Below are 56,035 nucleotides of genomic sequence, written 5' to 3'. Positions count from 1 at the left end.
GGCCCATCTGCCGGTCCTCGCGGTGTTCGATCACGCGGTAGCCGAGCGTCCGCCAGAACGCCAGCGCGCCCGGGTTGCTGTCGAGCACCGCCAGGCGCACCCCGTCCCGCCCTCGCGCGCGCAGCCGTTCCTCGACCAGTCCGGCGATCTCGCGGCCCAGGCCCGAGCGGTGCCGCCCGCCGTGCACCATCAGCAGGCCGATCCAGGGGAACGGGTCGAGAGGGTCGGGGTGCTCGGCGAGGGTGACGGCGAGGCCCGCGAGGCTTCCGTCGGCGTCGTCGCGGGCGAGCAGCACCTCCGCGGCGGGGTGGGCCAGTTCGGCGTTGACGCTGCTCGCGACCTGCTCCGGGGTGACGGATCCGGGGTCGGGGAAGTCGCCGGTGGCGCGGTGGAAGCCGGGGTTGGAGGCGTACACCTCCGTCAGGCCGGCGAGGACGCCGGGCGGGAGGGAACCGTCCACCGGCACGAGGGGTTCGAGCACCAGCATGCCCCGCACGCTAGTCGCGTGCGGGGCATGAGGCGCCTCATTGAGTGAGGTTCTCGGCAACCGGCCGATGTCAGAGGCCGACACCGAAGTCGGTGGCGATGCCGGCGAGGCCGGAGGCGTAGCCCTGGCCGACCGCGCGGAACTTCCACTCGGCGCCGTTGCGGTAGAGCTCGCCGAAGACCATGGCGGTCTCGGTGGCGGCGTCCTCGCTGAGGTCGTAGCGGGCGATCTCGGCGCCGCCGGCCTGGTTGACGATGCGGATGTAGGCGTTGCGCACCTGGCCGAAGTTCTGGCTGCGGGTCTCGGCGTCGTAGATCGAGACGGGGAAGACGATCCGCTCGACGTCGGCGGGCAGCCCCGCCAGGTTGACGTTGATGGCCTCGTCGTCGCCCGCGCCCTCGCCGGTGCGGTTGTCGCCGGTGTGGACGATGCTCTGGTCCGGCGTCTGCTTGTTGTTGAAGAAGACGAAGTAAGGGTCCGCGTAGACCTTGCCGCTCGGGTTGAGCGCGATGGCGCTCGCGTCGAGGTCGAAGTCGGTGCCGGTGGTCGTGCGCACGTCCCAGCCCAGGCCCACCGTGATGGCCGTCAGGCCCGGTGCTTCCTTGGTGAGCGAGACGTTGCCGCCCTTCGACAGGCTTACAGCCATGGGAGTCCCCTCCGTGATGTCGGTCATTCGTGCCGACGACGACGCTACCTTCACAGGGGGGAACGTCGTGAGAGGCCCGCATGGTTCCTTTACGGCGAAAACCGCCTCCGGGGCCATGTCCCGGAAAATCCTGTGACTCCGGCGGCCGTCGGCGGGATCATGGGAGGCATGTCAGGGCCGCCCCCACTCGTCGTCCGCGGTTCGGTCTCCGTACCGGAGGCCGAGCTGATGTGGCGTTTCTCCCGTTCGTCCGGACCCGGCGGCCAGCATGTGAACACCTCGGACAGCCAGGTCGAGCTGCGATTCGATCTCGCCAATTCCGAGTCGCTGCCCACGGTGTGGAAGCAGCGCGCCCTGGAGCGGCTCGCATCCCGCCTGGTGGGCGGCGTCCTGGTCGTACGGGCCTCCGAGCACCGCTCGCAGTGGCGCAACCGGGAGGCGGCGATGACCCGCCTGGCGGCGCTGCTCGCCGAGGCCACCGCGCCGCCGCCCAAGGTGCGCAGACCCACGAAGATCCCGCGTGGCATCAACGAGCGGCGGCTGAAGGAGAAGAAGCGCCGCGGCGACACCAAGCGCGGCCGCGACCCGCGGGGCTGGTCCTGAGCTCCGGCGGTGTCCTTGCCGCGGGGACCTGCGGCGCGCCTCAGCCGAGGTGCCGGTAGCGGCCCCGGAAGTACATCAGCGGCGCGCCGTCCGCGCTGGGGGTGCGCGCGGTCAGCACGCGGGCGATCACCAGGGTGTGGTCCCCCGCCGGGACGCGCTGCTCGGTTTCGCACTCGAGCACGGCCAGGCCGCCGCCGAGGATCGGGGCGCCCGAGGCCTCGCCGCGGTAGTAGGCCACGTCCTCGAAGAGCAGCCGGTCGCTGATGCGGCCGCGCATGGCGAAGCGCCCGGCGATGTGCCGCTGGCTCTCGCTGAGCACGGACACCGCCCAGCGCCCCTGGCGCTCCAGCAGCTCGTCCATCCGGGATCCCTCGCGCAGGCTCACCATCACCAGGGGCGGCTCCAGGGAGACCGAGACGAAGGCGGTCGCGGTCATGCCGACGTCCTCCCCCCGCGGGCCGTCCTCGGGGTCGTGGGCGGTCACCAGGACCACCCCCGCGGCGAGGCGGCTCATGACGGCGCGGAAGGCGTCGCTGTCCACGCCGGACAGGGGTGGCTCGGAACCGTCGGGCACGGTCCCAGGATGCGGGATGCGGGGCGTGGAGGTGATTGACTGTGACACGCCCCGACGCTAGCCGGACTGCCGCACCGCCCGCATCGGACTTCGGATCGAGCCGGGTCCTAGGACCTCCGGCCGTACCCGCCTCCGGTCGTACAACCCCCGCTCACCTGCTCGATTGTGTTCAATGGGTGAGGGAGGACACCCGGTCTGCTCTACGCTGCGTGATCGGAACACGACAATCAGATGTGACTTGAGTCACAAGGGGCATGAATTGTTGACCCTGTGTACCGGTCGAACTGCTCGCTGTGATTCAGTTGCGGTGGGAATTGGACCACAACGGACCACAAGCAGTCTCAGGAGTTGTCGTCGAGGGCCCGGGGAGAGCGCATGGACACCGAGTCGGAGCCGTATGTCCGCCTCGCGACCCTGCGCCAGGTGCACCAGGTCGTGGCGGACCTCAACTGCGCGCGCAGCCTCGCCGACACCCTGCAGGCCGTGGCCGACGGCGTCGTCAAGGGCCTCGGCTTTGAACTGGCCGTGGTCAACCTCGTCCGCCCCGACGGCGACCTGGTCGTCGCCGCCGTCGCCGGGAGCGCCGCCGCGGAGGCCCTGATGGCCGGCCGGGTCGGCTCGCGCGCCTCCTGGGAGCGCCGGCTCACGATGGGGGAGCGCTGGGGCACCCTGCGCTTCATACCCCACCATGAGGGCTGGGTGCTGGACGGCGACGACGTCCCCAGCTGGCCCGGTGACGGCCCGCCGCCCCGCTTCCCCGACGAGTGGCACCCCGAGGACCGCCTCCTCGCTCCCATGCACGCCAACCCGGCCGGCGCCGGCGAGCTGATCGGCGTCATATCCGTCGACCGCCCCGTCGGCGGCCGCCGTCCCGGCCCGTGGGGCCGCGAGGCGTTGCAGATGTACGCCTTCCAGTCCGCCATCGCCATCAGCAACGCGCGTCTACGTGCAAATATGCAACGCGCCCTGGTCCGTCTGGAGCGCGAGCAACAGGCGCTGCGGGCCAGCGAGGAGAGCTTCCGGCAGGCCTTCGAGTACGCCCCCAGTGGCATGGCCATCGCCGAGATGGGCGGCGACCAGCACGGCAAACTCGTCCGCACCAACGACGCCCTGTGCCGGCTGCTCGGCCGCCCCGCCGCGGTGCTGCGCCGCCACTCCTTCTCCGACCTCGTCCACCCCGAGGACGTCGGCGTCCTGCTGCGCACCAGCGCCGAGGGCGGCCGCGCCGAACTGCGGCTGCAGCGCCGCGACGGCAGCTACGTGTGGGTCAACCTGCGCAACTCCGTCGTCGCCGACACCGCCGACGGCCCGCGCTTCCTGCTCACCCACGTCGAGGACATCGAGGAACGCAAGGGCCGCGAACTCGCCCTCGCCCACCGGGCCAGCCACGACTCGCTCACCGGGCTGCCCAACAGCGCCGAGCTGCGCGCCCGGCTGTCCGGCAAGATCTGCGCCCGCCCGCAGGCCCCGGACGCCGACGGCCACACCGCCGCCCACGCGGGCACCGACGAGTTCGCCTACACCTACGACTACGACCCGGTCGACGGCACCGCCCGGCTGTCCGGCTTCGACCACCACACCCACAGCGTCCAGCCGTCCGACGAGGCGGACGGCGGCAAGGGCCTGGCCGTGCTCTTCTGCGACCTGGACGGCTTCAAGTCGATCAACGACCGCTTCGGGCACCACACCGGCGACGCCGTGCTCATCGAGGTCGCCCGCCGCCTCACCAGCGCGGTGCGCGACGGCGACACGGTGGCCCGGCTGGGCGGCGACGAGTTCGTCGTCCTCGCCGACGGCCTCGGCCGCGAGGACGCCGAGGACCTCGCCGTCCGCCTGCGCAACGCGATCATCCCGCCGATCCGCTTCGAGGGCCGCGCGGTCCGGGTCGGCGCCAGCTTCGGCATCGGCTGGGCCGGCTGCGGGATGACGGCGGACGAGGTGCTGCAGTCCGCGGACCAGCGCATGTACATCGAGAAGCGCTCCCGCAACGGCACCCGCAGCCACCGCCGCGCCGCGGGCTGACCGGGCGGGGGCGCACCCCCCGGCGGCCCGCCGCCTCCTCCTCGGCGGAGGGCGCGCGTCCACCCTGGGGAGTACCCCGGATCGCTCCTCCGGTTGACTCCCGCACACATCCGGGATGCCTACGCTGGGTTACGTGCAGCGTCTCTACGATTTCCTCCGCAGGCACCCGACCTGGGTCGACAGCTTCTGGGCTCTCGTCCTGCTCGGGTTCTCCTCCCTGTGGATCGCCAACGACGAGCTGCACGCGCACTCCCGGGCCGCCGCCGTGCCGCTGGCGCTCGCGCTGTCCGCCGTGGTCGCGCTGCGCCGCCGCATGCCGGAGAAGATGCTGCTGCTCGGCATCCTCGTCGGGGTGCTCCAACTGGTGCTGGACGTCCAGGCCAACCCGGGCGACTTCGCCATGCTGGTGATCATCTACACCGTCGCGGCCAACGGCGCACGCTGGGCGTCCCGGCTCGCCTTCGCCGGCGGCCTGGTCGCCTCCACCATCTCCACGCTGCGCTGGCCCAACGAGAGCGAGGGTCAATGGGCCGACGCCGTCTCCGCCGTCTTCCTCGCCGTCCCCTTCCTGCTGGCCTGGGTGATCGGCGACAGCCTCCGCACCCGCCGCGCCTACTACGCCGAGCTTGAGGAACGCGCCGCCCGCCTGCAGCGCGAACGCGAGGCCCAGTCCAAGGCCGCGGTCGCCGCCGAACGCGCGCGTATCGCCCGCGAACTGCACGACGTCGTCGCCCACAACGTCTCCGTCATGGTCGTCCAGGCCGACGGCGCCGCCTATGTGCTGGACGCCTCGCCCGAGCAGGCCAAGCAGGCGCTGGAGACCATCTCCACCACCGGCCGCCAGGCCCTCACCGAGATGCGCCGCCTCCTCGGGGTGCTGCGCGCCGGAGACGACGGCGGCGGCGAGTACGTGCCGCAGCCCGGCGTCGACCAGCTGACCGACCTCATAGAGCAGGTCCGCGGCGCGGGGCTGCCCGTCGCCTTCGAGGTCGCGGGGGAGTCCCGGCCGCTCGCCAGCGGCGTCGAGCTCACCGCCTACCGCATCGTGCAGGAGGCGCTCACCAACACCCGCAAGCACGGCGGGCCCGAGGCGCACGCCAAGGTCCGTCTCACCTTCGGCGACGGCGACCTCAGCCTCCTCATCGAGGACGACGGGCGCGGCGCCCAGCAGGAGCTGTACGAAGGCGGCGGCGAGGACGGCCAGGGCCAGGGCCTCATCGGCATGCGCGAACGCGTCGGCATGGTCAGCGGCACCCTGGACGCCGGGCCCCGCCCCGGCGGAGGCTTCCGCATCAGCGCGGTGCTCCCGGTGAAGACCGCGCGCTAGCGGGATGCGCTGCGCGAAGGCGGGAAACAGAGACGACAGGCAAAGGGAAAGAGGACCGGACCCATGGCGATCCGCGTGATGCTCGTCGACGACCAGGTGCTGCTGCGCACCGGCTTCCGCATGGTGCTGCAGGCCCAGCCCGACATGGAGGTCGTCGCCGAGGCGGGGGACGGCGCGGAGGCCGTCGAGACCCTGCGCACCACCGCGGTCGACGTGGTCCTCATGGACGTCCGGATGCCGCGCCTGGACGGTGTCGAGGCCACCCGCCAGATCTGCGGCGCCCCCGACCGCACCCCCGACGACGGCGGGCCCCGCGTGCTCATCCTGACCACCTTCGACCTCGACGAGTACGCCTTCTCCGCCCTCAAGGCCGGCGCGAGCGGCTTCATGCTCAAGGACGTCCCCCCGGACGAGCTGCTCGCGGCGATCCGCGCCGTCCACAGCGGCGACGCGGTCGTCGCCCCCAGCACCACCCGGCGCCTGCTCGACCGCTTCACCCCGCTGCTGCCGAGCACGAGCCAGCCGACGCACAAGGAGCTGGACCGGCTGACGGACCGCGAGCGCGAGGTGCTGCTGCTGGTCGCCCAAGGGCTGTCCAACGGGGAGATCGCGGCGAAGCTGGTGCTCAGCGAGGCGACGGTGAAGACGCATGTCGGACGCATCCTCACGAAGCTGGGGCTTCGGGACCGCGTGCAGGCGGTGGTCCTGGCGTACGAGACGGGGCTGGTCCGTGCGGGCGGGGGCGGCGGCGCCTGAGCCTTTGTTCGCGGGGCCGTTTCGGTTGCGGTTCGTTGTTGTGTGCGGGAGATGCCCGCCGCAGGCGCAACGGACCCGCACACAACGTCACGCCCCCGCGCGGGCCTCCGCGAGGAACACCGTGAAGTCCGCCACCGCGTCCGCGACCCCCGCCGGGTCCCACTCGAGCGCGGACGCCCCCACCGTGACCTCCGTCATCGCGACCCCCGGCACTTCCGCCTCCGCCCAGCGCCCGAAGAGCGCCGTCTTGGTCTCCTCGGCCTGCCGCACCGTGGCCTCGTTGAGGACGTCCGGGGATTCCGCCAGCCACACCTGGAACTGGTGCGTGTGCGGTACCTCCGGGTGCACCCGGACCCAGCCCGCCCCTGCGGCGAGTGCGTCCCGCAGGGCCGCCGCGACGCCCCTCGCGTGGGCGACGTACTCCGGCAGGCGCGGCAGTTCGTGGTCGAGCCCGTCGAGGGCGGCCAGCACCGCGGGCCACTGCTGGAAGACCAGGCCGCCGTAACGGTGCCGCCAGGTGCGCGCCTCGGCGGCGAGGTCGGCGGAGCCGGCGAGGGCGGCGCCGGAGACGCCGCCGAGGGACTTGTAGAAGGAGACGTACACGCTGTCGGCGAGGCCGGCGATCTCGTCCAGGGGGCGCCCGAAGTGCGGCGGGCACTCCCACAGGCGGGCGCCGTCGAAGTGGACGACGGCGTCGCGCTCGCGTGCCGCGGCCACGACGGCGGTGAGTTCGTCCCAGGTGGGCAGGACGAAGCCGGCGTCCCGGAGCGGTAGTTCCAGCATGAGCGTGCCGAAGGGCTCGTCCATGCCGCGCACCTCGTCGGCGTCGGGTATCCGGCGGGCCGTGGTGGGGTGGACGGTCCGCAGCCCGCTCAGCGCGGACAGCGCGCCGCGCTCGTGCATCTCGGGGTGGGCCAGCGGGTGCAGCGCGACGACGGGGTTGCCGGTGCGTCCCGCCCAGCAGCGCAGGGCGACCTGCTGCGCCATCGTCCCGGTGGGGAACCAGACGGCCTCCTCCGTGCCGAGCAGCCCGGCCACCCGGTGCTCCAGTTCGGAGACGATCCCGTCGCCGTACATGTCCACGGGGCTGTCCAGGCCGTCCCGTCCGGCCAGCCTGGCCAGCCGTTCGCGCATCGTGGCGGGCTTCCCGTGGGACAGCACGCGGTCGCAGGAGCGTACGGCGGCGATGCGCCGGGCCTTCTCGTCATCGGCAGGGGTCATGGACCGATCCTGCCGCCCCGGAGGGCGCCGGGAAACATTCGCGTAGCATTGACGAGAACGTCCGGTACCCCCGTGAGGACTGGAACGGAAGGCCAGCGCAGCGTGAACGCATCGCACACCCCGGGGCCCCTGCCCCCCGACGTGGAGGCCCGCCCCGCGCGGCTCACGGTCGGTGTCGTCGGCGCGGGGCGGGTCGGTCCCGCGCTCGCGGCCGCGCTGAAGCTGGCCGGGCACCATCCGGTCGCGGCGTCGGGTGTGTCCGACGTCTCACGCCGCCGCGCCGCCGCCCTGCTGCCCGACGTGCCGATGGTGGAGCCCGCCGAGGTGCTGGCCCGCGCCGAGCTGGTCCTGCTGACCGTGCCGGACGACGCGCTGCCCGGGCTGGTGACCGGCCTCGCCGAGACCGGGGCCGTACGGCCGGGCCAGCTGCTGGTGCACACCTCGGGCCGGTACGGGACCGGCGTGCTGGCGCCCGCCCTGCGCGCGGGCGCACTGCCGCTGGCGCTGCACCCCGCGATGACCTTCACCGGCACCTCCGTCGACGTGCAGCGGCTGGCCGGCTGCTCCTTCGGCGTCACGGCCCCCGCGGAGCTGCGGATGGCGGCCGAGGCCCTGGTGATCGAGATGGGCGGCGAGCCCGAGTGGATCGAGGAGTCGGCGCGTCCGCTCTACCACGCGGGCCTGGCGATCGGCGCGAACCACCTGGTCACCCTGGTCGCCCAGTCCATGGAGCTGCTGCGCGCCTCGGGCGTCACCGAGCCGGGCCGCATGCTGGGCCCGCTGCTGGGGGCGGCCCTGGACAACGCCCTGCGCTCCGGTGACGCCGCCCTGACCGGCCCGGTCGCCCGCGGCGACGCCGGCACGGTCGCGGCGCACCTGGCGGAACTGCGCCTGCACGCCCCGGAGATGGTGGCCCCGTACATCGCGATGGCCCGCGCCACGGCGGACCGCGCGCTGGCGGGCGGAATGCTGAAGGCGGAGTTCGCCGAGGCGCTGCTGGGCGTCCTGGGGGACGGCGCCGAGGGGGGAGAGCGATGACCGGGCTGGTGCACACCGCGCGCGAACTGCGGGAGGCCGTCGAGGGCCGGCCCGGCCGGGCCGGCGTCGTCATGACCATGGGCGCGCTGCACGAGGGGCACGCGACGCTCGTGCGGACCGCCCGCGAGCGGGTGGGGGACGGCACGGTCGTCGTCACCGTCTTCGTCAACCCGCTGCAGTTCGGGCCGGACGAGGACTTCGACCGCTACCCGCGCACCCTCGACGCCGACGTCGCGACCGCCGGCCGGGCCGGCGCCGACCTCGTCTTCGCGCCCTCCGTCGACGAGGTGTACCCCGGCGGTCAGCCGCGGGTGCGGATCAGCGCCGGGCCGATGGGCGAGGGCTACGAGGGCGCCTCGCGCCCCGGCCACTTCGACGGCATGCTGACCGTCGTCGCCAAGCTGCTCCACCTGACCCGGCCGGACGTGGCGTTCTACGGCCAGAAGGACGCCCAGCAACTGGCCCTGATCCGCCGCATGGTGACGGACCTGAACTTCCCGGCCGAGATCGTCGGCGTGCCCACGGTCCGCGAACCGGACGGCCTGGCCCTGTCCAGCCGCAACCGCTACCTCTCCGACGACGACCGCGAGAGCGCCCTCACCCTCTCCCGAGCCCTGTTCGCGGGTCGCGAGGCGCTGGGCGACGGCCCGGACGCCGTACGGACGGCGGCCCGGACGGTGCTGGAGAAGGGCGACGGCCTGGCGGTGGACTACCTCGCCCTGATCGACCCGAGTGACTTCACCGAGGCCGCCCCCGGCCACACCGGGCCGGCGGTGCTCGCCGTCGCCGCCAAGGTCGGCACGACCCGGCTGATCGACAACGTCCCCCTGGAGTTCGGAGTCCGCCGATGAGCGGCACAGGTACAGGCATACGGCTGCACGCCCCCGCGCCCGGCTGGGAGCACGAGGCGGACGTGGTGGTCGTCGGTTCCGGCGTCGCCGGGCTGACGGTCGCGCTGCGCTGCGCCGCGCAGGGCGCCAAGGTCACCGTCGTCACCAAGGCACGGCTCGACGACGGCTCCACGCGCTGGGCGCAGGGCGGCATCGCCGCCGCCCTGGGCGAGGGTGACACCCCCGAGCAGCACCTGGACGACACCTTGGTGGCGGGCGCCGGGCTGTGCGACGAGGAGGCCGTGCGCACCCTGGTCACCGAGGGCCCAGACGCCGTCCGCCGGCTGATAGCGACGGGCGCGCACTTCGACACCAGCGAGACGACGGGCGAGATCCTGCTGACCCGGGAGGGCGGTCACCACCGCCGCCGGATCGCGCACGCGGGCGGCGACGCGACGGGCCTGGAGATCTCCCGGGCGCTGATCGAGGCCGTCGGCGAGGCCGGGATCGAGTTCATCGAGAACGCGCTCGTGCTGGACCTGCTGACCGACGCGGAGGGCCGCGCCGCGGGCGTCACCCTGCACGTCATGGGCGAGGGGCAGCGCGACGGCGTCGGCGCCGTACGGGCCCGCGCCGTGGTGCTGGCCACCGGCGGCATGGGGCAGGTCTTCTCGGCCACCACCAACCCGGCGGTGTCCACCGGAGACGGGGTGGCCCTCGCGCTGCGCGCCGGTGCGGAGGTCTCGGACCTGGAGTTCGTGCAGTTCCACCCGACGGTCCTCTTCCTCGGCCCGGACGCGGAGGGCCAGCAGCCGCTGGTCTCCGAGGCCGTGCGCGGGGAGGGCGCCTTCCTCGTGGACGCCGACGGGGTGCGCTTCATGCAGGGGCAGCACGAGCTGGCCGAACTGGCGCCCCGCGACATCGTCGCCAAGGGCATCACCCGCCGCATGCAGGAGACCGGCACCGAGCACATGTACCTCGACGGCCGGCACTTCGGCGCCCGGATGTGGGAGCGGCGCTTCCCGACGATCCTGGCCGCCTGCCGCGCCAACGGCATCGACCCGGTCACCCGGCCGATCCCGGTGGCCCCCGCCGCGCACTACGCCTCCGGCGGCGTCCGCACCGACCTGCACGGCCGGACCACGGTGCCGGGCCTGTACGCGTGCGGCGAGGTCGCCTGCACGGGCGTGCACGGCGCCAACCGGCTGGCGTCCAACTCCCTCCTGGAGGGGCTGGTCTTCGCCGAGCGCATCGCCGCCGACATCGCCGAGCACCCCGCGGCCCCCGGCGCCCCCGTGGTCCCCGACCCGAGCCGCTTCCCGCTGCTGCCGGCCGGGGCGCGCTTCGAGATCCAGCGGATCATGACGCGCGGCGCCGGGGTGCTGCGCAGCGAGGCCAGCCTGGACGAGGCGGCCGCGGCGCTGGGCCGGATGTACGCCGACGCCGCGGAACTGCTGGAGCGCGACGGCAAGACGGCCGAGCCCTGTGTGGAGAGCTGGGAGGCGACCAATCTCTGCCTGGTCGCCCGGATCCTGGTGGAGGCGGCCCGCCGCCGCGAGGAGACCCGCGGCTGCCACTGGCGCGAGGACCGCCCCGAGCGGGACGACGAGAACTGGCGCAGGCACATCGTCGTACGGCTTCCGTCCGGTGCGGCGGCACCCGTCGCACCCACTAGTCTCACCATCCGCACCACCCCCACAGCGGACCTTCCCCCGACCCGTTCCGGAACGGAGCACCTGCGATGAGCACGCCCGACCTCCCCCTCCTGCAGATCGGCGGCGCCGGAGGCGGTGGCTGCGGCGACGGCTGCGGCTGCGGTTCCGACGGCGACTACGCGCACGACCCGGGCGAGTGCGGTCTCGACCCCGACCTGGCGCAGCTGCTCGTCGACGCCGGGCTGGACCCGGTCCTGGTCGAGGACGTCGCGCACATGGCCATCGAGGAGGACCTGGACGGCGGGGTGGACGTCACCACGGTGGCCACCATCCCCGAGGACGCCATGGCCACCGGTGACTTCACCGCGCGCGAGGCCGGCGTGGTCGCCGGGCTGCGGGTCGCCGAGGCGGTCCTGTCCATCGTCTGCACCGACGAGTTCGAGGTCGAGCGGCACGTCGAGGACGGCGACCGGGTCGAGGCCGGTCAAACGCTGCTCTCGGTGCGCACCCGTACGAGGGACCTGCTGACCGCGGAGCGCAGCGCGCTCAACCTGATGTGCCGGCTGTCCGGGATCGCCACCACCACGCGCCGCTGGGCGGACGCGCTGAAGGGCACCAAGGCGAAGGTCCGCGACACCCGGAAGACGACCCCGGGCCTGCGCGCGCTGGAGAAGTACGCGGTGCGCTGCGGCGGCGGCGTCAACCACCGCATGTCGCTGTCGGACGCGGCCCTGGTCAAGGACAACCACGTGGTCGCAGCGGGCGGCGTGGCGGCGGCCTTCAAGGCCGTCCGCGACGAGTTCCCCGAGCTGGCGATCGAGGTCGAGGTCGACACCCTGCACCAGGTCCGCGAGGTCCTGGACGCGGGCGCCGACCTGATCCTGCTGGACAACTTCACCCCCTCCGACACGGAGGAGGCGGTCGCCATCGTCGCGGGCCGCGCCCTGCTGGAGTCCTCGGGCCGGCTCACCCTGGACAACGCCCGCGCCTACGCCGCGACCGGCGTCGACTACCTGGCCGTGGGCGCCCTGACGCACTCCTCGCCGATCCTGGACATCGGACTGGACCTGCGGTCCGAGGGGTCGGAGCGGGACTGATGCTTCTCACCATCGACGTCGGCAACACCCACACCGTCCTGGGGCTGTTCGACGGGGACGAGATCGTCGAGCACTGGCGGGTCTCCACCGACCCGCGCCGCACGGCGGACGAGATGGCCGTGCTCATGCAGGGCCTGATGGGCATGCACCCGCTGCTCGGCGAGGAACTGGGCGACAACATCCACGGGATCGCCATCTGCTCCACCGTCCCCTCCGTGCTGCACGAGCTGCGCGAGGTGACGCGCCGCTACTACGGGGACGTGCCCTCGGTGCTCGTGGAGCCCGGCGTCAAGACCGGCGTCCCGGTGCTCACCGACAACCCCAAGGAAGTCGGCTCCGACCGGATCATCAACGCGCTGGCCGCCGTTCACCTCTACGGCGGGCCGTGCATCGTGGTGGACTTCGGCACGGCCACCACCTTCGACGCGGTCACGGCGCGCGGCGAGTACGCGGGCGGTGCCATCGCCCCCGGCATCGAGATCTCGGTGGACGCCCTGGGCGCCCGCGGGGCCCAGCTGCGCAAGGTGGAGCTGTCCCGCCCGCGTAGCGTCATCGGCAAGAACACCATCGAGGCCATGCAGTCCGGCATCCTCTACGGCTTCGCGGGCCAGGTGGACGGTGTGGCCGAGCGGATGGCGCGGGAGCTCGCCGACGACCCGGACGACGTCACGGTCATCGCCACCGGCGGACTGGCACCGCTGGTGCTGGGCGAGTCGGCGGTCATCGACGTCCACGAGCCCTGGCTGACCCTGATAGGCCTTCGGCTGGTCTACGAGCGGAACGTGTCGACGACCTGACGACCTGACGACTTGACGACCTGACGACGCGACGACCCGTCGACCTGCGACCCGGCGGGTCCGCCGGGGGACCCGCGCGGCACGCCCGGCCATATCTGGTTACGCGTATTTTGTCCGGTTAGTACGTAAAGTCAGACCATGCCCACGCCACACGGGTCCCGAGGCGGAATGGCGTTCAGCGCGGATGAACTGCGCGTGCTCCGGCGCGCCCTCTCAGCGGCCCTCCAGTCCAGCACCATGATCCCCACCCCCGACGAGGTCAGGGACTATCTGCGCCTTGCCGGGGACGTCGACGAGGCGGCCCGCGAGGGCGGGCGGCTGCGGACCTTCCAGCTCGCGGAACTCGCCAGGTACCGGGCGGCGCTGCCGGGCAGCGCCGCCGGCTACCTCGAGCGTCTGACGGGAGCGCTCGACACGGGGTACGTGCCCCTGCCGGACGACCTCGCCGCGCTGCGCCGGCTGCACGACGCGCCGTGCACCGACGCCGAGGCGCATCGCAGGCGGGCCGTGCTGCGCCGCTGCGAGCACCTGGCGGAACTCGACGTGCGCGCCCGCCTGGAGGCGCGCATCCCCGCTCCCTCGCAACCCTGCGGCACGCCCTCCGCGGGCAGGGCCCGGCTGCGCGCGCTGCCCGGCGGACGGTCCGCCTCCGACGACCCCAAGCCGGGCCCCAAGCCCGAGCCGAAGGCGCCCCCCGCCGAGCCGGCCGCGCCGGAACCCGGTGAGGAGAAGCGCAAGGTGCCCACGCCGGCCGAGATCTTCCCGCCGCGCCGCCGCTCCGCGCCCCCGCCCGAGGAGCGCGCCACGGGCTGACCCGAAGTCGGCGCACAACCTTCCGGAGACGTCACGGGTCCATCCCGTGACGTCTCCCGTGCGTTCACGGGTGCGCCACCTGGCCGTCGACTTCCTCAGGGGGAACCCGGATGAGACTCACCCGGTCCGCGGTGTGCGCCGCGGCCGCCGTCACGACCCTCGCGGCGGGGTTCACCGCCACCGCGGGCCCGGCATCCGCCGCTCCCGCCAGGGAGCTGTACCTGACCGCCCCGGTCGATGTCGGGGTGGCCGCGTCGGGCACCGCGTACAAGACCTTCGAGGTGACCGCACGGGCCCAGCGCCTGGGCGAGGTGTCGGAGCCCGCCCACGAGGTCGTCGTCACCCTGGACCTCGCCGGCCTGGCCGGGGTGCTGGACGTGGTGCTCCCCGCGGACCTGTGCGCCACCTCCGGCACCACCGCCACCTGCGCGCTGGGCGAGGTCGACCACATCGGCACGGCGATACCCGTGAAGGTGCGGGCCGCCTCCGGCACGCGGACCGACGACGCCGGGACGCTGCGCTACACCGTCACCGCGAAGGACGCCACGGCGCATCCGGACAACACGGCCGCCACCCGGATCAGGGTCGGCACCGGTCCGGACCTGACGGTGCCGAAGCGGTCCACCGTCTCCGGCGTCCGGCCCGGCGACACCCTCGAACTGCCGGTCGTCATCGCCAACACCGGCGACCGGCCGACCCGCGGCGGCGTCTCCGTCCTGGTGCAGACCGGCCTCACCGACTCCTCCGGCCGGGATCTGGTGGTGGCGGGGGACTTCGGCAACTGCCGGTACCACCTGGAGTACACCGAGGGCGATCCGCAGAACGGCTTCGTCTGCCACTTCGACACCGACATCGCCCCGGGCGAGGTCTGGGAACTCGCGCGGCCGCTGCGGATCGAGGTCGGGCCCGACGCCGCCGACGGAACGGTGGGCTACCAGGCCGACGTGATCGGCGGGGACCTCGACGAGGAGGCGGTCCGCGGGACCCCCGGCAGCGGAGCCCCGCTCACGCTCGTCCGCACGACCCCCGCCCCTGCTGCGAAGGACGCGGCAGGCGAGGGGACGGCCCTGCGGACGTCCGCCGCGCCCGAGGGCCGGGACATCGACTACGGCGACAACACCGGCGGCCTGGCCGTCCGGCTCGCCGCCCCCGGCTCCCCGTCCCCCGGCCACCGCGGAGCGGACCTGGTCGCGGTCGGCGACACGGTCCGGACGACGGTCGGCGACCGCACCGAGGCGGTCGTGGGCCTGCGCAACGAGGGCGACGAGGCCGCGTCCGCACTCGGCTCCGACAGGACCGCGCCGGCCACCTGGGTCGCGGTGGAGATCCCCCGCGGGGTGCGGGTGACCGCGCGCGACCGCGCCTGCAGGCTGACGACGAGCGCGGACTGGGACGACTACCCGGGCGGCGCGACCTTCGGCGACGACCCGAAGGACGTCGCTCCCGTGCCGACCGGAACGATCTACTACTGCTCCACCCGGCACGCGATCGAGCCCGGCACCGGCCAGACCTTCTCCTTCACCCTCGTCGCGGACCGGGCCCTGGACGCGGCCGCCGGCCTGGTCTTCGCGGCCTCGGAATACGGCGCCGACCTCAAGGACCAGAAGAACAACGCGGGCGTCCTCACGGTGACGGCGCAGGCGCCGTCCGATTCCGGGGTGAGCGGCTCCGGCGGCTCCGGGGTGGTCCCGGACGGCGGGACGGGCGGGTCCCTCGCCGCCACCGGCGCGGCCTCCGCACGCCCCCTGGCGGCCGGCTCGGCGGCCTTCGCGGTACTGGGGGCGCTCCTGGTCGCGGCGGTCCGTCGCAGGGCGCGTACGGGCGCGTAGCCGCCCCGGAGCGAGCGAACCGCGGCCCGGCCGGCGCCCCCGCCGGCCGGGGCCGCGGTACGACCGGCCGGGGGCTCCGCCGCCGGTGGTGGTCCGCCGCAGGGCGCGTACGGGGGCGTGGCTACCCTGGTGCCATGGACTACGTCTCCGCGCTCGTGCCCCCCACCGTGATGGCCATCGCGTTCACCTTTCTCATCCGGACGCTGATCAGGAGCCAGGGCGGGGTCAACAAGGCCAAGGAGGACGCGGTGGTCGACGCCGCGCTGTCCGGCGCGCAGCCCCCGGCCCAGCGGTCGGGCGGCACCGAGCAGCGGGTATGACCTCAATATTTCCCGCATTCCGGGCATTGCGCCCGTAAGCAACTAGTATTCGGGTGTGCCCCGTCCATTGGGAGACCTCGAAGACGCCGTGATGACCCGGGTATGGCGCTGGAACCACCCGGTGACGGTGCGCGAGGTGCTGGAGGATCTCCGCCGGGAGCGCTCGATCGCGTACACGACGGTCATGACCGTAATGGACAACCTTCATCAGAAGGGCTGGCTCCGGCGGGAAGCCGAAGGACGCGCCTATCGCTATGAGGCGGTTTCCACTCGCGCCGCTTACTCGGCGGCGCTCATGCACGAGGCGTGGTCCGCGAGCGACAACCCCGCGGCGGCCCTTGTCGCCTTCTTCGGCATGATGTCGGCGGAACAGCGAGAAGCGCTCCGCGACGCAATGCGCGTGGTGCAATCCGCTGATCCGGGTGACCCCGGCGAGACGGACGGATCGGACGGGCGATAGCGTCCGCACATGCCCGCCGCATCAAAAGACGTCACCATCCGCCGGGCCCGGACGGCCGACGTGCCGGCTGTCCGGCGACTGCTCGACGCCTATGTCCGCGACCGCATCCTGCTCGACAAGCCGACGGTGACGCTTTACGAGGACATCCAGGAGTTCTGGGTGGCCGAACACGACCACGACGCCGAGGTGGTGGCCTGCGGGGCGCTGCACGTGATGTGGGAGGACCTGGCCGAGGTGCGCACCCTCGCGGTCTCGCCGGCGCACCACGGCAAGGGTGTCGGGCATCTCGTGCTGGAGAAGCTGCTGCAGACCGCGCGGTGGCTGGGAGTGCGGCGAATTTTCTGCCTCACCTTCGAAGTGGACTTCTTCACGAAGCACGGCTTCGTCGAGATCGGCGAGACGCCGGTCGACGGCGATGTCTTCGGTGAGCTGCTGAGGTCAAAGGACGAGGGTGTGGCCGAGTTCCTCGACCTCGAACGAGTGAAACCCAACACCTTGGGCAACAGCCGGATGCTGTTGCATCTGTGAGGCTGCCCACGGTGTCCGTCCGGCACAACAGTATGTCCGAAACGTTCCGCTGAAGACCGCGGCGATGCCTACCGGGACGGGAGCAGTTCGGGCAAGGGGTTTGAGTTTTCCGGGAAAAGGCGGTTTGCTTTTACCGGTAATCCGTATTCGATGAAAGGGAAGCCGGTGGCACAGAAGGTACAGGTCCTTCTTGTTGACGACCTCGACGGCGGCGAGGCGGATGAGACCGTGACGTTCGCACTCGACGGAGTGACGTACGAGATCGACCTCACCACCGACAACGCCGACAAGCTGCGCGGTGTCCTCGGCCCGTACGTGGACGGCGGCCGCCGCACCGGTGGCCGTGCCGGCCGCGGGCGCACCACGAAGGGCGCCGCCCGCGGGGGCGCCGCGAGCCAGGACACCGCGAAGATCCGCGCGTGGGCGAAGGAAGAGGGCTACGAGGTCAACGACCGCGGTCGCGTTCCCGCGCAGATCCGCGAGGCGTACGAGAAGGCGCACGGCTGATCGGTCCGGGCGACGCGCAGCCGGACCCGGTGGCAGGCGGTCGCGAGCGCGGAGACCAGGGCCGTGAGGCCCACGGTCCCCGCGGAGCGTCCGTCCGCCGCGGGGCCGGGCTGCGCGCAGAACGTCATCGCGGGCAGGTGGAGCGGCGCGCCGGCGTGGCGTCCGCCGTCCGGAACGGGCGGCCGGAGCCAGGCGGGCGCGCCGTCGCCGTAGGCGGCCTCCGGCCCGCACAGCGGTACGAGGTCGAGCGGGATGCCGCTCCACTCCAGCCAGTCCAGCAGGCCGGGCAGTTCCTCGGCGCCGCCCGGGGCGACGAAGAACCGCATGCGGTGCCCCGCCAGGGCGACCGGTCCGGTCCGGGGCGCCGGGAAGCGGCCGAGCACCTCGTGCCCCGCCTCCGCGGGGACGTCGAGGGCGTCCGCGTGTTCCAGGGTCGCCGGGACCCGTGAGGCCTGCATGCCCTGCGCAACGCCCCCCGGGGGTCCCGGGTTACGAGGCGGGTCACCGGGAGTGCCCGGCGGGCCGGTTCCGTCACGCTCCGTGAATCCACACGACGCAAGTCTGTTCGCCCATAGCAGACAGCGGGCGTGCTCCCTGCATGGACTGTCCGTGCGGGCGGGTAAGAAATACCTAGTGGGAACGGACGACGGCCATGTCGGACAGGCGGGACGTTCGCCCTCGGCGTACTGGATAAAGGGCTATCCGCCTGGCCTGCGGGAACATCGTCTCGCACCATCGGGTTGAGGCTGTTGTCGACGGCGCGGGGGTAAACGACCTCGCCAGGTGTCGACGGTTGAAGTGAGCTGCCCCGCTGTGCGGGACTAGCATGCGGAAGGACAGGGAGGGGACACGCCCCTAACTGCCCGACCGCTCTGAGGAGCGATTAACGATGTTCGAGAGGTTCACCGACCGCGCGCGGCGGGTTGTCGTCCTGGCTCAGGAAGAAGCCCGGATGCTCAACCACAACTACATCGGCACCGAGCACATCCTCCTGGGCCTTATCCACGAGGGTGAGGGTGTCGCCGCTAAGGCCCTGGAGAGCCTCGGGATTTCGCTCGAGGCGGTCCGCCAGCAGGTTGAGGAGATCATCGGACAGGGGCAGCAGGCCCCGTCCGGCCACATCCCCTTCACCCCCCGGGCCAAGAAGGTCCTGGAGCTGTCGCTCCGCGAGGCCCTCCAGCTCGGCCACAACTACATCGGCACGGAGCACATCCTGCTCGGCCTGATTCGCGAGGGCGAGGGCGTCGCGGCCCAGGTCCTGGTGAAGCTGGGTGCCGATCTCAACCGGGTGCGGCAGCAGGTCATCCAGCTGCTCTCCGGCTACCAGGGCAAGGAGGCCGCCACCGCCGGCGGCCCGGCCGAGGGCACCCCCTCGACCTCGCTCGTCCTGGACCAGTTCGGCCGCAACCTCACGCAGGCCGCTCGTGAGACCAAGCTCGACCCGGTGATCGGGCGCGAGAAGGAGATCGAGCGCGTGATGCAGGTGCTGTCGCGCCGCACCAAGAACAACCCCGTCCTCATCGGCGAGCCCGGCGTCGGCAAGACCGCCGTCGTCGAGGGCCTGGCCCAGGCCATCGTCAAGGGCGAGGTCCCGGAGACGCTGAAGGACAAGCAGCTCTACACCCTGGACCTCGGGGCCCTGGTGGCCGGCTCCCGCTACCGCGGTGACTTCGAGGAGCGCCTGAAGAAGGTGCTCAAGGAGATCCGCACCCGCGGCGACATCATCCTGTTCATCGACGAGCTCCACACCCTGGTGGGTGCGGGTGCCGCCGAGGGCGCGATCGACGCCGCCTCGATCCTCAAGCCGATGCTGGCCCGCGGTGAGCTGCAGACCATCGGCGCCACCACGCTCGACGAGTACCGCAAGCACCTGGAGAAGGACGCGGCCCTGGAGCGCCGCTTCCAGCCCATCCAGGTCGCGGAGCCGTCGCTGCCGCACACCATCGAGATCCTCAAGGGCCTGCGGGACCGCTACGAGGCCCACCACCGGGTGTCCATCACGGACGCCGCCCTGGTGGCCGCGGCGACCCTCGCCGACCGCTACATCTCGGACCGCTTCCTGCCGGACAAGGCGATCGACCTCATCGACGAGGCCGGTTCCCGGATGCGCATCCGCCGGATGACCGCTCCGCCGGACCTGCGCGAGTTCGACGAGAAGATCGCCGACGTGCGCCGGGAGAAGGAGTCCGCGATCGACTCGCAGGACTTCGAGAAGGCCGCTTCCCTCCGCGACAAGGAGAAGCAGCTGCTCTCCGCGAAGACCAAGCGGGAGAAGGAGTGGAAGGCCGGCGACATGGACGTCGTCGCCGAGGTCGACGAGGAGCTGATCGCCGAGGTCCTGGCCACGGCCACGGGCATCCCGGTCTTCAAGCTCACCGAGGAGGAGTCCTCGCGTCTGCTGCGCATGGAGGACGAGCTGCACAAGCGCGTCATCGGCCAGAAGGACGCGATCAAGGCCCTCTCGCAGGCCATCCGCCGCACGAGGGCCGGTCTGAAGGACCCCAAGCGCCCCGGTGGCTCGTTCATCTTCGCCGGCCCCTCCGGTGTCGGTAAGACCGAGCTCTCCAAGACGCTCGCCGAGTTCCTCTTCGGCGACGAGGACGCGCTGATCCAGCTCGACATGTCCGAGTTCAGCGAGAAGCACACCGTCTCGCGGCTCTTCGGCTCCCCGCCCGGATACGTCGGCTACGAGGAGGGCGGCCAGCTCACCGAGAAGGTGCGCCGCAAGCCGTTCTCCGTCGTCCTCTTCGACGAGGTCGAGAAGGCCCACCCGGACATCTTCAACAGCCTGCTGCAGATCCTGGAGGACGGTCGCCTGACCGACTCCCAGGGCCGGGTCGTGGACTTCAAGAACACGGTCATCATCATGACGACCAACCTCGGCACCCGGGACATCTCCAAGGGCTTCAACCTCGGCTTCGCGGCCGCGGGTGACGTCAAGACCGGGTACGAGCGGATGAAGGCCAAGGTCGGCGAGGAGCTCAAGCAGCACTTCCGGCCCGAGTTCCTGAACCGTGTCGACGACATCGTGGTCTTCCACCAGCTCAGCGAGGAAGACATCATCCAGATCGTCGACCTCATGATCGCCCGGGTGGACGAGCGCCTCAGGGACAAGGACATGGGCATTGAGCTCAGCCCCGAGGCCAAGTCCCTGCTCGCCAAGAAGGGCTACGACCCCGTGCTGGGCGCCAGGCCGCTGCGCCGGACGATCCAGCGGGAGATCGAGGACGTGCTCTCCGAGAAGATCCTCTTCGGTGAGCTGCGCACCGGTCACATCGTGGTCGTGGGCACCGAGGGCGAGGGCGAGAACGTCAAGTTCACCTTCCGCGGTGAGGAGAAGGTGGCCGTCGCCGACGCGCCTCCGGTCGAGGCGGCCGGCGGGCCGAACCTCAGCAAGGAAGCATAACCGCAGGTAATCGCACAGCGATCCGACCCCGTCCGCACAATAGTGCGGGCGGGGTCGTCGCGTTTTGTGTTCCCCATGAACCCACCCTTGTTGCGCCGGTTGCATTTGTGGAAAGGTGAGCGATGTTCCGCACGGACCCTTCCTTCTCCGTGCTTCCGGCCGGTGTCGTGCCCTCATTCCGGCAGGCATTCGAAAAGATCAGCCGAGAGTGAGGAGAGGCCGCCTTGCCCCTCCATCGGCGCCCCGGCCTCACCTCCCCCCCACGTAGCTGCGTCCCGCGCCGGCGCATTGGTTCGTACTTTTCCCGGCGGGGCGAACGCGGAAGGAAACTCTCGTTGAAGGAATCCCCGCATCCGAATTCCGCGCACCCCGGCCGGCTGTTCGGCGTACCGGACGAGTCGCTGTCCGGAGAGATCGGAAAGTCCCTGGGAAAAGAAGACGCGCACCAGCCGTTCGAGGAGTTGCTGGCCCGCCATTGGCGGCCGGTCTCCGAGTACGCGGAGTTGTGCACGGTCTCCGGACACGCCGCCGGGATACTCGCGGCGGCCGCGTTCACCCGGGTCTTCGTCGACACCCTGCGACTGACCGGGCCCACGGCCGCCTGGCGCCCCGAGCTGCTGATCACCGTCCACAAGATCGCCGAGGAGTGGGCCGTCGACCGCCGGCGGGCCTGGCTCCACCGGACGCTGCGCCCCCGCCCCGACCAGGCCGACACCCGGCTGGCGGTACCCGAGAACCGCCGGCTGGCGAACCGGGCCTTCATGCGGCTCCCCGAGCCCGCCCGCTGCCTGCTCTGGCACGCCGAGGTCGACGCCGAGCCGCTGGACGTACCGGCCGGGCTGCTCGGCATCGACCCGGAGCGGGCCGCGGCCCAGCTGGAGCTCGCCCGCACCCGCTTCCGCGAGGCCTGCGTCCAGGCGCACCGGGACCTCGCGCCGTACGAGGCCTGCCTGCAGTTCAGCCGCCTCCTGGACATCTCCGTCCACCGCGGCGGCGCCGGACTCGTGCCCGATCTGCAGCGGCACATCGCCCGCTGCGACCACTGCCGGTACGCGGCCGAGCAGCTCGACCACTCCGGGGACCGGCTGGGCGTGCTGATCGCCGAGGCGGTACTGGTCTGGGAGGCGCGGGGCTACCACGACTCGCGCCCCTCCCGCCGGGCGGCGCATGACAACGATGCCGGGAACGGCTCCGGCGGCTCCCCGGGACGGCGCCGCGGCGGCCGCAGGCGCCGGGCCGCGAGCGGTGTCCGCCGGCGGCTCACCGCGACCCTGCTGGGCCTCGGCGGCTTCGTCCTCGTGACCGCCCTGGTCGTCGGCCTCACGACCGGCGACGGCGGTGGCGAGGGCCGTGCCTCCGGCACGGCGCCCACCGCGGCCACGGCGTCCCCCACCGTCTCGGCTCCGGTCACCACCTCGGACACCGCGCCCGGACCGGGCACGGTCACCGCCGACCCCGTCCCCGCCGACGGGCTCCGCGGCCGGCTCCGGAACAGGGACAACGACCTGTGCGTCGACCTGACCGGCCGCCGCACCGTCATCGGCACCGAGACGGCCACCGCGCGCTGCGACACCGGCGCCACGCAGTTCTGGTCGTACGAGCCGGACGGGCTGATGCGCAGCGTCGCCCAGCCCGCGTACTGTCTCAACTCCCACCGCGGCCCCGCCCTGGAACTCGGCCTGTGCACGGCGTCCTTCGTCACCGGCGCCGAGGACGTGCGCTACGACCTCACCCTGACCGGGGACCTCATCCCGCGCTGGAACCAGCAGCTCGCGGTCGCCCCCGCGGGCCGCGAGGCGGGTGCCGCGGTCGTCCTCAGGCCCCGCGACGGCCGGCCCGTCCAGCGCTGGACCTTCGACACCTCCGTCACCCCGCCCCGCTTCCAGTCGGTGGCGTACACCACCGGCTCGCGGTTGGCCGCCGGCGCCACCCGGGTGGCCGCGCTGCCCTCGGCGCCGCCGAGCCCGACGCCCTCGGCCACCGGCTCGCCGACCGTCGGCGGGGACCCCTGCGACGGGTACTGCGACGGGGACGGCCACGACGGCCGGGGCCACGGCGGCTGGGGCGGTTGGAGGGACCGGGACGGCGACTAGCCTCCCCGACGCGGCCCGGGGACGACGGCCACGCCCGCGGGCAGCCGGTCGGCCCCGGTCAGGCGGTCGGCGGGCAGCGGAACGCGCACGGTCAGCGGGCCGGGGTGGGCGGCGAGCGGTGACAGGTCGAGCCGGCCGTCGGCCGGGGCGGCCAGTTCCAGCTCGCGCAGTGCGGGCAGCCCGCCGATCGACGTCCAGTCGGCGGGCGCGCCCGGGCCGAGCAGCGCGAGCCTGCGCAGCCCCTGCTGGCCCGCCAGGAAGCGCAGGTCGGTCAGGGTGCAGTCCTTCACCCTGACCTCGGTCAGCGCGAGCCCGGCCACGTACCCGGCCAGCTCGTCCGCGGGCAGGTCGCCCCGCAGGTCGAGGCGGCTGGGCCGCAGACCGAGCCCGCGCAGCTCGCGCAGCTGCTCGGCGGAGCGGATGGTGAAGTCCAGGCCGTCCGGGTCGAGACGGGCGACGACCTCCCGCGCGTACACGGCGCAGTCGAAGCGGTGCCAGGACCACATCAGCTGGGCGCGGACCCGCAGGGACCGGTGCGCGGCGAAGCCCGCCAGGTAGCGGGCGGCCCGGTCCGAGGGCAGGTGGCAGGCGGTCACCACGACATGGAGGGATTCCGCGTCGGAGAGTCCGCCGGGGCCGGGGAGGAGATCCAGGACGAGCGGCCCGGCCTCGGCCAGGGCGCGGGCCTCTCCCGCGTCGGCGGGCGGGACGAGCGCCGCGGCGCGCCGCTCCACGGCCTCGCGCACGCCCGGGTCGAGGGCGGCGGAGTCCTCCAGGCTGGCGGCGGCGAGCAGGTGGAGCCGGGCCCGGGTGCGCCGGTCCGCGGCGAGGTCGCCGCGGTCGAGGAGGTCCCGCAGGAGCGCGGAACGCTCCGGCGGGCGGGCGAGCGCGACCGCCATGCGCAGGACGTCCTCCCACCGGTCGTCGGCGGCGTGCGCGGCGAGCAGCCCGAAGTCGCCCTCCGCCACGGCCGCCCGGGCGCCCAGGTGGTCCTGGAAGGTGCGGTGCACGAAGTCGACCGAGCCGGGGGCGGCCCGGCGCAGCACGCCGCCGCGGTCGAGGAGGTGCGCCAGGACGGCGGTGGCGTCGCCGAGCGCGGCGGCCTCGGGGACGGCGGGCAGCGCCCGCGCGACGACGGCCTCGGCCCGGCCGAGGTCCATCTCGGTGCGGCCGTTGCGGACCAGCCAGTACGCCAGCCGCTGCAGCAACTCGGTCTGCGCCTCCTCGCGCAGCGGCACGACCGCCGTCTCCCGTTCGCGGTCGCGGCGCACCAGCAGCATCGACAGGGCGGCGGCGTACAGGTCCTTCCTGGCCCTGGGCAGGTAGCCGCGGCGGTCGTGGTGCAGGGCGCAGATCAGCCCGCACATCAGCGGGTTGGTGGCGAGGCGGCCGAGGTCCGGTTCGGCACGCACGGCGCCGAGCAGCCCTTCGGCGTACCCGGCCGCCCCCGGCCCGGCGGCGGCGTGCCAGCGGCGGACGAAGGCGGCGACGTCGGCGGGGCCCATGGGGGTCAGGGCCAGCTCGGTGAATCCCTCCCCGGCCAGCCAGTCCTCCCGTACGGCAGAGGGGCGGGAGGTGACCAGCCAGCGGTTGCCGGGATGGGCGTCGAGCAGATCGCCGAGCCAGGCCCGCGCTCGGCGGCGCTCGGCGTCGGGGATCTCGTCGATGCCGTCCACCAGCAGCAGCCCGCGGCCCTCCGCGAGGACGCGGGCCTCCCAGCCGGCCGGCTGCGTGCCGGCGAGCGGGCAGCCGGCGGCGGCGAGGAAGTCGCGGGGCGCGGGGAGGCGCTCGCCGTGGCGGGTGAGGGTGCGCAGCGGCAGGACGAAGGGGATCCGGTCCTCCAGGTACGCCATGCCCTCGTCCGGGTCCAGGCGCGCGCAGGCGGTCGCCAGCCACTGCACGAGCGTGGTCTTCCCCGACCCCGCCTCGCCGCGCAGCAGGACCCGCTCGTGCGCGGCGAGGGCCCGGTCGGCGGCACGCGGCCCGGCGGACTCCTCCGTCCCGCCGCCCGCGGGCCCGGCGGACGGCACCGCCTCCAGGCTGAGGTAGGCGGTGGCCAGCGGCCAGCGGTCCGGGGTGTCCGCCAGGTCGAGGCCGTGGATCGTGAGCCGCCCGTACTTCTTCGCGACGTAGTCCAGGTAGCGCCGCTCGAAGGCCGCGTCCTCGCCGCCCGGCAGCGGGGTGCGGGTGATGAGCGCGTCGACGCGGGCGGTCAGGTCGCCCAGCGCCCGGCTCTGCTCGACCAGGGTGGCGGCGACGAAGGTCGAGCGCTGGGTGAAGAAGTGCAGGATGTGCAGGCAGGCCGTGTCGAGCAGCCGTTCGTGGAAGTGCGCGCCGTCGGCGCTGAGTTCCCGCTCCGGGGAACCGGCGGCGCGGCGCAGGGCGCGGGCGAACGCGGTGTGGCCGAGGTCCACGGCCTGCACGTCGGTGAGGTCGAGGTCGCCCAGGGCCCGGAGGGAGGCCGCGAGGGCGTCGGCGACGGCGGTCTCCTCGTCGGCGCCGACGGGGCGTTCCCCGGCGCGCAGGGCGCGGCGCACCAGCCTGGCGGCCAGGGCGCGCAGGTCCGCGTCGGTGAGGGTGCGCTTCTCGCCCCTGAAGGAGACGCGCGAGGAGATGCGGACCGGCCGGTCGACGAGGCCCGCGCCGGGGCCCTCGGCCACGAAGAGCCTCTTGACCAGCGGCCCCGCGACGGCCGACGCCAGCCGTACACCCACGGCCGAAGGATCCACGTTTCCGCCCCCCCGTCATACGGATCGCGCGCTCTTCTCCTTCACGCGCTCCGCCGGCTCCGCATTTCTCTTTCCGTGTGACCCGGGCCACGGGACCTAGGTCCCGAAGGGCAATTCCCTTTGGTCCCGGGGCCGGTGACGTGACCCACGTGACCTGGGCCACGTACGAATCACCTTAGGGGACAGGGCCCTTGCGGCAGGCGGGGAAGCGGGGCGCGGACGACACCGGCTACGAAAGACGGTAGTGAACGAGGGGGTTTGTCCGGGGTCGGAATGTCGGGTTAACAAGGGATCCGCGGCGAACACGTCGCATTGCTCTTGTCCGGCTATTTCCGCGAGGTAATTCCGAATGCGCATGCCCAAGATCTCGAACTCCGTCTTCCGCGGCCGTCGTACCGTCGTCACCGCCGGCGTGTGCGCCTCGCTGGCACTCGGTGCGGCAGGGACGGCCATGGCGCAGACGCAGGGCGAGAGCCTGCTGGGCCTCGGCGCGGCCGGGAGGCTGGCGGACGTGACCCGGGCGCAGGCCGACGTGCAGCAGCGCGCCGCCCAGGCCGTGAAGGCCGACCGCCACGCGAGCGCCGAGCTGCACTGGAAGCACCGGAACCACGTGGGGCAGTCCGCGAAGAGCGCCCCGCAGCAGCAGAGCCGCAGCAACAGCGGCTGGTCGGTGCCGGTCAAGAAGTACGCGCTGTCCGCGGGCTACATGCAGAACGGCGCCCGCTGGGCCCACAAGCACTCCGGCCAGGACTTCGCCGTGCCGATCGGCACCAACGTCCACGCCGTGAGCGCCGGCACCGTCGTCGAGGCCGGCTGGGGCGGCGCCTACGGCAACAACATCGTGATCCGCCACGCCAACGGCATGTACTCGCAGTACGGCCACCTGTCGAAGATGCAGGTGCGCGTCGGCCAGTACGTCGGCCAGGGCCAGCAGATCGCGCTGTCCGGCAACACCGGCAACAGCACCGGCCCCCACCTGCACTTCGAGATCCGCAAGACCCCCTACTACGGCTCGTCCGTGAACCCGCTGCCCTACCTGCGGTCTCACGGCGTGTCGGTCTGACCCCGGTAGGTCTGGGCGATCAACTCCTGGGCGACCTCGAGGACGGCGGCACGCTTGTCCTCGGGGTCGCCCTCGAGGTTCTGCATCGCGAACATCCCGGCGTGCATCGCGAAGACCGCGGTGATCGAGCGCACCTGGTCGGTCAGCGGCGCGTCCGGGTCCTTGAGCAGGGAGTGGACGGCGAGCAGCTTGGTCTTGAAGGTCTCGCCGATGCTGAGGTCGCGGACGGTGGCCTGGTTCTCCTGGATGAAGCGGAACAGCGGGCCGGCGCTCCACAGCGCGTCCGCGTAGCGCCGCAGCACCTCGCACTTGGTCTCCAGGGTGCGCGGCTGCTCGTTGGCCCAGGCGATCAGCTCGTCGACCGGTGAGGCCAGGTCCTCGACGATGCTGTTGAGGATGTCCTCCTTGGTCCTGAAGTGGTAGTACAACGCCGCTTTGGTCACGTCCAGGTGCTCGGCGATCTCGCGCAGGGACGTCTTCTCGTATCCCTGCTCGGCGAAGAGTTCCAGCGCGACGTCCTGGATGCGGCGTCGCGTATCACCTCTGCGTGCGTGGGGCGTTGCCATGGGCGAACTTTAACTTACTTGACGCCCGGCTAGTAAGCCGCATACTGTCAGGGTGCCCCAGGCAACTAGCCGGGCGGCAGGTAAGCAACCGAAGAGAAGCAAGAAACAAGTAGGGGAGCTTGTGATGGCGGAGACCGCCGAGACCCCGCAGCGCAGCGTGCGCGTGGTGTTGTTCGGGCTCATGATCGCGATGCTGCTCGCGATGCTGGACAACATGATCATCGGCACCGCGATGCCCACCATCGTGGGTGAGCTGGGCGGCCTGGAGCACCTGTCATGGGTGGTCACCGCGTACACGCTCGCCACCGCCGCATCGACGCCCGTCTGGGGCAAGCTCGGCGACCTGTACGGCCGCAAGGGCATCTTCATGTCGTCGATCGTGATCTTCCTGATCGGATCGGCGCTGTCCGGCATGGCGCAGGACATGGGCCAGCTGATCGCCTTCCGCGCCGTGCAGGGCCTGGGCGCCGGCGGTCTGATCGTCGGTGTGATGGCGATCATCGGTGACCTGATCCCGCCGCGGGAGCGCGGCAAGTACCAGGGCATGATGGCCGGCGTCATGGCGGTCGCGATGATCGGCGGCCCGCTCGTCGGCGGCTACATCACCGACAACTGGGGCTGGCGCTGGAGTTTCTACATCAACCTCCCGCTCGGGGTGGTCGCCCTCTTCATGATCTCGGCGGTGCTGCACCTGCCGAAGAAGCAGATCAAGACCAGCATCGACTACCTCGGCACGGTGCTGCTCACCGTCGGCATCACCTCGCTCGTCCTGCTCACCACCTGGGGCGGCAACCAGTACGAGTGGGGCTCGCCCCAGATCCTGGGTCTGCTGGTGCTCGGCGTGGCCGCGCTGGCCGGATTCCTCTACGTGGAGACCCGCGTCGCGGAGCCCGTCATCCCGCTGCACATCTTCCACAGCCGCAACTTCTCGCTGATCTCCGTGATCGGCTTCCTGGTCGGCTTCGTGATGTTCGGCGCGATGACCTTCCTGCCGCTGTTCCAGCAGATCGTGCAGGGCGCCTCCGCGACCAACTCCGGTCTGCTGCTGCTGCCGCTGCTGCTGTCGATGATGGTCGTCTCGCTCATAGCCGGCCGGGTCACCACCCAGACCGGCAAGTACAAGATCTTCCCGATCGTCGGCGGCGGCCTGATGACCGTCGGCCTCTACCTGCTGTCGACGATGGACACCGGCACCAGCCGCTTCGTCTCCGGCGTGTGGATGGCCGTGCTCGGCGCGGGCATGGGCTTCCTGATGCAGATCACGATGCTCATAGCGCAGAACAGCGTCGAGATGAAGGACATGGGCGTCGGCTCCTCGTCCTCCACCCTCTTCCGGACGATCGGCGGTTCCTTCGGCGTCGCCCTCTTCGGCGCGATCTTCACCCACCAGGTGCAGAACACCATGACGGACCGCCTCGGCGAGGCGGCCGCGGGAGCCGGCTCCGGTGCCGCCCAGATGGACCCGGCGGGGCTGGCCAAGCTGGCGCCGCCGGTGAAGGACGCCTACCTCCACGCCGTCGCGGGCGGCACGCACCACGTCTTCCTGTGGGGCGCCGTCGTCAGCGTCATCGGCTTCCTGCTGGCCTTCTTCGTCAAGGAGATCCCGCTGCGCTCGGCGCCCACCGCGCCCAGCACCGAGGAGGCGGTCGCCGCGGTCGAGGTGGTCTGAGCCGCCCGGCCCACCCCGCCACCCGCTGCCGATGCCCGCACGGGGTCGTTCTCCGACCCGCGTGCGGGCATCGTCCGTATGCGCGGGACCCGCCGCCTCGCCGCCCGGCTACTCCCGGGGCAGCAGCAGCCGGGCGACCGCCCCGCCCCCCTGCTCCGCGGGCACGTTGCGGAAGGTGAGCCGGGCGCCGAGGACGCGGGTCTGGCCGGTGGCGATCGTCAGTCCCAGGCCGTGGCCGCTGCCGGCCCGGTCGCTGCTGCCCGTGCGGAAGCGGCTCGGACCGTCGCGGAGCAGGTCTCCGGGGAAGCCCGGGCCGTGGTCGCGGACCTCCATGTACGGGCCGTCGACGATGACCTCGATGGGCGGCCGTCCGTGCCGCGCGGCGTTCGCCAGCAGGTTGCCGAGGACGCGCTCCAGCCGCCGGGGGTCGGTGCGGACGACGGCGTCGCCTCGGACGGTCACGGCCGCCTCGGGCGCCGCGGCCGCCACCCTGCGCCGTACGAAGTCGCCCAGCGCCACGTCCTGCAGGTCGGCCTGCTCGGCCGCGCCGTCCAGCCGGGCGACCTCCAGCACGTCCTCCACCAGCGTGCGCAACGCCTGCGCACGGTCCCTGACCAGCTCCGCGGGGCGCCCCGGCGGCAGCAGCTCGGCCGCGGTGACCAGCCCCGTCACCGGGGTGCGCAGCTCATGGGCGATGTCCGCGGTGACCCGGCGCTCCGCCTCCAGCCGGCCGGCCAGGACGTCCGCCATGGCGTCCACGGCCCGCGCCAGCTCGTCCGTCTCGTCGCGGACCCGGCCGCCGATCGCCTCGCGCACCCGCACGTTCGTCTCCCCGTCGGCCACCCGGCCCGCCGCCTCGGCCGCCTTGCGCAGCCGCCGGGACAACTGCCCGCCGATGAGCACGCCCAGCGCCGTGCCGCCCACCACGACCGCCGACGAGCCGATGACCAGGGCCTGGTCCAGGTCCTCCAGGACCGAGAAACGGTCGGTGAAGGTCGCCTTCAGCGACAGGATCTTGCCGTCCTTCAGCGGGGTCTCCGCCCACACCACGGGCGCGCCGCCGTCGTCGGAGACATAGGTGGCCCGCTTGCCCTCCCGGGCCAGCCGCTTCAGCGGCGCGGGCAGGTCGGGGTCGTCCAGCCGTGCGTTCATGGTCAGCCGGCCGGTGGACTCGTAGATCCGCTGGGCGAACTGCACCCGCTCGTTCTGCGCGTCCCGGGAGTTGTCGATCATGCTCGCCCGGGCCGCGTTGTGCACGACCAGGCTCAGCACCAGCGCGACCAGCGCCGACACCACGGCGATCGCCACGCAGACCTTCCAGCGCAGCCCGATCTTCGGCATCCGACGGCCCCTCCTCGCGGCGGGGTCCCCGGGGCGTGCGGTCACGGCGTCAGCCCCTGAGCTTGTAGCCGAAGCCGCGCACCGTCTCGATGCGCTCCTGTCCGATCTTCGCCCGCAGACGCTGCACATGGACGTCCACCACCCGGGTGTCGCCGCCCCAGTCGTAGTCCCAGACCCGCTCCAGCAGCCGGTCCCGGGACAGCACCGTCCCCGGTGCCGCCGAGAACTCCAGGAGCAGCCGCATCTCCGTGGGCGTCAGCGCGATCCGCTCACCGGCGCGCCGCACCTCCATCCCCTCCGGGTCCACCTCCAGGTCCCCGAAGGTCAGCACCCCCGCCCCGGCCGGGGGCTCGTCCACCGCGGCCACCCGGAAGCGCCGCAGCACCGCCCGCATGCGGGCGGTCAGCACGGCGCCGTCGAAAGGCTTGGTGACGTAGTCGTCGGCGCCCGCCTCCAGGCCCAGGACGACGTCGATCGCGTCGGCCCGCGCCGAGAGCATGATCACCGGCACCGTCGACTCGTCCCGGATGCGCCGGCACAGGCTCACCCCGTCCAGGCCCGGCACCATCACGTCCAGCAGCGCCAGGTCCGGCTGCCGGGCACGGAACGCCTCCAGCCCGGCCAGGCCGTCCGGCACGGCCGTCACCTCGAAGCCGTCCCGCTCCAGCGCCAGGGTGGTCGCCTCGCGGATGACGTCGTCGTCCTCGACGAACAGGACGTGCGTCTCAGCCATGCGAACCGCTCCCGGTGCCGTCGTCCGTCTCGTAGTCGCGGTGGGAGAAGGAGACCTCCTCGAAGCGGGTCCCGTTCCACCGGTACGTGGTCACGTCCTCGCCGGAGGGGTTGGAGACCGCGTCCTGCGGCTCGTACACCTGGTGGGTCACCTTCAGGGTGCCGTCGCCGATCTCGGCGAAGACGGGGGGCTGCTCGTCGGCGAAGACGTTGACGTATCCGCCGTCCACACGGCGGTAGACGTAGCTTCCGATGCCCACGCTGTCCGCGCAGGTCGAGACGTTGACCACCAGGTCCGTGGCGTCCTTCCCGGTCAGCCGGCCGGCGCGGCGGTCCACCGGGTACGGGTCCACCGAGGCACTCGGACGGGCCGGCACGCCCGCGGACGGCGCGGGGCAGGCCGCCAGGCTGTCCCGGATGTCCCGGGCCACCTTCGGGTCGCGCTTCACCAGGTGCACCACGTCCGCGGCGGCCTTGGCGTCCGCCGTCCGAGGGTCCGCCGACCGCCCGCTGCCCAGGGGGTGGGCGTCCGGGGCCGGCGGTGACGCCGAGGGGGACGCCGGGGCGGGGGAGGCGACCGCGGCGGTGCCCTCTTCGCGGACACCTCCGGCGTCGCGGCAGCCGGTCACGGCGACGAGCGCCCCGCACACCGCGACAGCGGCGGCAGCGGCTCCCACCGGGACTACGCTGCGGCGCACACGCCCTCCGTACCGCCCGTGGCGGGCACCACGGGCCTTCCGTATCCGTTGCTCTGCCGCTCCAGCTCGGCGCGCAGCCGCGCCAGCGCCCGGTGCAGCGTGCTCTTCACGGTACCCACCGACATGCCCAGCGCGTGCGCCGTCTCCTCCGTGCTGAGCTGCCGATAGTGGCGCAGCAGCACGACCTGGCGCTGCTTGGGGGCCAGCATGCCGAGCGCGTCCAGCAGCATCGCCCGGTCGGCCCGCTGCTCGGCGCCGTCGTCGACGGAGCCCTCCGGCAGCTCGGGGGTCGGCACCTCCTCCAGCCGGCGGGCGCGCCACCACTCGGTACGGGTGTTGATCATCACCCGGCGCATGTAGGCGTCCGCGAGGCTCTTGTCGGCGATGTCGCCCCAGCGCGGGTAGGTGCGCGCCAGCGCCGTCTGGACGAGGTCCTGGGCGTCGATCGGGTCCGGGACGAGCCGGCGCGCGCTGCGCAGCAGGGCCTCCTGCCGGTTCCGCACGTACTCCTCGAAGTCCATGACCTGGGCTGTCCCCTGGGCGATCGCCGCCATGGCGTCCCTCCGTCCGGCGTGCTCGATTACGACCAGCCCGACGCTACGGAGCGGATGTACGGCTTTGACGACCGCCGCCGCACAGCGGACCCACAGCCACCCATCGGTTGTGTAACGACGCGGCCGTCCGGTGGGCGCGGCACTCAGCCGGGCAGCCGGTACCTGCCGTCCTGGAGGGGCTCCACCAGACCGTCGGCGACCAGGCCGTCCAGCGCCCGGGCGCGCTGGACGGGCTCGTGCCACACGGCGTCCAGCGCCGCCTGCGGCACCGGCTCCGTGGCCTCCCGCAGCACGGCCAGCAGCCTGCCCCGGACCTGGCGGTCGGTGCCGGCGTACGTCTGGCCGCGGCGCGGCGGGCCGTCGTGCTCGGGGGAGCCGGCCAGCCGCCAGGCGCACTGCCCGGCGATCGGGCACCGCACGCACTCGGGGCCGCGGGCGGTGCAGATCAGGGCGCCCAGTTCCATGGTGGCCGCGGCCCAGCGGGCGGCGGTGGCCTCGTCGGCGGGGAGCATCCGGTGGGCGACCCGGCGCTCGGCGGCGGTCGTGGCGTTCGGCGGGTACTCCACACCCGTCACGGCACGCGCGAAGACCCGGCGCACATTGGTGTCCAGCACCGCGTGCCGCTGCCCGTACGCGAAGGAGGCCACCGCTGCGGCCGTGTACTCGCCGACCCCCGGCAGGGCCAGCAACTCCGCGTGGTCCGTGGGTACTTCGCCGCCGTGCAGCTGGGCGATCGCGGTCGCCGCGGCGTGCAGCCGCAGCGCCCGGCGCGGATAGCCCAGCCGGCCCCAGGCGCGCACCGCCTCCCCGGCGGGGTCCCCCGCGAGGGCCCCCGGCGTGGGCCAGCGCTCCAGCCACTGCCCGTACACCGGCAGGACCCGGCTGACCGGGGTCTGCTGCAGCATGAACTCGCTGACCATGACGCCCCAGGCGCCCGCCTCGGGACGGCGCCACGGCAGATCCCGGGCGTTGTCGTCGAACCAGTCGATCACGGGTGTGTGCAGCGGGTGGTGGTCGCGGTCGTCGTTCATAGCGCCTCCGATCCTACGTCCCCGGGGCCGCCGCGGCGGGCAGCGCGGACGGGCCGTGCGAACGGGCGGGGAGTTCCCGGAACGGAGGGGAGATCTGCTGATCAATCACACAAGTTGCCAGCGTGCCGCGCGTGCCTTGGTCCGATTCAAGGGAAACCGCATAAGGTTTGCGCGTGGGCTCTATGCGCAATCCCGTAGGACCTCTCCCGTCCTCCATCTACTGGCGGCGACGGGCGGTTGTGCTGCTCCTGCTCGCGCTGCTCACCGTCCTGGTCGTATGGGCCGTCAATTCCCGCGACGGCGGCGGGAACAGCGCCAACGGGCCGGACGGCCGCTCACCCGCGCCGTCCATCACCCCCGGTCCGTCCGCGAGCGGTCCGCTCAACAGCTCCCGCCCGGGCGGTTCGGTCGGTGGCGGCGGCGGTGACGACGGCGGTGACGCCTCGGACGGAGGCTCGGGCGACTCCGGTGCCACGGAGGGCAGTTCGCAGGGCGGCGACTCCGGTGCGGCCGACGGTGGCGCGGACCCCGGTGCGTCGGGCGCCGCGGGTACGGGTGGTTCGGGCGCCAGTGGCAGCGGCGGCGGGAACGGCGGCGGCGGTGCGCAGTTGCCCGCGGGCTCCTCGTTGCCGGACTGCGGATCCGGCGTCTCGCTGAGCGTGCGCAGCACCGACAACGCCTACGAGCCCGGCGAGCGGCCCCGGTTCACGCTGACCGTGACCAATCCCTCGGCCACCGCCTGCAAGCTGGACTTCGGCCCGGACTCGGCGGTCCTGTCCATCACCGACGTCAACGACCACCACGTGTGGGCCAGCGACGACTGCCCCAAGAGCCGGGCCCCGTACCTGCTGCAGGTACCGGCGGGCGGCTCGACCTCGTACGACGTCGAGTGGGACCGCCGGACGAGCTCCCCGCAGTGCGCCACGCCCAAGGGCGGGACGGCCCCTTACGGCACCTACCTGCTCGAAGTGAAGCTGCCCGGCCGCTCCGCGAAGCAGACGTCCTTCGTCCTGAAGAACGTCTAGGGACGCCGGGAACGCGCCGGGCGCCCGGGACGCCCAGGGCGTCCGGCGCGGGGCGGGTCCTCAGACGTAGCGCTCCAGGATCGAGGACTCCGCCAGGCGCGACAGGCCCTCGCGGACCGAGCGGGCCCGGGCCTCGCCGACACCGTCGACCGTCTGCAGGTCGTCCACGCTCGCGGCCAGCAGTTTCTGCAGCCCGCCGAAGTGCTCGACCAGCCGCTCCACGATCGTGTTCGGCAGCCGCGGCACCTTCGCCAGCAGCCGGTACCCGCGCGGCGACACCGCGGAGTCCAGCGCCTCCGGGGAACCCGCGTAGCCCAGCGCCCTTGCCACGGTGGGCAGTTCCAGCAGCTCACCCTGGGGCAGCGCGTCCAGCTCGGTGAGCGCCTCGGCGACCGTGCGGCTGCGCTTGGCGGTCGGCTCCGGCACGTAGTCGCGGACGACCAGCTCGCGTTCGGGCTCGACGCCGGCGATCAGCTCGTCCAGCTGCAGGGAGAGCAGCCGGCCGTCGGTGCCCAGCTCGACCACGTACTCCGCGATCTCCTTGGCGATCCGGCGTACCATCTCCAGGCGCTGCGCGACCGCTGTGACGTCCCGGACGGTGACCAGGTCCTCGATCTCCAGGGCGGAGAGCGTGCCCGCGACCTCGTCCAGGCGGAGCTTGTAGCGCTCCAGGGTGGCCAGCGCCTGGTTGGCGCGGGAGAGGATGGCCGCCGAGTCCTCCAGGACGCGGCGCTGCCCGCCCACGTACAGGGCGATCAGCCGCATCGACTGGCTGACGGACACCACCGGGAAGCCGGTCTGGATGGAGACCCGCTGCGCGGTGCGGTGGCGGGTGCCGGTCTCCTCGGTGGGGATCGACGCGTCCGGAACCAGCTGGACCCCGGCCCGCACGATCTTGGTGATGTCCCGGTCGAGGATGAGGGCCCCGTCGAGCTTGCACAGCTCGCGCAGCCTGGTGGCGCTGAACTCGACGTCCAGCACGAAACCGCCGGTGCACAGCGATTCGACGGTCTTGTCCATCCCCAGCACGATGAGGCCACCGGTGTTGCCGCGCAGAACCCGCTCGAGGCCGTCCCGAAGGCCGGTGCCGGGGGCCACGGCACTCAGGGAGGCGCGCATCAGGCCCTCACCGCCGGAGCCCTCGCGACTCCAGGCCTTGCCGGGAGCTGCCGCCCGGTCGTTGGCTGCCACTGCTCTCCTCCGGTCGTACGGATGCCCGGATGGGCGAGACCAGGGCAAAGTTTACCGTCGGAAGGGTCAGGGACGTGGGGCCCTCTTGGGCAGGACGCGCAGGGCGTCCCCTATGTCCGTCACCTCCGTCACCTTCATCCCCGCCGGGATCTTCCCCGGGTCCGGCGGCACGAGGGCGTGGGTGAAGCCCAGCCGGGCCGCCTCGGCGAGCCTGCGCTGCACCCCGGTGACCCGCCTGACCTCGCCCGCGAGGCCCACCTCACCCACCGCGACCAGGTTCTTCGGCAGCGGCGTGTCGATCGCCGCGCTGGCCAGGGCGAGCGCCACGGCCAGGTCGGCGGCCGGCTCGCCGAGCTTCACGCCGCCGACGGTCGCGGTGTAGATGTCCTGCTTGCCGATCGACCGGATCCGGCCGCGCTGCTCCAGCACCGCCAGCATCATCGACACCCGGGAGGTCTCCAGACCGGAGGTCGTACGGCGCGGGGAGGGGATCTGGGTGTCGACGGTCAGCGCCTGCACCTCGGCGACCAGCGGGCGCTTGCCCTCCAGGGTGACGGTCAGGCACGTGCCGGGGACCGGCTCGTCGCGCCGCGTCAGGAAGAGCCCGGACGGGTCGGCCAGGCCCGTGATGCCCTCGTCGTGCAACTCGAAGCAGCCGACCTCGTCGGTGGCGCCGTAGCGGTTCTTGATGCCCCGGATCAGGCGGAGCCGGGCGTGCCGGTCGCCCTCGAAGGACAGCACCACGTCCACCAGGTGCTCCAGGAGGCGGGGACCCGCGATCGCGCCGTCCTTGGTGACGTGGCCGACCAGCAGCGTGGACATGCCGCGCTGCTTCGAGGCGCGGATCAGGGCGCCCGCGACCTCGCGCACCTGGGCCATGCCGCCGGGGGCGCCGTCGATCTCCGGGGAGGCGACCGTCTGCACCGAATCCAGGATCAGCAGGGACGGCTTGACGTCGTCGAGGTGGCCGAGCACGGCGGACAGGTCCGTCTCGGCGGCCAGGAAGAGGTGGTCGGAGAGCGCCCCGATGCGGTCGGCGCGCAGCCGGACCTGCGAGGCGGACTCCTCGCCCGTCACATACAGCGTGCGGGTCTGCGGGCCGGAGGCCTTCGCCGCCACGTCCAGCAGGAGGGTCGACTTGCCCACGCCGGGCTCGCCGGCGAGCAGCACCACGGCCCCGGGCACCAGCCCACCGCCCAGGACCCGGTCCAGCTCCGGCACGCCCGTGCCGCGCGCGGTGGCCTGCCGTCCGTCCACCTGGCCGATCGGCATCGCGGGCGAGGTCACCCGGCCCGGCGCGGTCGTCCGCACCGGCGCGGCGGCGCCGTACTCCTCGACCGTCCCCCACGCCTGGCACTCGCCGCAGCGGCCGAGCCACTTGACCGTCGTCCAGCCGCACTCGGTGCAGCGGTACGACGGGCGGTCCTTGGAAGCGGGGCGGGTACGGGCAGCCATGTGCCGCACGCTATCGGGTGCCACCGACAACGCGGCACCGCCCGGGGCGCGGGCGCCTGCCGTCCGCTCCGGAAAAGGCTCGTGCACCTGGCCGGAGGGGTCACCCGACAGGGTGAGCGTCGTGTGCTCTTTCGGGCGGGATCACCACCCATTTGGATTAAAGCCCGCCGTGATGCCTGAGGGCGTACGGGTCGTGGTCCTACCGTCACGGAGTGATGAGCAGCAGGTCTGACACACCCTCCCAGACAACCGGCGCGCACCGCCGACACCGCGCGCCGGTCCAGCGTGGCCGCGCCGCGCCGGGGACCAGCGGGTCCCCGGCGCGGCGGCGGCCACGCCCGCAGGGGACCCTGCCCGCGCAGCCGCCGGCCCACTACGAGCCGTACCTGGACGGGCTGTTCACCTACTGCCTCTCCGTCCTGTGCGAGCACGACTCCGCCGCGGCCGCCCTCGGTGACGTGCTGGCCGTGGCCGAGCGCCAGCGCGCCCGGCTGCGCGACCCGGAGCTGCGAAGGCCCTGGCTGTACGCGCTCGCTCGCTGGGCGTGCCTGCGCACCCTGGCCGAGGGGCGGCCGGTGTCGGTGCAGGCCTCGGCGGACGTGGCCGCCCGCAGGCGCGGCGAACTGGCGGCGCTGGCCTGGCCCGAGGCGGCCGGCACCACGCCCGAGCAGCGCGAGGCGCTGGAACTCGCCGTCCGGCACCAGCTGGCGCCGCACGAGGTGGCCCTGGTCGTCGGCCGGGAGCCGGACACGACGCGGGCGCTGCTCGCGCAGGCCGCCTGCGAGGTGGAGCGCACCCGCGCGGCGCTCGCCGTGGTCGAGCTCGGCAACTGCGCGGCCGTCGCCCGCCTCGCCGGCGACTCCCGGGTGCTGCTGGGCTCGGCGCTCCGCCGCGAGCTGGTGACCCATGTCGACGTCTGCCCGCACTGCCGGGTCACGGCCGAGCGCGCCGTGGCGACCGGCCCCTGGCCGGGCCTGGCCACCACCGCCGCCACGGCCGTCCTGTCGACGGTCGAGGCGCCCCGCTCGGCCGCGTACGCCGCGCTGCTGCACGCCATGCGGGGCGGCGTCGGACGCACCCGCCAGGGCAGCCCGCGCTTCGACCGGCACGGCTTCCCGATGGACCTGAAGGAGCGGATGGCGCGGCGGGCCCGGATGCGGCACCGCGCGGTGACCTCCACGGTGGTCGCGGCCGTCGTCGCGGCGCCGGTGCTGGCGCTGTGGGCGGCGTACCACGGCGCGCCGCTGGCCCCCGAGCACAAGGGGGAAGGTTCCCTCAGCGCCGGCGAGGACCTCGACGGCGTCCAGTACGAGAAGGCCGGTGTCGCGGGCGCGGCCGACGCGCGTGGGCGTTCCAACCGCGGCGGCCAGGGCCGTCTGTCGGTCTCCGTCGCCTCCGCCGCCCCCTCGGCGTCGGCCCCCGCCTCCGCCGCGGCCGGTGCCCGCGGCTCCGCCTCGCCGTCCGGCGCCTCCGCGGACGCCGAAGACCCCTCGGCGCCCCGCACGGGCCGGCTGCTCGTGGAGGCCCGCTCGCGCGGTCACGTGACCGTCGTCACCCTCACCGCCGAGGGCGCCGCGCCGGTCCGCTGGAGGGCGGCCACCTCCGAGCCGTGGCTGCGGCTCAGCCGCAGCCACGGCAGGCTGCGCCCCGGGGAGAGCGTGACGCTGACGGTCTCCGTGGACCGCTCGCGGGAGCCCGTGGGGCCCTGGGCGGCACGGATCTGGTTCGACCCGTCGGGCGCGGTGGTCACGATCGAGGGGAGGGGGAGGCAGCAGTCGCCCTCCCCCGACCCCTCGCCGACCCCGTCCGCCCCCGACCCGTCACCGAGCGACCCGCCGAGCCAGAGCCCCTCGGCTTCCCCGTCCTCCGTCGAGGGCGAGGACTAGCCAGGCCGGCTCAGGCGTCCTCGCCCCGATCGCGCGCGTCCGCCGCCGGATCCGCGGGGTGCGGCGCCATCGGCAGCAGCGAGGCGAGCCGCTGCTCGCACAGCTCGACGAGCCGGGCGTAGCCCCGTGGCCCCATCAGCTCCGTGAGTTCCGCCCGGTACGAGACGTAGACCGGTTCGCCCGCGCCGTGCGCGGACCGCGCCCCCGTGCACCACCAGTGCAGGTCGTGCCCGCCGGGGCCCCAGCCGCGCCGGTCGTACTCGCCGATCGAGATCATCAGCACCCGCGTGTCGTCGGGGCGGTCCACCCAGTCGTACGTCCGCCGGATCGGCAGCTGCCAGCACACGTCCGGTTTGGTCTCCAGCGGCTCGCGGCCCTCCCGGAGCGCCAGCGTGTGCAGCGCGCAGCCGGAGCCCGCGGGGAAGCCGGGGCGGTTGAGGAAGATGCAGGCCCCCTGGTGCCGCCGGGTCTGCCGGTCGCCGTCCTCGTTGACCTCGGTCCAGCCGTCCTCCTCGCCGACCGCGTGGAACTGCCACAGCTCGGGGGTGAGCCGTTCCACGTTGCCCGCGACGCGCTTCTCGTCGTCGTCGTCCGAGAAGTGCGCGCCCAGGGTGCAGCACCCGTCGCTCGCCCGGCCCGCCTCGATGCCCTCGCAGCCGCGGCCGAAGACGCAGTTCCACCGTGAGGTGAGCCACGTCAGGTCGCACCGGAAGACCTGTTCCTCGTCGGCCGGATCGGGGAACTCGACCCATGCGCGCGGGAAGTCGAGCCCGACCTCGTCCGACACGTCCGGGTGATGCTGCCGCTTCGTCGCCTTTTTCACCTTCGCCACGATGTCAGGGTAAGCATGTGAAGCTTCTCGAGTGGTCACCCGCGCAGGTGCCCATACCCCGCATGTCCCCGGTCCGAGCCCGCCGCAGTAGCGTTCCGGGCATGAGACTCGGTGTCCTCGACGTGGGTTCGAATACCGTCCACCTTCTGGTCATGGACGCGCACCCGGGCGCGCGCCCGCTCCCCGCCTACTCCCACAAGGCGGAGCTGCGGCTGGCGGAGCTGCTCGACGAGGACGGCGCGATCCGCGAGGACGGCGTGCGGCGGCTGGTCGCCCAGGTCGCCGAGGCCCTGGTCGTCGCCGAGGACAAGGGAGTCGAGGACGTCCTGCCCTTCGCCACCAGCGCGGTGCGCGAGGCGGCCAACGGCGAGCAGGTGCTCGCCCGGGTCGCCGCGGAGACCGGGGTCAACCTGACCGTGCTGTCCGGGGGGGACGAGGCGCGGCTCACCTTCCTCGCAGCCCGCCGCTGGTTCGGCTGGTCCTCCGGCCGGCTGCTCATGCTGGACATCGGCGGCGGCTCCCTGGAGATCGCGTACGGCATGGACGAGGACCCGGACGCCGCGGTCTCCCTGCCGCTCGGCGCCGGCCGGCTCACCAGCGGCTGGCTCCCCGGCGACCCGCCCACCGCCGACGACGTGCGCGGGCTGCGCAAGCACGTACGGGCCGAGATCGCCCGCACCGTCGCCGAGTTCAGCCGGCTCGGCGCGCCCGACCACGTGGTGGGCACCTCCAAGACCTTCAAGCAGCTGGCCCGGATCGCGGGCGCGGCCCGCTCCGCCGACGGCCTGTACGTGCAGCGCACGCTCACCCGCAAGACGCTGGAGGAGTGGGTGCCGCGGCTGGCCGCCATGACCGAGGGCGCCCGCCGGGAGCTCCCGGGCGTGTCGGAGGGCCGGGCCCGCCAGCTGCTGGCCGGGGCGCTGGTCGCGGACGCGGCGATGGACCTGTTCGGGGTCACCGAACTGGAGGTCTGCCCGTGGGCGCTGCGCGAGGGCGTCATCCTGCGCCGCCTCGACCTGATGACGAGCGACCGGGGCTGAGGGCGGCGCACACGGCGCGCCGGCCGTGCGGCCGTCGCGCCCCCGCGTGTCGATCGCGTCACGTCGGCCGGGTGCGATGTGCCGCTCGGCCGACCGGCCGCCGTACGCTGTTCCCCGTGGCAGCCCCTGACCCTGTGGACCCGAACGGACACACCGTGCGCGTACCGGACGCGAAGGTCGCGCTGTCCACGGCCTCGGTGTACCCCGAGTCCACGGCGACGGCCTTCGAGATCGCGGCCCGGCTGGGGTACGACGGCGTCGAGGTGATGGTGTGGACCGACCCGGTCAGCCAGGACATCGAGGCGCTGCGCCGCCTGTCGGACTACCACGCCGTCCCGATCCTGGCGGTGCACGCGCCCTGCCTGCTGATCACCCAGCGGGTCTGGTCGACCGACCCGTGGGTGAAGCTGCAACGGGCCCAGGCGGCGGCGGAGAAGCTGGGCGCCTCGACCGTGGTCGTCCACCCGCCGTTCCGCTGGCAGCGCAGCTACGCGCGGGAGTTCGTCGCAGGCATCTGGCGGATGGCGAACGAGACCGACGTACGGTTCGCGGTCGAGAACATGTACCCGTGGCGCTACCGCGACCGGGAGATGCTCGCGTACGCCCCCGACTGGGACCCCACCACGGACGACTACCGGCACTTCACCATCGACCTGTCGCACACCGCCACGGCCAGGACCGAGACGCTGGAGATGCTCGACCGCATGGGCGACCGGCTCGGCCACGTCCACCTGGCCGACGGCAGCGGTTCCGGCAAGGACGAGCACCTCGTGCCCGGACGCGGCAAGCAGCCCTGCGCCGAGGTGCTGGAGGGCCTGGCCTCGCGCGGCTTCGACGGCCATGTGGTGATCGAGGTCAACACCCGGCGCGCGATGTCGGCCGCCGAGCGCGAGGCGGACCTCGCCGAGGCGCTGGCCTTCACCCGGCTGCACCTGGCCGCGGCCGCGCGGGTGCGCTGATGGCCCAGGAAGACGGCGGCACCGGCAGGCGCGGCCGCGGCCGCCCCGCCGGGAGCCGCTCGGGCACCCCCGAGACCCGCGACCGGATCCTCGCCGCGGCCCGCGAGGAGTTCTCCGCCCGCGGCTACGACAAGACCTCGATCCGCTCCATCGCCAAGTCCGCGGGCGTGGACTCCTCGCTGGTGCACCACTACTTCGGGGCCAAGGAGCAGATCTTCGCCGCCTCCATCGAGCTGAGCTTCGAGCCCGCCTTCGGCGTCCCCGACGTCCTCGCGGCCGGCCCCGAGGGCGTCGGCGAGCGGCTGGCCCGCTTCTTCGTCGCCATCTGGGAGAACCCGGTCTCCCGGGCCCCCATGCTGGCGATCCTCCGCTCCGCCGTGACCAACGACACCGCCGCGAGCGTGCTGCGCGGGATCGTCCTGCGGCGGCTGCTGGAACGGGTCGCGTCGGAGCTGAAGGTCCCCGAGCCCCGGCTCCGCGCGGAACTCGCGGGCGCCCAGATGATCGGCATCGCGATGATGCGCTACGTCATCAGGATCGAGCCGCTGGCGTCGGCGGACATGGAGGAGGTCGTCGCCCTCGTCGCGCCGACGCTCCAGCGCTACCTGACCGATCCGGGACCCGTCACGGGCTGAGCCGGCACCACGGCGAACGGGCCCACAATGGGGGGAGCACCCCGTCGCGGCCGGGCCCGGAGTGTCATCCACACCGTGGACTCGCCGTCCGCAATACGGACGCACCGCCGTGCGCCGCGACCGGGGGCGTACGCTCGAAGGCTCCGGATGGAAACGTAGGGAGTGGTCCCCGTGCCCGAGCTGAGGTCCCGCACAGTCACCCACGGCCGCAACATGGCGGGCGCCCGTGCCCTCATGCGGGCCTCGGGCGTAGCGAGCGAGGACATCGGCAAGCCGATCATCGCGGTGGCCAACAGCTTCACGGAGTTCGTGCCCGGGCACACCCACCTGCAGCCCGTCGGGCGCATCGTCAGCGAGGCGATCAAGGCCGCGGGTGCCGTGCCGCGCGAGTTCAACACGATCGCCGTCGACGACGGCATCGCCATGGGCCACGGCGGCATGCTGTACTCGCTGCCCTCCCGCGACCTGATCGCCGACTCCGTCGAGTACATGGTCGAGGCGCACTGCGCCGACGCGCTGATCTGCATCTCCAACTGCGACAAGATCACCCCGGGCATGCTGATGGCCGCCCTGCGCCTCAACATCCCCACCGTCTTCGTCTCCGGCGGCCCCATGGAGGCCGGCCGCGCCACCCTCGTCGACGGCACGGTGCGCACCCTCGACCTGATCGACGCGATCGCCGACGCCGTCAACGACAAGGTCTCCGACGAGGACATCCTCCGCATCGAGGAGAACGCCTGTCCCACCTGTGGCTCGTGTTCCGGCATGTTCACCGCCAACTCGATGAACTGCCTCACCGAGGCGATGGGCCTGTCCCTGCCCGGCAACGGCTCGGTCCTGGCCACCCACACGGCCCGCAAGGCGCTGTACGAGGACGCCGGCCGCACCGTCGTCGACCTGACCCGGCGCTACTACGAGCAGGACGACGAGTCCGTGCTGCCGCGCTCCATCGCCACTTTCGACGCCTTCGAGAACGCGATGGCGCTCGACATCGCCATGGGCGGCTCCACCAACACGATCCTCCACCTGCTCGCCGCGGCCCAGGAGGCCGGCGTCCCCTTCGGCCTGACCGACATCGACGCCGTCTCGCGCCGGGTGCCGTGCCTCGCCAAGGTCGCGCCCAACGTCGCGAAGAGCCGTACGTACTACATGGAGGACGTGCACCGCGCCGGCGGCATTCCCGCCCTGCTGGGCGAGCTCCACCGCGGCGGCCTGCTCAACGAGGACGTCCACGCAGTCCACTCCCCCTCTCTCGCCGACTGGCTCAAGACCTGGGACGTCCGCGGCGGCTCCCCCTCCGCCGAGGCCGAGGAACTGTGGCACGCCGCCCCCGGCTGCGTCCGCTCCGCCGAGGCCTTCTCCCAGTCCGAGCGCTGGGAGGCCCTGGACACCGACGCCGCGGAGGGCTGCATCCGCTCCGTCGAGCACGCCTACTCCAAGGACGGCGGCCTGGCCGTGCTGCACGGCAACCTCGCCGTCGACGGCTGCGTGGTCAAGACCGCGGGCGTGGACGAGTCCATCTGGACCTTCGAGGGCCCGGCCGTGGTCTGCGAGTCCCAGGAGGAGGCCGTCGACAAGATCCTCCGCAAGGAGATCACGGAGGGCGACGTCGTCGTCATCCGCTACGAGGGCCCCAAGGGCGGCCCCGGCATGCAGGAGATGCTCTACCCCACCTCCTTCCTCAAGGGCCGCGGCCTCGGCAAGTCCTGCGCCCTGATCACCGACGGCCGCTTCTCCGGAGGCACCTCCGGCCTCTCCATCGGCCACGCCTCCCCCGAGGCGGCCTCCGGCGGCACGATCGCCCTCGTCGAGGACGGCGACCGCATCCGCATCGACATCCCCGGCCGCAGCATCGAACTCCTCGTCCCCGAGGAGGAACTGGCCGCCCGCCGCACCGCCCTCGGCGGCGCCTACGCCCCCAGGGCCCGCGAGCGCAAGGTCTCCCTGGCCCTCAAGGCCTACGCCGCGATGGCCACCAGCGCCGACAAGGGCGCCGTCCGCGACGTCTCCAAGCTCGAGCGCTGACCCCGGGGACATCCGGACCCGTCGTCGTCCCCAGGGACCCCTTCCGCCGATCCCCACGATCACCAGCGGGAGGGGTCCTCGGCGTCCACGGCGAACACGCTGCCGTCGGGCGCGGTCGCGAACACCTTCCCGTCGGCGACGAGGGGGGAGGGCGGGGACCCCGGGTAACTGCCCGGACGCGTTCCCAGACGTGGCTTCGTCTGCCCGAGGAAGATCCCCCGTTCGGCGTCCACGGCCAGGAGCCGTCCGTCGACGGCGGTGAAGTACAGGCGGTCTCCGACGACGGTGGGTACGGAGCCACTACTCACCGACGTCTCCAGACGCCATGGTTCGGTCGCGGTGGGGTCTGTGGAGCGGCGGGTGTCGAAGCCGATCAGGTTGCCGCCGCGATCCAGGAGGTACACCATGTCCCCTCGTACGGCGGTCTGCGGCTCGCTGAGCAGCGGGGCGATCGGGATCCGCCGGTGTGAGCCGGTGACGGCGTTCAGCCGGATGACGGCGTCGGTGCGGTAGAAGCTGTCCACAGAGGTGAGGAAGAGGTCCGTCCCGGACTCGCCCACGGGGCTCAGTTGCCCGTCGAGCCGGACCTGCCGCTGCACCTTCCCGTCGCTCTCGTCCACCGTGGTCACCAGCGTGTGGCGGCCGTCCGCGTCGACCTCGACGGCGTAGACGTGACCCGAGGCGCCGTACGAGGCCAACGCCGGCTGGTGGTGGCCCGGCAGATCCACTCGCCACTTGTCCCGGCCGGTGGTGCCGTCCACGGCGCCGACCGCCCCGTCGCGTCCGGCGAGCAGCACCGTGGTGCCGGCGCTGGAGAACGCGCCCTGGTAGGCGGAGATGTCAAGGGTCCAGAGCACCTTCCCCGTCGCCGCGGACAGGCCGTTCAGCCGCGACTCGTCGTCGTTCACCACGCGTACGACGCCGCCCGACAGCACGGGCGGATGGGGATGGGTGTGGGTGCCGCCCTTCACACGGACCGACCATTGGGTGAGCCCGCTGTCAGCGTCGAGCTTCGATGCCTCGACACCCGGTCCTGCGCAGAACAGGGCCCCTGCACCGGCGGCGCAGGCTGCCGTGCCGGCACCACCGTCCTTCCGGAGGACCGTCTGCCACGGGTGGAAATATCCGCCGGCGGTGACCGGAGACCCGGTCGATCCCAGCGGTGTTGTGTCGTCGGGCCGTTGGGCCAGCAGGAAGGCGCCGGCCGCGAGGACCCCCAGAGCCAGGAACGCGACGAGGGCACTACGGGCCAGGCGGCGCCGGGACTTGGAAGCAACCGGAGCCGGACCGGCCGCATCGGCTCCGGACCCGGATCCCGGCCGGGGCACCTTCCGGGGCATCGCGTCGTCCACCGATCGCCGCTGCGTCGGGATGAGCGCGTCCGCCAGGTCGCCTTCGAGGTCGAAGGATCCGAAGGTCTGCGTGTCGTACGAGGCAGAGACCTTTCTCAGCTCCGCCATCAACGCGTCCGGAGTGGGCCTGTGGTCCGGGTCCTTGGCGAGGCATTGCTCGATGAGCGGCCGCAGATCTCCGGGGAGGCCCTCGAGGTGCGGTTCGTCGTGGACCACTTGGTACGCGACGATGTAGGGGCTGTCCGATTCGAACGGACTGCGTCCCGTCGCGGCGTGGACGAGCACGCTGGCCAGGGCGAAGACATCGGCAGCCGGCCCCACTTCTCGAGGCCGTTTGAACTGTTCCGGTGCCATGAACGGCGGGGTGCCGATCAGTTTGCCCGTCTCGGTCCGCAGATCACTGTCGGACGGCCGGGAGATTCCGAAGTCGATCACTTTCGGCCCGTCGGCGGCCAGCAGCACATTGCTCGGTTTGAGGTCCCGGTGGACGACGCCCACGCGGTGAATGTCACGCAGACCCTCGGCGAGGCCCGCCATCAGATAGCGCACCTGGGCCGGTGCCACCGGACCGTTCCGCTTCACGAACTCGGCCAGAGTCGGCCCGGGTATGTACAGTGTGGCCATCCACGGGCGCTCGGCCCCGGGATCGGCGTCGACGACGGGCGCGGTGAAGGCGCCGCTCACGAGTCGGGCGGCGGCGACCTCCTGCCGGAAACGCGCCCTGAACTCGGGGTCCTTCGCGAACTCCTCATGCACGACCTTCACGGCCAGGCGCATGCCCGAGGTAGAGCGCGACAGGTGGACCACGCCCATGCCGCCGGAGCCGAGGCGGCCCTCGAGCCGGTATTGCCCCGCGTATTCCGGATGTTCCGCTTCCGGGTCCGTCCCGGGTCTCCGCACTGGCGGCATGACCAACCCCCGTATGTTCGTCCACAGCCGCAACTCGGTGAGCCTAGTCGATCCCTGTAACGAGGATGGCTCGGATTGCTAGCCTGCACTTGACAGAGCGTGAATCTTCACGGGGGAGTGCACATGGCCGAGAACAAACTTGACGCGCCGATGGACGATGCGGCCGGCGGGGCCGCGGTGGCGGGGACCGCCGTCGCAGCCAGCGACTTGATCTACTACTCCGTGGCGCCCGGAACCCGCCTCAACGTCAGGTCCGGCCCGGGAACCAGCTACCACATCGTCAAGGCCCTTCCCTATGACGCCAAGGTCCCGCTCTTCTGCCAGACGCCTGGGACCACGGTCAGCGGCTACTACGGCACCTCGAACATCTGGGACTGCATCGGCACCAACCAGTACGTCTCCGACGCCTACGTGCACACCGGCCGCGACGGGTACGTCACGTCGCGCTGCAGCTGACGCGGCGGCATCTCGCCGCGGCGTCCTGGATCGGTACTGCGGGAGGAATGTGTTGAGCAAGAGCAGGCGCGCGGCGCTCGTGAACGGTGCGGCCGCGATGGCCGGGGCGGTCTTCCTCGTCCTGGGAGGCGCCGCCGAAGCCGTGGCGGCCCCGAATCTCGTGTACTACCCGGTCGCTCCCGACGTACGGCTCAATGTCCGTACCGGGCCGGGGACGAATTACCAGATCGTCAAGATCCTGCCGTACGACCAGAAGGTGCCGATCTTCTGCCAGACGCCTGGCGAGACGGTCAGCGGCTACTACGGCACGTCGAACATCTGGGACCGGATCGGACCGAACGAGTACGTCTCCGATACCTATGTGCACACCGGCAGCGACGGGTACGTCGCCGGAAAGTGCGTCTGACGTATCGGCATCGCGTCACACCCATGTCCTTGATTCGTTCCGCGGGAGGAATGTGTTGAGCAAGAGCAGGCGCGCAGCGCTCGTGACTGGTGCGGCCGCGATGGCCGGGGCGGTTTTCCTCGTCCTGGGAGGCGCCGCCGAAGCCGTGGCGGCACCCAGCCTCGTGTACTACCCGTCAGCCCCCGGGGTGCGCGTCAACGTGCGCAGCGGACCGGGCACCAGTTTCCAGCTCCTGAGGACCCTGCCGTACGACCAGAAGATGCCGATCTTCTGCCAGACGCCGGGTGAGACGGTGAGCGGCTACTACGGCACCTCGAACATCTGGGACCGGATCGGCCCGGACCAGTACGTGGCCGACGTCAACATCCTGACCGGCAGCGACGGTTACGTCGCCCCACGCTGCACCTGACCGAGCCCGCACGGTGGGTCGCGCCCGTGTCCCACGGGGAAGAACAACCCCCATGACCACACAGCCGGCCCACCGCGTGCTCGCCCGGTCGTTCGACACCGTTGCCGCGCAGTACGCCGCGGCCCGCCCCGGTTACCCCGGAAAGCTGTTCGACGCCGTCGAGGAGATCGGCGGCCGTCCCTTCGCCGGGGCCACCGTCCTGGACGTGGGGGCCGGGACAGGGATCGCCACGGCGCTGATGCGGGCGCGCGGGGCGCACGTGACGGCCGTGGAGCCCGGGGCGGGGATGGCGGCGCAACTGCGGGCGGGTCAGCCCGAAGTGCCGCTGGTGCGTGCGGACGGGGACGCGCTGCCGTTCGCGTCCGGGGTGGCGGACTTCGTGACGTACGCCCAGGCGTGGCACTGGACGGACCCGGCGAAGTCCTCCCCCGAGGCGGTGCGGGTGCTGCGCCCGGGCGGCGCGCTCGCGCTGTGGTGGAACGTGCCGGACACCGGGGTCGCCTGGGTGCGGGACCAGGAGGAGCGGCTGGCCCGGGCGGTGCCCCGCTACCACGAGAACGGCCTGACGGGCACGGCGCAGGACATCCTCCGCTCGCTCGGCTCCCGTCTGGGGATGCGCACCGAGACCCGCGTCCTGCGCTGGTCGCGCACCGTCCCGCTGGACACGCACCTCACGATGCTGGGCAGCCGTTCCTACTTCGCCGTGCTCGCCCCGGGGGCCGCCCGCCGCATCCTCGACGACGAGCGGCGCGCGCTGCTCGCGCTCTTCCCGGACGGGCAGGTGGCCGAGCCGTACAAGGTCGACCTGACGGTGGCGGTGAAAAGACCTGGCCGGCGCTAGCCGGCCCGCCGCTTCCCCGCTACGGAGCCGACGACGCCGACCACGCCCGCGACGAGGACCCCTCGCCACAGGCCGTCCCAGAGGCTGCCGAAGAAGCCCTCCGAGGTCAGGATCTGGCGCATCACGACGTCGGCGACGAGCAGCATCCCGGCCGGCACCAGCGCGACGCGCCAGGGGTGGGCGGCCGCCCAGCGGCGTATGCGGCGGTCGGCGCGCGGGCCGCGGCCGGTCACCGCGCCGGCGCCGCCGACGAGGAAGAAGAGCATCAGCGCGACGGACACGGCGCCCGCGACGACGCCGAGCCCGAAGTCGCCGCTCAGGGCGGAGGCGGCGAGGGACACCCCGCCGCCGATCGCGCCGACGGCCGCCGCCGGGCGCCAGGGGCCGAGGGTGGCCGTAGCCACCGCGAGCTGCCGCTTCTCGGCTCCGGTCACGTCCCGGGATCCATCGGTAGAACGCCTCATATGGCCACGGTCACTCCGCTTCGTCCCCGAAGCCATAGGGGATGACCCTGAGACGGCCCGGAACCGTGCGTCAGGGGCGGCGCCCCCTCCCGCCCGGTCCCGGGCCGCCGTGTCACACCGGTGCGCCCTGCACCCGGACCGGCGTCACCCCCTCCTCGTTGTGCCGCTCGGCCCAGCCGAGCAGGGCCATGCCGCAGGCGTGGTCGAGGTGCCGCAGCCGGCGCAGGTCCAGTTCCATCGGGCGGTCGCGGGGTAGTGCCTCCAGCTGTTCCAACAGTTTGGGCAGCCGCAGGAAGGTGGCGTTGCCCAGGACGCGGACGACGATCGGGCCCTCACCCTTGTCGTGGATCTCCACATGGGTCTGCGAGGTCTCCCAGGCCGCCTTGACCACGGCCGTCAGCAGCCCGATGAGCACGCCCTCGAACATGTTGGTGACCACGATGCCCGTGGCGGTCACGATCAGGACGACGGCCTCGCCCCGGTGCTCGCGCCACAGCGGCACGATCTCCTTCACCGGTACGAGCTTCCAGCCGGCGTGCACCAGCACGCCCGCCAGCGTGGCCACCGGGATCACCCCGAGCGCGCCGGGGAGCAGCGCGGCGAACAGCAGCAGCCACAGGCCGTGCAGCACACGTGCCGCCTTCGTACGGGCACCCGCCTGAACGTTGGCGGCGCTGCGCACGATGACCGCGGTCATCGGCAGGGCACCGAGTGCCCCGCAGACGGCGTTGCCCGTGCCCTGCGCGATGAGCTCCTTGTCGTAGTCGGTGCGCGGCCCGTCGTGCAGCCGGTCCACCGCGGCGGCGCTGAACAGGCTCTCGGCGGAGGCGATCAGGGTGAAGGCCAGCACGGTCCCGATCATGGACAGACTCGCCAGCCCCGCGAACTGCCCGGCGCCCGGCGGCTGGACGACGTCGAGCAGCCCCGCCACCTCCACGCGTTCGACCGGCAGGTCGAACAGCACGGCCGCGCCCGTGGCCAGCGCGACCGCGGCCAGCGGCCCCGGCAGCAGCCGCGCTGCGCGCGGGATGCGGGGCCACAGGACGAGCACCGCGATGGTGCCGCCGCCGACGGCGAGCGCGGTGAGCGCCGTGGGGGAGACGACGGTGCCCGCGACCAGTCCGGGTAATCCGGCGATCTTCGCCGGGCCGCCGGCCGGTGCCGCGGTGTCGGTGAGGGCGTAGACCTGTCCGGCGATCAGCACCAGGCCGATGCCGGCCAGCATGCCCTGGACGACGGCGACGGAGATGGCCCGGAACCAGCGGCCGAGCCGGAGCACGCCCATGGCGAGCTGCAGCCCGCCGGCGCAGAGCACGAGCACGCCCAGGGAGGGCAGCCCGAACTCCTGGACCGCCTCGTAGACCAGGACGGTCAGCCCGGCGGCCGGGCCGGACACCTGGAGGCTGCTGCCGGGGAGTATGCCGGTCACGATGCCGCCGACGATGCCGGTGACCAGACCGAGTTCGGCCGGCACCCCTGAGGCGACGGCCACGCCCACGCACAGCGGCAGGGCGACGAGGAAGACGACGAGGGAGGCGGTGACGTCGGCGCGCAGCGACTGCGGACGGGGCAGTCGCGACGCGGCGCGGAGGAGGCGGCTCACCGGGTGGGGCTGGGGGTGAGGGAGCCGCGAGCGGGCCGGAGGGGCCGGACGGCCGGTGGGGGGAAGGGGGAACAGGAGGTGGGGGATGGGGGGATGAAGGTCTTCACGCGGGTGTCCTCCATTGCGCCCCGGCGCCGGTGTGGGCGGGGGCGTACGTGGTCGAGCAGTGTGGGGGGTCGGTCTCCCGGATCGCGGGCGCCGCGTACGAGTGCATGTGCGTGCACGTGGACGCGCGGGCGCCGGCGAGGACCCGGGCCGGGGTAGGGCCAGGGCCGCGGGCGACGACCGCGGTCAGGAGGGAAGAGCAGGCGGCAGGCCGTGCCTCAGCAGCGGAACGCGCCGTGGGCGACCGGTAGTTCTCCTGATCTGGAGAGGGGTACCGCCTGCCGGGCGGTCCGCGGCGCCGTCACGGCGGCGGACACCTGGGCGTCGTCCACCGGAACCGTCTCGTCGGTTCCGGTGCCGCCCCGCGGTGCGGATGCCGGGGCCGGGACGCTCACCGTCCCGGGCAGCACCAGGCGTATGCCGTTGCTCCCCTGCCTCCGTGCGAGGCAGTTGCGGGTCTCGGGCTCCGCGCGCGCCACCGTCGTGCCCGTGCCGCGGCCGGAGGCGGGAACGGGCTCGGCGGTGGCGCAGCCTATCGCCGCGAACAGGGAGAGCAGCAGTGCCGCCATGACGGCGACAGCACGCGCAACTCCCTTGGCCGATACCACAGGTGCCCCCGTTCGGATGCGTAGCCGCCCTTCATTTTGCGCAGACAGCCACTCCATTTTGCAAGCTCTTTAAGTAAACGGAGCGTAAATGATCCGTCACCCAAACGGATACACCTGCCGCTTCTTGACGCCCCGACACGCCCCGGAGCATTATTCACCGCATGATGAATAAAGCCGAGGAGTCCCGGGAACCGGGCCCCGGATCCGCCGTGCACGCCTCCGGGCTCACCGTCGTCCGCGGTGGCCGCACCGTCCTGGACGCCCTGGAGTTCACCGTCCCCCGAGGCGAGATCACCGGCCTGCTCGGCCCCAGCGGCTGCGGCAAGTCGACCCTCATGCGCGCCGTCGTCGGCACCCAGGCGGGTGTCACCGGCACCCTCGACGTCCTCGGCCTGCCCGCCGGCCACCGCGACCTGCGCCCCCGCATCGGCTACGTGACCCAGGCCGCCTCCGTCTACCTCGACCTGACCGTCCGCCAGAACCTCGCCTACTTCGCCGCCGTCCTCGGCGGCGACGCCCCCGGCCACGTCGAACGCGCCATCGTCGACGTCGACCTGACCTCCCACGCCACCGCCCTCGCCGGCAACCTCTCCGGCGGACAGCTGGGCCGCGTCTCCCTCGCCGTGGCGCTGCTCGGCACCCCGGAACTGCTCGTGCTCGACGAACCCACCGTGGGCCTCGACCCCGTCCTGCGCCGCGACCTGTGGGAGCTCTTCCACCGCCTCGCCGCCGAACGGGGCGCCACCCTCCTCGTCTCCAGCCACGTCATGGACGAGGCCGAGCGCTGCCACCGGCTGCTCCTGATGCGCGAGGGCCGCATCCTCGCCCAGGGCGCCCCCGACGCGCTCCGCGCACGCACCGGCGCCCCCACCGTCGAGGACGCCTTCCTCCGCCTCGTCGACGCGGCCGCCGGAAAGCTCCCCCACCAGGCCGAGGAGAACGTCCGATGAGCACGCGCCGCACCCTCGCCACCGCCCGCCGCGTACTGCTGCAACTGCGTCACGACCCGCGCACCATCGCCCTGATGGTCGTCGTGCCCTGCGTCCTGCTGACCCTGCTGTCCTGGGTGTACGACGCCAGCCCGCGCACCTTCGACACCGTCGGCGCCTCACTGCTGGGCATCTTCCCGCTCATCACGATGTTCCTGGTCACCTCGATCGCGACCCTGCGCGAACGCACCTCCGGCACCCTGGAACGCCTGCTGGCCATGCCGCTCGGCAAGGGCGACCTGCTCGCCGGGTACGCCCTCGCCTTCGGCGCCGTGGCCGTCGTCCAGGCCGCCCTCGCCACCGGGCTCGCCGTCCTCGCGCTCGGCCTCGACGTCACCGGCTCCGCCTGGCTGCTGCTCCTGGTCGCCCTCGCCGACGCCTGTCTCGGCACCGCCCTCGGGCTCTTCGTCAGCGCCTTCGCCGCCAGCGAGTTCCAGGCCGTGCAGTTCATGCCCGCCGTTCTGCTCCCGCAGATCCTGCTCTGCGGACTGCTCATGCCGCGCGACCGGATGCAGCCCGTGCTGGAGGCCATCTCCAACGTCCTGCCCATGTCGTACGCCGTCGACGGCATGCAGCAGGTGCTCACCCGCACCGGCGTCACCGGCGACTTCGTCCGCGACCTCGCCGTCGTCGCCGGCAGCGCCGCCCTCGCCCTCACCCTCGGCGCGGCCACGCTCCGCCGCCGTACGGCCTGATCCCCACGGGTGACCGCACCGTGGACGGCACGGCCTCCGGGCCGCCCACGGTGCGAGGATGGCGCCATGACGCAGAAAGTCGCGGTGCTCGGCACCGGCAAGATCGGTGAGGCCCTCCTGTCGGGCATGCTCCGTGCCGGCTGGAAGCCGGAGAACCTGCTGGTGACCGCGCGCCGCCCGGCCCGCGCCCAGGAGCTGCACGCCCGCCACGGCGTCGAATCGGTCTCCAACGAGGAGGCGGCCAAGACCGCCGACACCCTCATCCTCGCCGTCAAGCCCCAGGACATGTCCGCCCTCCTGGAGGAACTCGCCCCGCACGTCGCCGCCGACCGGCTGATCATCAGCGCCGCGGCCGGCGTGCCGACCTCCTTCTTCGAGGAGCGCCTCGCGGACGGCATCGCGGTCGTCCGCGTCATGCCCAACACCCCGGTCCTGGTCGACGAGGGCATGTCCGTCATCTCCGCCGGCAGCCACGCCGCCGAGGAGCACCTGCTGCGCACCGAGGAGATCTTCCAGCCGGTCGGCAAGACCCTGCGCATCCCCGAGTACCAGCAGGACGCGGCCACCGCCCTGTCCGGCTCCGGACCCGCGTACTTCTACTACCTGGTCGAGGCCATGACCGACGCCGGCATCCTCCTCGGCCTGCCGCGCGCCCAGGCCCACGACCTGATCGTGCAGTCCGCGATCGGCGCCGCCGTGATGCTGCGCGACAGCGGCGAGCACCCCGTCAAGCTCCGCGAGGCCGTCACCTCACCCGCCGGCACCACCATCAACGCCATCCGGGAACTGGAGAAGCACGGCGTGCGCCACGCCCTGATCGCCGCCCTGGAGGCCGCCCGCGACCGCAGCCGCGAGCTGGCCTCCGGCAACGGCTGACCGACCCGCCGGCCGGGGCCTGCGGACCCCCGCCGCCGGCACGTCCTCAGCCCGGCGGCAGCAGCCCGATCGCCCGGTAGGCCGCGTCCACCGTCGGCCGGGCCAGGGCCCGCGCCCGCGCGGCACCCTCCCTGAGCACCCCGTCCACATACCCGGGGTCGGCCACCAGCTCCGCGTGCCGCTCCCGCAAGGGCCGAAGCTCCTCCACCACCGCCTCGGCGGTGTCCTTCTTCAGGGCGCCGTACGAGTCGTACCCCGCCGCGAGGTCCTGCGGCGCCCGGCCGGTGCACGCCGCCAGGATCTCCAGCAGGTTCGCCACCCCGGGCCGCTCCTGCGGGTCGTACGCCACGTCCTGCCCGCTGTCCGTCACCGCTCGCAGCACCTTCCTGCGGACGACCTCCGGCTCGTCGAGCAGGTAGACGATCCCCGGACCGGTGTCCTCGGACTTCCCCATCTTCGACCCCGGGTCCTGCAGGTTCATCACCCGCGCCGCCACGTGCGGCAGCACCGCCCGGGGGACGGTGAACACGGGCCCGTACCGGTGGTTGAACCGCACCGCCAGATCCCGGGTCAGCTCCACGTGCTGCGCCTGGTCGTCACCGACGGGCACCTCGTCCGCCCCGTACGCCAGGATGTCCGCCGCCATCAGCACGGGGTACGTCAGCAGGGACAGCCGCACACTGCCGCCCCGCCGCTGCTCCCTGGCCGCCTTCTCCTTGTACTGCACCATCCGCCGCATCTCCCCGTCCGCGGCGGTGCATTCGAGGAGGTACGCCAGCCGGGTGTGCTCGTCCACATGGCTCTGCACGAAGAGCGTGCAGACCCGCGGGTCGAGGCCGGCCGCCAGCAGGAGCGTCGCCGCCTGCCGGCTCAGCCGCCGTACACGGGCCGGATCGTGCTCGACGGTGAGCGCGTGCAGGTCCACGACGCAGAAGAGCGACTCGGCCCGGTGCTGGTCCACAGCCGCCCACTGCCGCACGGCGCCCAGGTAGTTGCCCAGGGTCAGGTGCCCCGTCGGCTTGATCCCGCTGAAGACCCTCGTCATCGGTGTTCCTTCCGGCTGTGGGACCGCCGCGGTCGGCGGGCCGGAGCAGAAACACCTACGGCCGCCGAAGCGGCGGCCGTTGGATGCATGCGCTGGGTGGTCGGCCGCCGTCAGGCGGCCCACCACAGGTACGAGTGCGCATGCTCGGTCATGGCTCGAAGGTAACGCGCAAACCTGTTGACGGCCACAGGTTTGAAGCACCGTGGGGCGTGGTGTAGTGTTCTCTAGCTGCCTCGGACGGGGTCACCTTTCCAACGGCAGCCACTCAAGCCGCCCGGCGGCAAACCACTACCGCACGATCTCCCCCCGGGGACGATTTCGGCATGCCGAAATCCGAACCGAAAGGCTCGATTATGAACCGCCGGGGAAATCCGCTAACGTAGTGGACACGCCGGAAGGCGCGAAACGAAAAACCCCGCTCCAACAGGGGGCCGGAAACGAAGAGCGGAAACGCGAAACGGATCTGGTAAGGTTGGAGACAACGAAGGGAAAGCCCGGAGGGGCCGGTGAAACGGTCTCGAAGGAAGCTTCCGTTCCTTGAGAACTCAACAGCGTGCCAAAAGTCAACGCCAGATATGTTGATACCCCGTCCATCCGTTCGGATGGTCGAGGTTCCTTTGAAGAAAAACACAGCGAGGACGCTGGGCACGTCGGGATTATTCCTCCCGATGGTGCCGCTCTCGTGAAGACATTCACGGAGAGTTTGATCCTGGCTCAGGACGAACGCTGGCGGCGTGCTTAACACATGCAAGTCGAACGGTGAAGCCCTTCGGGGTGGATCAGTGGCGAACGGGTGAGTAACACGTGGGCAATCTGCCCTGCACTCTGGGACAAGCC

Annotated in this window: 52 protein-coding genes and 1 rRNA gene (2 of these 53 cut by a window edge); 33 read left to right on the top strand and 20 right to left on the bottom strand. The window is 72.7% G+C overall.

Annotation, left to right across the window (positions count from 1 at the left end; all coding sequences use genetic code 11):
- Together OIE69_RS18845 and OIE69_RS18840 are read right to left on the bottom strand one after the other, a co-directional pair.
- Window positions 1–487, bottom strand: partial view of a GNAT family N-acetyltransferase gene (locus OIE69_RS18845; protein WP_326573039.1) — the 5' portion only. The gene continues 62 nt to the left of window position 1, outside the view; the window shows 487 of its 549 coding nt (coding positions 1–487); the start codon lies at window positions 485–487; its stop codon lies beyond the left edge, outside the window.
- Window positions 488–557: 70 nt separating this feature from the next.
- Window positions 558–1,133, bottom strand: coding sequence for a TerD family protein (locus tag OIE69_RS18840; RefSeq protein ID WP_089227710.1), 576 nt, complete (start codon window positions 1,131–1,133; stop codon window positions 558–560).
- A gap of 159 nt (window positions 1,134–1,292) precedes the next feature.
- On the opposite strand from OIE69_RS18840, the gene arfB reads away from it, so the two are divergent.
- Complete coding sequence (gene arfB / locus OIE69_RS18835) at window positions 1,293–1,736, top strand: alternative ribosome rescue aminoacyl-tRNA hydrolase ArfB (protein WP_326573038.1); 444 nt, start codon at window positions 1,293–1,295, stop codon at window positions 1,734–1,736.
- Between the two features lie 40 nt (window positions 1,737–1,776).
- Here arfB and OIE69_RS18830 read toward each other — a convergent pair whose 3' ends face one another.
- Complete coding sequence (locus OIE69_RS18830; protein WP_018559571.1) at window positions 1,777–2,277, bottom strand: flavin reductase family protein; 501 nt, start codon at window positions 2,275–2,277, stop codon at window positions 1,777–1,779.
- Between the two features lie 408 nt (window positions 2,278–2,685).
- Between OIE69_RS18830 and cdgB the strand changes: the two genes are divergently transcribed.
- The 3 genes from cdgB to OIE69_RS18815 all read left to right on the top strand — a co-directional run bounded on the left by cdgB (window position 2,686) and on the right by OIE69_RS18815 (window position 6,415).
- Entirely contained in the window at window positions 2,686–4,332 is a 1,647-nt protein-coding gene (cdgB, locus tag OIE69_RS18825; protein WP_326573037.1) for a diguanylate cyclase CdgB, read from the top strand.
- Window positions 4,333–4,465: 133 nt separating this feature from the next.
- Entirely contained in the window at window positions 4,466–5,659 is a 1,194-nt protein-coding gene (locus OIE69_RS18820) for a sensor histidine kinase (protein ID WP_326573036.1), read from the top strand.
- A gap of 63 nt (window positions 5,660–5,722) precedes the next feature.
- Entirely contained in the window at window positions 5,723–6,415 is a 693-nt protein-coding gene (locus OIE69_RS18815) for a response regulator transcription factor (RefSeq protein ID WP_326573035.1), read from the top strand.
- Window positions 6,416–6,502: 87 nt separating this feature from the next.
- Here OIE69_RS18815 and OIE69_RS18810 read toward each other — a convergent pair whose 3' ends face one another.
- Window positions 6,503–7,636: a threonine aldolase family protein gene (locus OIE69_RS18810; protein ID WP_326573034.1), complete on the bottom strand. Its 1,134-nt coding sequence runs from the start codon at window positions 7,634–7,636 to the stop codon at window positions 6,503–6,505.
- A 102-nt stretch (window positions 7,637–7,738) separates the two neighbouring features.
- Here OIE69_RS18810 and OIE69_RS18805 point away from each other — a divergent pair, with 102 nt between their 5' ends.
- The 11 genes from OIE69_RS18805 (at window position 7,739) to OIE69_RS18755 (ending at window position 17,510) form a co-directional block, all read left to right on the top strand.
- Window positions 7,739–8,674, top strand: coding sequence for a Rossmann-like and DUF2520 domain-containing protein (locus tag OIE69_RS18805; protein ID WP_392567529.1), 936 nt, complete (start codon window positions 7,739–7,741; stop codon window positions 8,672–8,674).
- On the top strand, window positions 8,671–9,525 hold the full coding sequence (panC, locus tag OIE69_RS18800; protein ID WP_326573033.1) for a pantoate--beta-alanine ligase: 855 nt from the start codon (window positions 8,671–8,673) through the stop codon (window positions 9,523–9,525). Before OIE69_RS18805 ends, panC begins: the two co-directional genes overlap by 4 nt.
- Window positions 9,522–11,249 carry an L-aspartate oxidase gene (locus OIE69_RS18795; protein ID WP_326573032.1) on the top strand — a complete coding sequence of 576 codons (1,728 nt, stop codon included), beginning with the start codon at window positions 9,522–9,524 and terminating at the stop codon, window positions 11,247–11,249. The genes panC and OIE69_RS18795 overlap by 4 nt, the downstream gene beginning before the upstream one ends.
- Window positions 11,246–12,256 carry a carboxylating nicotinate-nucleotide diphosphorylase gene (gene nadC / locus OIE69_RS18790; protein WP_326573031.1) on the top strand — a complete coding sequence of 337 codons (1,011 nt, stop codon included), beginning with the start codon at window positions 11,246–11,248 and terminating at the stop codon, window positions 12,254–12,256. Before OIE69_RS18795 ends, nadC begins: the two co-directional genes overlap by 4 nt.
- A complete protein-coding gene (locus OIE69_RS18785; RefSeq protein WP_326573030.1) occupies window positions 12,256–13,053 on the top strand; it encodes a type III pantothenate kinase in 798 nt (265 codons plus the stop codon). Before nadC ends, OIE69_RS18785 begins: the two co-directional genes overlap by 1 nt.
- Window positions 13,054–13,191: 138 nt before the next feature.
- Entirely contained in the window at window positions 13,192–13,866 is a 675-nt protein-coding gene (locus tag OIE69_RS18780) for a hypothetical protein (RefSeq protein WP_326573029.1), read from the top strand.
- 110 nt (window positions 13,867–13,976) lie between these two features.
- Window positions 13,977–15,695 carry a hypothetical protein gene (locus OIE69_RS18775; RefSeq protein WP_326573028.1) on the top strand — a complete coding sequence of 573 codons (1,719 nt, stop codon included), beginning with the start codon at window positions 13,977–13,979 and terminating at the stop codon, window positions 15,693–15,695.
- Between the two features lie 134 nt (window positions 15,696–15,829).
- Window positions 15,830–16,015 (top strand): hypothetical protein, encoded by a 186-nt coding sequence (locus OIE69_RS18770; protein WP_326573027.1) that lies wholly within the window; start codon window positions 15,830–15,832, stop codon window positions 16,013–16,015.
- Between the two features lie 55 nt (window positions 16,016–16,070).
- Complete coding sequence (locus OIE69_RS18765) at window positions 16,071–16,475, top strand: BlaI/MecI/CopY family transcriptional regulator (protein WP_078619908.1); 405 nt, start codon at window positions 16,071–16,073, stop codon at window positions 16,473–16,475.
- Between the two features lie 9 nt (window positions 16,476–16,484).
- Window positions 16,485–17,003, top strand: coding sequence for an amino-acid N-acetyltransferase (locus tag OIE69_RS18760; RefSeq protein WP_089227613.1), 519 nt, complete (start codon window positions 16,485–16,487; stop codon window positions 17,001–17,003).
- 165 nt (window positions 17,004–17,168) lie between these two features.
- On the top strand, window positions 17,169–17,510 hold the full coding sequence (locus OIE69_RS18755) for a histone-like nucleoid-structuring protein Lsr2 (RefSeq protein ID WP_326573026.1): 342 nt from the start codon (window positions 17,169–17,171) through the stop codon (window positions 17,508–17,510).
- Here OIE69_RS18755 and OIE69_RS18750 read toward each other — a convergent pair.
- Entirely contained in the window at window positions 17,441–17,968 is a 528-nt protein-coding gene (locus OIE69_RS18750; protein WP_326573025.1) for a hypothetical protein, read from the bottom strand. The genes OIE69_RS18755 and OIE69_RS18750 overlap by 70 nt on opposite strands.
- 431 nt (window positions 17,969–18,399) lie before the next feature.
- Here OIE69_RS18750 and OIE69_RS18745 point away from each other — a divergent pair, with 431 nt between their 5' ends.
- The gene (locus OIE69_RS18745; RefSeq protein ID WP_018559555.1) at window positions 18,400–20,916 is read left to right on the top strand and encodes an ATP-dependent Clp protease ATP-binding subunit; all 2,517 of its coding nucleotides are present in this window, start codon (window positions 18,400–18,402) and stop codon (window positions 20,914–20,916) included.
- A 335-nt stretch (window positions 20,917–21,251) separates the two neighbouring features.
- Window positions 21,252–23,009, top strand: coding sequence for an RICIN domain-containing protein (locus OIE69_RS18740; RefSeq protein WP_326573024.1), 1,758 nt, complete (start codon window positions 21,252–21,254; stop codon window positions 23,007–23,009).
- Here OIE69_RS18740 and OIE69_RS18735 read toward each other — a convergent pair.
- A complete protein-coding gene (locus OIE69_RS18735; protein WP_326573023.1) occupies window positions 23,006–25,738 on the bottom strand; it encodes an NACHT domain-containing protein in 2,733 nt (910 codons plus the stop codon). The genes OIE69_RS18740 and OIE69_RS18735 overlap by 4 nt on opposite strands.
- A 349-nt stretch (window positions 25,739–26,087) precedes the next feature.
- On the opposite strand from OIE69_RS18735, the gene OIE69_RS18730 reads away from it, so the two are divergent.
- The gene (locus OIE69_RS18730) at window positions 26,088–26,801 is read left to right on the top strand and encodes a M23 family metallopeptidase (RefSeq protein ID WP_326573022.1); all 714 of its coding nucleotides are present in this window, start codon (window positions 26,088–26,090) and stop codon (window positions 26,799–26,801) included.
- Here the strand turns inward: OIE69_RS18730 and OIE69_RS18725 are convergent.
- Complete coding sequence (locus OIE69_RS18725) at window positions 26,783–27,367, bottom strand: TetR/AcrR family transcriptional regulator (protein ID WP_326573021.1); 585 nt, start codon at window positions 27,365–27,367, stop codon at window positions 26,783–26,785. The two genes, OIE69_RS18730 and OIE69_RS18725, sit on opposite strands and share 19 nt — an antisense overlap.
- A 124-nt stretch (window positions 27,368–27,491) precedes the next feature.
- Between OIE69_RS18725 and OIE69_RS18720 the strand changes: the two genes are divergently transcribed.
- Window positions 27,492–29,036, top strand: a complete 1,545-nt coding sequence (locus OIE69_RS18720) for an MDR family MFS transporter (RefSeq protein ID WP_326573020.1) — start codon at window positions 27,492–27,494, stop codon at window positions 29,034–29,036.
- Window positions 29,037–29,144: 108 nt separating this feature from the next.
- Here the strand turns inward: OIE69_RS18720 and OIE69_RS18715 are convergent, their stop codons facing one another.
- From OIE69_RS18715 to OIE69_RS18695, 5 genes are all read right to left on the bottom strand, one after another.
- Entirely contained in the window at window positions 29,145–30,377 is a 1,233-nt protein-coding gene (locus OIE69_RS18715) for a HAMP domain-containing sensor histidine kinase (protein ID WP_326573019.1), read from the bottom strand.
- A gap of 49 nt (window positions 30,378–30,426) precedes the next feature.
- Entirely contained in the window at window positions 30,427–31,110 is a 684-nt protein-coding gene (cseB, locus tag OIE69_RS18710) for a two-component system response regulator CseB (RefSeq protein WP_326573018.1), read from the bottom strand.
- Window positions 31,103–31,786, bottom strand: coding sequence for a hypothetical protein (locus tag OIE69_RS18705; protein ID WP_326573017.1), 684 nt, complete (start codon window positions 31,784–31,786; stop codon window positions 31,103–31,105). The genes cseB and OIE69_RS18705 overlap by 8 nt, the downstream gene beginning before the upstream one ends.
- A 5-nt stretch (window positions 31,787–31,791) precedes the next feature.
- Window positions 31,792–32,361 carry a SigE family RNA polymerase sigma factor gene (locus OIE69_RS18700; protein ID WP_392567528.1) on the bottom strand — a complete coding sequence of 190 codons (570 nt, stop codon included), beginning with the start codon at window positions 32,359–32,361 and terminating at the stop codon, window positions 31,792–31,794.
- Window positions 32,362–32,504: 143 nt separating this feature from the next.
- On the bottom strand, window positions 32,505–33,392 hold the full coding sequence (locus OIE69_RS18695; RefSeq protein ID WP_326573016.1) for an HhH-GPD family protein: 888 nt from the start codon (window positions 33,390–33,392) through the stop codon (window positions 32,505–32,507).
- A gap of 182 nt (window positions 33,393–33,574) precedes the next feature.
- On the opposite strand from OIE69_RS18695, the gene OIE69_RS18690 reads away from it, so the two are divergent.
- Window positions 33,575–34,417 (top strand): hypothetical protein, encoded by an 843-nt coding sequence (locus OIE69_RS18690; RefSeq protein ID WP_326573015.1) that lies wholly within the window; start codon window positions 33,575–33,577, stop codon window positions 34,415–34,417.
- A gap of 60 nt (window positions 34,418–34,477) precedes the next feature.
- On the opposite strand, the gene disA is transcribed toward OIE69_RS18690, so the two are convergent.
- On the bottom strand, window positions 34,478–35,608 hold the full coding sequence (disA, locus tag OIE69_RS18685) for a DNA integrity scanning diadenylate cyclase DisA (protein ID WP_018559543.1): 1,131 nt from the start codon (window positions 35,606–35,608) through the stop codon (window positions 34,478–34,480).
- A 66-nt stretch (window positions 35,609–35,674) separates the two neighbouring features.
- Window positions 35,675–37,063, bottom strand: a complete 1,389-nt coding sequence (radA, locus tag OIE69_RS18680) for a DNA repair protein RadA (RefSeq protein ID WP_326573014.1) — start codon at window positions 37,061–37,063, stop codon at window positions 35,675–35,677.
- A gap of 215 nt (window positions 37,064–37,278) precedes the next feature.
- Here radA and OIE69_RS18675 point away from each other — a divergent pair, with 215 nt between their 5' ends.
- On the top strand, window positions 37,279–38,949 hold the full coding sequence (locus OIE69_RS18675) for a BACON domain-containing protein (RefSeq protein ID WP_326573013.1): 1,671 nt from the start codon (window positions 37,279–37,281) through the stop codon (window positions 38,947–38,949).
- Window positions 38,950–38,959: 10 nt separating this feature from the next.
- Here the strand turns inward: OIE69_RS18675 and OIE69_RS18670 are convergent, their stop codons facing one another.
- Window positions 38,960–39,781, bottom strand: a complete 822-nt coding sequence (locus OIE69_RS18670; protein WP_326573012.1) for a hypothetical protein — start codon at window positions 39,779–39,781, stop codon at window positions 38,960–38,962.
- Between the two features lie 101 nt (window positions 39,782–39,882).
- Between OIE69_RS18670 and OIE69_RS18665 the strand changes: the two genes are divergently transcribed.
- The 4 genes from OIE69_RS18665 to ilvD all read left to right on the top strand — a co-directional run bounded on the left by OIE69_RS18665 (window position 39,883) and on the right by ilvD (window position 44,440).
- Window positions 39,883–40,821, top strand: coding sequence for a Ppx/GppA phosphatase family protein (locus OIE69_RS18665; protein WP_326573011.1), 939 nt, complete (start codon window positions 39,883–39,885; stop codon window positions 40,819–40,821).
- Between the two features lie 155 nt (window positions 40,822–40,976).
- Window positions 40,977–41,780, top strand: a complete 804-nt coding sequence (locus tag OIE69_RS18660) for a sugar phosphate isomerase/epimerase family protein (protein WP_089227704.1) — start codon at window positions 40,977–40,979, stop codon at window positions 41,778–41,780.
- A complete protein-coding gene (locus OIE69_RS18655; RefSeq protein ID WP_326573010.1) occupies window positions 41,780–42,415 on the top strand; it encodes a TetR/AcrR family transcriptional regulator in 636 nt (211 codons plus the stop codon). Before OIE69_RS18660 ends, OIE69_RS18655 begins: the two co-directional genes overlap by 1 nt.
- 171 nt (window positions 42,416–42,586) lie before the next feature.
- Window positions 42,587–44,440, top strand: coding sequence for a dihydroxy-acid dehydratase (ilvD, locus tag OIE69_RS18650; protein ID WP_326573009.1), 1,854 nt, complete (start codon window positions 42,587–42,589; stop codon window positions 44,438–44,440).
- Window positions 44,441–44,499: 59 nt separating this feature from the next.
- Here the strand turns inward: ilvD and OIE69_RS18645 are convergent, their stop codons facing one another.
- Complete coding sequence (locus tag OIE69_RS18645; RefSeq protein WP_326573008.1) at window positions 44,500–46,701, bottom strand: serine/threonine-protein kinase; 2,202 nt, start codon at window positions 46,699–46,701, stop codon at window positions 44,500–44,502.
- Window positions 46,702–46,824: 123 nt separating this feature from the next.
- Here OIE69_RS18645 and OIE69_RS18640 point away from each other — a divergent pair, with 123 nt between their 5' ends.
- The 4 genes from OIE69_RS18640 to OIE69_RS18625 all read left to right on the top strand — a co-directional run bounded on the left by OIE69_RS18640 (window position 46,825) and on the right by OIE69_RS18625 (window position 48,813).
- Complete coding sequence (locus tag OIE69_RS18640; RefSeq protein ID WP_392567527.1) at window positions 46,825–47,157, top strand: SH3 domain-containing protein; 333 nt, start codon at window positions 46,825–46,827, stop codon at window positions 47,155–47,157.
- Window positions 47,158–47,254: 97 nt separating this feature from the next.
- Window positions 47,255–47,563 carry an SH3 domain-containing protein gene (locus OIE69_RS18635; protein ID WP_326581254.1) on the top strand — a complete coding sequence of 103 codons (309 nt, stop codon included), beginning with the start codon at window positions 47,255–47,257 and terminating at the stop codon, window positions 47,561–47,563.
- 55 nt (window positions 47,564–47,618) lie between these two features.
- Window positions 47,619–47,972 (top strand): SH3 domain-containing protein, encoded by a 354-nt coding sequence (locus tag OIE69_RS18630; RefSeq protein WP_375821067.1) that lies wholly within the window; start codon window positions 47,619–47,621, stop codon window positions 47,970–47,972.
- A gap of 52 nt (window positions 47,973–48,024) precedes the next feature.
- Window positions 48,025–48,813: a class I SAM-dependent methyltransferase gene (locus OIE69_RS18625; protein ID WP_326573007.1), complete on the top strand. Its 789-nt coding sequence runs from the start codon at window positions 48,025–48,027 to the stop codon at window positions 48,811–48,813.
- Here OIE69_RS18625 and OIE69_RS18620 read toward each other — a convergent pair.
- The 3 genes from OIE69_RS18620 to OIE69_RS18610 form a co-directional block, all read right to left on the bottom strand.
- Window positions 48,810–49,247, bottom strand: coding sequence for a hypothetical protein (locus tag OIE69_RS18620; RefSeq protein ID WP_326573006.1), 438 nt, complete (start codon window positions 49,245–49,247; stop codon window positions 48,810–48,812). The genes OIE69_RS18625 and OIE69_RS18620 overlap by 4 nt on opposite strands.
- A 142-nt stretch (window positions 49,248–49,389) precedes the next feature.
- Window positions 49,390–50,880 (bottom strand): SulP family inorganic anion transporter, encoded by a 1,491-nt coding sequence (locus OIE69_RS18615; RefSeq protein ID WP_326573005.1) that lies wholly within the window; start codon window positions 50,878–50,880, stop codon window positions 49,390–49,392.
- 323 nt (window positions 50,881–51,203) lie between these two features.
- A complete protein-coding gene (locus tag OIE69_RS18610) occupies window positions 51,204–51,554 on the bottom strand; it encodes a hypothetical protein (RefSeq protein WP_326573004.1) in 351 nt (116 codons plus the stop codon).
- Between the two features lie 200 nt (window positions 51,555–51,754).
- Here OIE69_RS18610 and OIE69_RS18605 point away from each other — a divergent pair, with 200 nt between their 5' ends.
- From OIE69_RS18605 to proC, 3 genes are all read left to right on the top strand, one after another.
- The gene (locus tag OIE69_RS18605) at window positions 51,755–52,543 is read left to right on the top strand and encodes an ABC transporter ATP-binding protein (RefSeq protein ID WP_392567526.1); all 789 of its coding nucleotides are present in this window, start codon (window positions 51,755–51,757) and stop codon (window positions 52,541–52,543) included.
- Entirely contained in the window at window positions 52,540–53,277 is a 738-nt protein-coding gene (locus OIE69_RS18600; RefSeq protein ID WP_326573003.1) for an ABC transporter permease, read from the top strand. The genes OIE69_RS18605 and OIE69_RS18600 overlap by 4 nt, the downstream gene beginning before the upstream one ends.
- A 66-nt stretch (window positions 53,278–53,343) precedes the next feature.
- Complete coding sequence (proC, locus tag OIE69_RS18595; protein WP_326573002.1) at window positions 53,344–54,153, top strand: pyrroline-5-carboxylate reductase; 810 nt, start codon at window positions 53,344–53,346, stop codon at window positions 54,151–54,153.
- Between the two features lie 46 nt (window positions 54,154–54,199).
- Here proC and trpS read toward each other — a convergent pair whose 3' ends face one another.
- On the bottom strand, window positions 54,200–55,198 hold the full coding sequence (gene trpS / locus OIE69_RS18590; protein ID WP_326573001.1) for a tryptophan--tRNA ligase: 999 nt from the start codon (window positions 55,196–55,198) through the stop codon (window positions 54,200–54,202).
- A gap of 691 nt (window positions 55,199–55,889) precedes the next feature.
- Between trpS and OIE69_RS18585 the strand changes: the two genes are divergently transcribed.
- Window positions 55,890–56,035 (top strand): 16S ribosomal RNA (locus OIE69_RS18585); it runs 1,373 nt beyond the window's last position.

This window comes from Actinacidiphila glaucinigra (assembly GCF_035918135.1).
Classification (GTDB): Bacteria; Actinomycetota; Actinomycetes; order Streptomycetales; family Streptomycetaceae; genus Actinacidiphila; species Actinacidiphila glaucinigra.
This window is presented reverse-complemented; position numbering and strand designations above follow the sequence as displayed.

Excerpts from the sequence above, each read along its gene's own strand:
- OIE69_RS18840 (WP_089227710.1), bottom strand. The coding sequence starts at position 1,133 with ATGGCTGTAAGCCTGTCGAAGGGCGGCAACGTCTCGCTCACCAAGGAA.
- arfB (WP_326573038.1), top strand. The coding sequence starts at position 1,293 with ATGGGAGGCATGTCAGGGCCGCCCCCACTCGTCGTCCGCGGTTCGGTC.
- cdgB (WP_326573037.1), top strand. The coding sequence starts at position 2,686 with ATGGACACCGAGTCGGAGCCGTATGTCCGCCTCGCGACCCTGCGCCAG.
- OIE69_RS18815 (WP_326573035.1), top strand. The coding sequence starts at position 5,723 with ATGGCGATCCGCGTGATGCTCGTCGACGACCAGGTGCTGCTGCGCACC.
- OIE69_RS18810 (WP_326573034.1), bottom strand. The coding sequence starts at position 7,636 with ATGACCCCTGCCGATGACGAGAAGGCCCGGCGCATCGCCGCCGTACGC.
- panC (WP_326573033.1), top strand. The coding sequence starts at position 8,671 with ATGACCGGGCTGGTGCACACCGCGCGCGAACTGCGGGAGGCCGTCGAG.
- OIE69_RS18795 (WP_326573032.1), top strand. The coding sequence starts at position 9,522 with ATGAGCGGCACAGGTACAGGCATACGGCTGCACGCCCCCGCGCCCGGC.
- nadC (WP_326573031.1), top strand. The coding sequence starts at position 11,246 with ATGAGCACGCCCGACCTCCCCCTCCTGCAGATCGGCGGCGCCGGAGGC.
- OIE69_RS18785 (WP_326573030.1), top strand. The coding sequence starts at position 12,256 with ATGCTTCTCACCATCGACGTCGGCAACACCCACACCGTCCTGGGGCTG.
- OIE69_RS18780 (WP_326573029.1), top strand. The coding sequence starts at position 13,192 with ATGCCCACGCCACACGGGTCCCGAGGCGGAATGGCGTTCAGCGCGGAT.
- OIE69_RS18775 (WP_326573028.1), top strand. The coding sequence starts at position 13,977 with ATGAGACTCACCCGGTCCGCGGTGTGCGCCGCGGCCGCCGTCACGACC.
- OIE69_RS18770 (WP_326573027.1), top strand. The coding sequence starts at position 15,830 with ATGGACTACGTCTCCGCGCTCGTGCCCCCCACCGTGATGGCCATCGCG.
- OIE69_RS18760 (WP_089227613.1), top strand. The coding sequence starts at position 16,485 with ATGCCCGCCGCATCAAAAGACGTCACCATCCGCCGGGCCCGGACGGCC.
- OIE69_RS18750 (WP_326573025.1), bottom strand. The coding sequence starts at position 17,968 with ATGCAGGCCTCACGGGTCCCGGCGACCCTGGAACACGCGGACGCCCTC.
- OIE69_RS18745 (WP_018559555.1), top strand. The coding sequence starts at position 18,400 with ATGTTCGAGAGGTTCACCGACCGCGCGCGGCGGGTTGTCGTCCTGGCT.
- OIE69_RS18730 (WP_326573022.1), top strand. The coding sequence starts at position 26,088 with ATGCGCATGCCCAAGATCTCGAACTCCGTCTTCCGCGGCCGTCGTACC.
- OIE69_RS18725 (WP_326573021.1), bottom strand. The coding sequence starts at position 27,367 with ATGGCAACGCCCCACGCACGCAGAGGTGATACGCGACGCCGCATCCAG.
- OIE69_RS18720 (WP_326573020.1), top strand. The coding sequence starts at position 27,492 with ATGGCGGAGACCGCCGAGACCCCGCAGCGCAGCGTGCGCGTGGTGTTG.
- OIE69_RS18715 (WP_326573019.1), bottom strand. The coding sequence starts at position 30,377 with ATGCCGAAGATCGGGCTGCGCTGGAAGGTCTGCGTGGCGATCGCCGTG.
- cseB (WP_326573018.1), bottom strand. The coding sequence starts at position 31,110 with ATGGCTGAGACGCACGTCCTGTTCGTCGAGGACGACGACGTCATCCGC.
- OIE69_RS18700 (WP_392567528.1), bottom strand. The coding sequence starts at position 32,361 with ATGGCGGCGATCGCCCAGGGGACAGCCCAGGTCATGGACTTCGAGGAG.
- OIE69_RS18695 (WP_326573016.1), bottom strand. The coding sequence starts at position 33,392 with ATGAACGACGACCGCGACCACCACCCGCTGCACACACCCGTGATCGAC.
- OIE69_RS18690 (WP_326573015.1), top strand. The coding sequence starts at position 33,575 with ATGCGCAATCCCGTAGGACCTCTCCCGTCCTCCATCTACTGGCGGCGA.
- radA (WP_326573014.1), bottom strand. The coding sequence starts at position 37,063 with ATGGCTGCCCGTACCCGCCCCGCTTCCAAGGACCGCCCGTCGTACCGC.
- OIE69_RS18675 (WP_326573013.1), top strand. The coding sequence starts at position 37,279 with ATGAGCAGCAGGTCTGACACACCCTCCCAGACAACCGGCGCGCACCGC.
- OIE69_RS18665 (WP_326573011.1), top strand. The coding sequence starts at position 39,883 with ATGAGACTCGGTGTCCTCGACGTGGGTTCGAATACCGTCCACCTTCTG.
- OIE69_RS18655 (WP_326573010.1), top strand. The coding sequence starts at position 41,780 with ATGGCCCAGGAAGACGGCGGCACCGGCAGGCGCGGCCGCGGCCGCCCC.
- OIE69_RS18645 (WP_326573008.1), bottom strand. The coding sequence starts at position 46,701 with ATGCCGCCAGTGCGGAGACCCGGGACGGACCCGGAAGCGGAACATCCG.
- OIE69_RS18640 (WP_392567527.1), top strand. The coding sequence starts at position 46,825 with ATGGCCGAGAACAAACTTGACGCGCCGATGGACGATGCGGCCGGCGGG.
- OIE69_RS18635 (WP_326581254.1), top strand. The coding sequence starts at position 47,255 with ATGGCCGGGGCGGTCTTCCTCGTCCTGGGAGGCGCCGCCGAAGCCGTG.
- OIE69_RS18625 (WP_326573007.1), top strand. The coding sequence starts at position 48,025 with ATGACCACACAGCCGGCCCACCGCGTGCTCGCCCGGTCGTTCGACACC.
- OIE69_RS18610 (WP_326573004.1), bottom strand. The coding sequence starts at position 51,554 with ATGGCGGCACTGCTGCTCTCCCTGTTCGCGGCGATAGGCTGCGCCACC.
- OIE69_RS18605 (WP_392567526.1), top strand. The coding sequence starts at position 51,755 with ATGATGAATAAAGCCGAGGAGTCCCGGGAACCGGGCCCCGGATCCGCC.
- OIE69_RS18600 (WP_326573003.1), top strand. The coding sequence starts at position 52,540 with ATGAGCACGCGCCGCACCCTCGCCACCGCCCGCCGCGTACTGCTGCAA.
- proC (WP_326573002.1), top strand. The coding sequence starts at position 53,344 with ATGACGCAGAAAGTCGCGGTGCTCGGCACCGGCAAGATCGGTGAGGCC.
- trpS (WP_326573001.1), bottom strand. The coding sequence starts at position 55,198 with ATGACGAGGGTCTTCAGCGGGATCAAGCCGACGGGGCACCTGACCCTG.